The organism is Cupriavidus sp. FW305-46, from assembly GCF_058787075.1.
Genome location: NZ_JBYSZI010000026.1, coordinates 14814 through 71214, shown reverse-complemented (window position 1 = coordinate 71214; position 56401 = coordinate 14814). Strand labels below are relative to the sequence as shown.

General features: G+C 67.2%; 49 protein-coding genes and 1 pseudogene (1 of these 50 running past the window's edge). 28 read left to right on the top strand and 22 right to left on the bottom strand.

All coding sequences use genetic code 11. From position 1 onward, the window contains the following. Nucleotides 1–663 carry the 5' portion of a GlxA family transcriptional regulator gene (locus AC3WON_RS14905; RefSeq protein WP_492352115.1) on the bottom strand. Its footprint begins 420 nt before the window's first position, so only the first 663 of its 1083 coding nucleotides appear in the window; the start codon lies at nt 661–663; the stop codon falls past the left edge of the window. Between the two features lie 187 nt (nt 664–850). On the opposite strand from AC3WON_RS14905, the gene AC3WON_RS14900 reads away from it, so the two are divergent. Further along, the gene (locus AC3WON_RS14900) at nt 851–2110 is read left to right on the top strand and encodes a M20/M25/M40 family metallo-hydrolase (protein ID WP_340528487.1); all 1260 of its coding nucleotides are present in this window, start codon (nt 851–853) and stop codon (nt 2108–2110) included. Between the two features lie 120 nt (nt 2111–2230). Beyond that, nucleotides 2231–2494 carry a hypothetical protein gene (locus tag AC3WON_RS14895; protein WP_010812450.1) on the top strand — a complete coding sequence of 88 codons (264 nt, stop codon included), beginning with the start codon at nt 2231–2233 and terminating at the stop codon, nt 2492–2494. Nucleotides 2495–2519: 25 nt separating this feature from the next. On the opposite strand, the gene AC3WON_RS14890 is transcribed toward AC3WON_RS14895, so the two are convergent. Next, on the bottom strand, nt 2520–4097 hold the full coding sequence (locus tag AC3WON_RS14890; protein ID WP_492318555.1) for a phospholipase D family protein: 1578 nt from the start codon (nt 4095–4097) through the stop codon (nt 2520–2522). A gap of 174 nt (nt 4098–4271) precedes the next feature. Further along, entirely contained in the window at nt 4272–5312 is a 1041-nt protein-coding gene (locus tag AC3WON_RS14885) for an ABC transporter substrate-binding protein (RefSeq protein ID WP_492352114.1), read from the bottom strand. A 543-nt stretch (nt 5313–5855) separates the two neighbouring features. On the opposite strand from AC3WON_RS14885, the gene AC3WON_RS14880 reads away from it, so the two are divergent. Then, nucleotides 5856–6854 carry an isopenicillin N synthase family dioxygenase gene (locus AC3WON_RS14880; RefSeq protein ID WP_492352113.1) on the top strand — a complete coding sequence of 333 codons (999 nt, stop codon included), beginning with the start codon at nt 5856–5858 and terminating at the stop codon, nt 6852–6854. Nucleotides 6855–6958: 104 nt separating this feature from the next. Here the strand turns inward: AC3WON_RS14880 and AC3WON_RS14875 are convergent, their stop codons facing one another. Further along, on the bottom strand, nt 6959–7543 hold the full coding sequence (locus AC3WON_RS14875; protein WP_492352112.1) for a superoxide dismutase family protein: 585 nt from the start codon (nt 7541–7543) through the stop codon (nt 6959–6961). A gap of 119 nt (nt 7544–7662) precedes the next feature. Further along, nucleotides 7663–8598, bottom strand: a complete 936-nt coding sequence (locus tag AC3WON_RS14870; protein WP_492318552.1) for a LysR family transcriptional regulator — start codon at nt 8596–8598, stop codon at nt 7663–7665. Between the two features lie 388 nt (nt 8599–8986). Between AC3WON_RS14870 and AC3WON_RS14865 the strand changes: the two genes are divergently transcribed. From AC3WON_RS14865 to AC3WON_RS14830, 8 genes are all read left to right on the top strand, one after another. Continuing rightward, entirely contained in the window at nt 8987–9952 is a 966-nt protein-coding gene (locus tag AC3WON_RS14865; protein WP_492352111.1) for an alpha/beta hydrolase, read from the top strand. A 183-nt stretch (nt 9953–10135) separates the two neighbouring features. Next, a complete protein-coding gene (locus tag AC3WON_RS14860; RefSeq protein WP_492318550.1) occupies nt 10136–11377 on the top strand; it encodes an efflux RND transporter periplasmic adaptor subunit in 1242 nt (413 codons plus the stop codon). 194 nt (nt 11378–11571) lie between these two features. Then, entirely contained in the window at nt 11572–14757 is a 3186-nt protein-coding gene (locus tag AC3WON_RS14855) for an efflux RND transporter permease subunit (protein ID WP_492352110.1), read from the top strand. Nucleotides 14758–14768: 11 nt separating this feature from the next. Continuing rightward, nucleotides 14769–16301 carry an efflux transporter outer membrane subunit gene (locus tag AC3WON_RS14850; protein WP_492318548.1) on the top strand — a complete coding sequence of 511 codons (1533 nt, stop codon included), beginning with the start codon at nt 14769–14771 and terminating at the stop codon, nt 16299–16301. Between the two features lie 104 nt (nt 16302–16405). After that, a complete protein-coding gene (locus tag AC3WON_RS14845; RefSeq protein ID WP_492318547.1) occupies nt 16406–16972 on the top strand; it encodes an SRPBCC family protein in 567 nt (188 codons plus the stop codon). 77 nt (nt 16973–17049) lie between these two features. Then, on the top strand, nt 17050–17529 hold the full coding sequence (locus AC3WON_RS14840; protein WP_492318546.1) for a YbhB/YbcL family Raf kinase inhibitor-like protein: 480 nt from the start codon (nt 17050–17052) through the stop codon (nt 17527–17529). A 25-nt stretch (nt 17530–17554) separates the two neighbouring features. Next, nucleotides 17555–17986, top strand: coding sequence for a hypothetical protein (locus AC3WON_RS14835; RefSeq protein WP_492340449.1), 432 nt, complete (start codon nt 17555–17557; stop codon nt 17984–17986). An 87-nt stretch (nt 17987–18073) separates the two neighbouring features. Continuing rightward, nucleotides 18074–18541 (top strand): DUF2127 domain-containing protein, encoded by a 468-nt coding sequence (locus AC3WON_RS14830; protein ID WP_492352109.1) that lies wholly within the window; start codon nt 18074–18076, stop codon nt 18539–18541. On the opposite strand, the gene AC3WON_RS14825 is transcribed toward AC3WON_RS14830, so the two are convergent. Beyond that, a complete protein-coding gene (locus AC3WON_RS14825; RefSeq protein WP_492352108.1) occupies nt 18493–20298 on the bottom strand; it encodes an ExeM/NucH family extracellular endonuclease in 1806 nt (601 codons plus the stop codon). The two genes, AC3WON_RS14830 and AC3WON_RS14825, sit on opposite strands and share 49 nt — an antisense overlap. 146 nt (nt 20299–20444) lie before the next feature. Here AC3WON_RS14825 and AC3WON_RS14820 point away from each other — a divergent pair, with 146 nt between their 5' ends. Further along, on the top strand, nt 20445–20735 hold the full coding sequence (locus AC3WON_RS14820) for an antibiotic biosynthesis monooxygenase family protein (protein WP_492318542.1): 291 nt from the start codon (nt 20445–20447) through the stop codon (nt 20733–20735). A gap of 9 nt (nt 20736–20744) precedes the next feature. After that, nucleotides 20745–21383: a CDP-alcohol phosphatidyltransferase family protein gene (locus AC3WON_RS14815; protein WP_011617023.1), complete on the top strand. Its 639-nt coding sequence runs from the start codon at nt 20745–20747 to the stop codon at nt 21381–21383. A 42-nt stretch (nt 21384–21425) separates the two neighbouring features. On the opposite strand, the gene AC3WON_RS14810 is transcribed toward AC3WON_RS14815, so the two are convergent. Genes AC3WON_RS14810 through AC3WON_RS14775 form a run of 8 tightly spaced genes read right to left on the bottom strand, consistent with a single transcriptional unit; the run spans nt 21426 to nt 31217 of the window. Then, nucleotides 21426–22919 (bottom strand): N-acyl-D-amino-acid deacylase family protein, encoded by a 1494-nt coding sequence (locus AC3WON_RS14810; protein ID WP_492352107.1) that lies wholly within the window; start codon nt 22917–22919, stop codon nt 21426–21428. A gap of 32 nt (nt 22920–22951) precedes the next feature. Beyond that, entirely contained in the window at nt 22952–23944 is a 993-nt protein-coding gene (locus tag AC3WON_RS14805) for an ABC transporter ATP-binding protein (protein ID WP_492352106.1), read from the bottom strand. After that, on the bottom strand, nt 23941–24996 hold the full coding sequence (locus AC3WON_RS14800) for an ABC transporter ATP-binding protein (RefSeq protein WP_492352105.1): 1056 nt from the start codon (nt 24994–24996) through the stop codon (nt 23941–23943). Before AC3WON_RS14800 ends, AC3WON_RS14805 begins: the two co-directional genes overlap by 4 nt. 16 nt (nt 24997–25012) lie before the next feature. Continuing rightward, complete coding sequence (locus AC3WON_RS14795) at nt 25013–25906, bottom strand: ABC transporter permease (protein ID WP_492318538.1); 894 nt, start codon at nt 25904–25906, stop codon at nt 25013–25015. Between the two features lie 24 nt (nt 25907–25930). Then, nucleotides 25931–26866, bottom strand: coding sequence for an ABC transporter permease (locus tag AC3WON_RS14790; RefSeq protein ID WP_010812471.1), 936 nt, complete (start codon nt 26864–26866; stop codon nt 25931–25933). Between the two features lie 34 nt (nt 26867–26900). Beyond that, the gene (locus tag AC3WON_RS14785; RefSeq protein ID WP_492352104.1) at nt 26901–28484 is read right to left on the bottom strand and encodes an ABC transporter substrate-binding protein; all 1584 of its coding nucleotides are present in this window, start codon (nt 28482–28484) and stop codon (nt 26901–26903) included. A 60-nt stretch (nt 28485–28544) separates the two neighbouring features. Next, the gene (locus tag AC3WON_RS14780) at nt 28545–29999 is read right to left on the bottom strand and encodes a M81 family metallopeptidase (RefSeq protein WP_492352103.1); all 1455 of its coding nucleotides are present in this window, start codon (nt 29997–29999) and stop codon (nt 28545–28547) included. 51 nt (nt 30000–30050) lie between these two features. After that, the gene (locus AC3WON_RS14775) at nt 30051–31217 is read right to left on the bottom strand and encodes an NAD(P)/FAD-dependent oxidoreductase (RefSeq protein ID WP_492352102.1); all 1167 of its coding nucleotides are present in this window, start codon (nt 31215–31217) and stop codon (nt 30051–30053) included. A 186-nt stretch (nt 31218–31403) separates the two neighbouring features. Between AC3WON_RS14775 and AC3WON_RS14770 the strand changes: the two genes are divergently transcribed. The 9 genes from AC3WON_RS14770 to tssL all read left to right on the top strand — a co-directional run bounded on the left by AC3WON_RS14770 (nt 31404) and on the right by tssL (nt 41783). Beyond that, nucleotides 31404–32141, top strand: coding sequence for a helix-turn-helix domain-containing protein (locus AC3WON_RS14770; RefSeq protein WP_492352101.1), 738 nt, complete (start codon nt 31404–31406; stop codon nt 32139–32141). Nucleotides 32142–32199: 58 nt separating this feature from the next. Beyond that, nucleotides 32200–32334: a hypothetical protein gene (locus AC3WON_RS14765; protein WP_492352100.1), complete on the top strand. Its 135-nt coding sequence runs from the start codon at nt 32200–32202 to the stop codon at nt 32332–32334. Nucleotides 32335–32545: 211 nt separating this feature from the next. Next, nucleotides 32546–34996: a type VI secretion system Vgr family protein gene (locus tag AC3WON_RS14760; protein WP_492352099.1), complete on the top strand. Its 2451-nt coding sequence runs from the start codon at nt 32546–32548 to the stop codon at nt 34994–34996. A gap of 13 nt (nt 34997–35009) precedes the next feature. Further along, nucleotides 35010–35885, top strand: a complete 876-nt coding sequence (locus tag AC3WON_RS14755; RefSeq protein WP_492352098.1) for a DUF4123 domain-containing protein — start codon at nt 35010–35012, stop codon at nt 35883–35885. Beyond that, the gene (locus AC3WON_RS14750) at nt 35869–36489 is read left to right on the top strand and encodes a DUF3304 domain-containing protein (RefSeq protein ID WP_492352097.1); all 621 of its coding nucleotides are present in this window, start codon (nt 35869–35871) and stop codon (nt 36487–36489) included. Before AC3WON_RS14755 ends, AC3WON_RS14750 begins: the two co-directional genes overlap by 17 nt. Beyond that, nucleotides 36486–37304: a DUF3304 domain-containing protein gene (locus tag AC3WON_RS14745; protein WP_492352096.1), complete on the top strand. Its 819-nt coding sequence runs from the start codon at nt 36486–36488 to the stop codon at nt 37302–37304. The genes AC3WON_RS14750 and AC3WON_RS14745 overlap by 4 nt, the downstream gene beginning before the upstream one ends. 64 nt (nt 37305–37368) lie before the next feature. Continuing rightward, a complete protein-coding gene (locus tag AC3WON_RS14740) occupies nt 37369–38025 on the top strand; it encodes a DUF3304 domain-containing protein (protein ID WP_492352122.1) in 657 nt (218 codons plus the stop codon). After that, nucleotides 38025–40412 (top strand): T6SS phospholipase effector Tle1-like catalytic domain-containing protein, encoded by a 2388-nt coding sequence (locus AC3WON_RS14735; protein WP_492352095.1) that lies wholly within the window; start codon nt 38025–38027, stop codon nt 40410–40412. The genes AC3WON_RS14740 and AC3WON_RS14735 overlap by 1 nt, the downstream gene beginning before the upstream one ends. Before the next feature lie 63 nt (nt 40413–40475). Next, the gene (gene tssL / locus AC3WON_RS14730; protein ID WP_492352094.1) at nt 40476–41783 is read left to right on the top strand and encodes a type VI secretion system protein TssL, long form; all 1308 of its coding nucleotides are present in this window, start codon (nt 40476–40478) and stop codon (nt 41781–41783) included. A gap of 28 nt (nt 41784–41811) precedes the next feature. Here the strand turns inward: tssL and AC3WON_RS14725 are convergent. The 3 genes and pseudogenes from AC3WON_RS14725 to AC3WON_RS14715 all read right to left on the bottom strand — a co-directional run. Beyond that, nucleotides 41812–41910 (bottom strand): annotated as a pseudogene (locus AC3WON_RS14725) (IclR family transcriptional regulator); the annotation flags it as partial. A gap of 192 nt (nt 41911–42102) precedes the next feature. Then, complete coding sequence (locus tag AC3WON_RS14720; RefSeq protein ID WP_492352093.1) at nt 42103–43416, bottom strand: MFS transporter; 1314 nt, start codon at nt 43414–43416, stop codon at nt 42103–42105. Nucleotides 43417–43524: 108 nt separating this feature from the next. Next, on the bottom strand, nt 43525–44118 hold the full coding sequence (locus AC3WON_RS14715) for a TetR/AcrR family transcriptional regulator (RefSeq protein WP_492352092.1): 594 nt from the start codon (nt 44116–44118) through the stop codon (nt 43525–43527). A 163-nt stretch (nt 44119–44281) separates the two neighbouring features. On the opposite strand from AC3WON_RS14715, the gene AC3WON_RS14710 reads away from it, so the two are divergent. From AC3WON_RS14710 to AC3WON_RS14690, 5 genes are all read left to right on the top strand, one after another. Then, nucleotides 44282–45049 carry an SDR family NAD(P)-dependent oxidoreductase gene (locus tag AC3WON_RS14710; RefSeq protein ID WP_492352091.1) on the top strand — a complete coding sequence of 256 codons (768 nt, stop codon included), beginning with the start codon at nt 44282–44284 and terminating at the stop codon, nt 45047–45049. A gap of 236 nt (nt 45050–45285) precedes the next feature. Beyond that, entirely contained in the window at nt 45286–46629 is a 1344-nt protein-coding gene (locus AC3WON_RS14705) for an MFS transporter (protein ID WP_492318523.1), read from the top strand. An 81-nt stretch (nt 46630–46710) separates the two neighbouring features. Continuing rightward, nucleotides 46711–47826 carry an NADH:flavin oxidoreductase/NADH oxidase gene (locus AC3WON_RS14700; RefSeq protein ID WP_492352090.1) on the top strand — a complete coding sequence of 372 codons (1116 nt, stop codon included), beginning with the start codon at nt 46711–46713 and terminating at the stop codon, nt 47824–47826. Between the two features lie 29 nt (nt 47827–47855). Further along, nucleotides 47856–48278 carry a VOC family protein gene (locus tag AC3WON_RS14695; RefSeq protein WP_492352089.1) on the top strand — a complete coding sequence of 141 codons (423 nt, stop codon included), beginning with the start codon at nt 47856–47858 and terminating at the stop codon, nt 48276–48278. A gap of 264 nt (nt 48279–48542) precedes the next feature. Further along, nucleotides 48543–48710 carry a hypothetical protein gene (locus tag AC3WON_RS14690; protein WP_010812488.1) on the top strand — a complete coding sequence of 56 codons (168 nt, stop codon included), beginning with the start codon at nt 48543–48545 and terminating at the stop codon, nt 48708–48710. Between the two features lie 239 nt (nt 48711–48949). Here AC3WON_RS14690 and AC3WON_RS14685 read toward each other — a convergent pair whose 3' ends face one another. The 4 genes from AC3WON_RS14685 to AC3WON_RS14670 form a co-directional block, all read right to left on the bottom strand. Continuing rightward, nucleotides 48950–50584: a hypothetical protein gene (locus tag AC3WON_RS14685; RefSeq protein WP_492352088.1), complete on the bottom strand. Its 1635-nt coding sequence runs from the start codon at nt 50582–50584 to the stop codon at nt 48950–48952. A 333-nt stretch (nt 50585–50917) separates the two neighbouring features. Further along, nucleotides 50918–52519, bottom strand: coding sequence for a hypothetical protein (locus AC3WON_RS14680; protein WP_492352087.1), 1602 nt, complete (start codon nt 52517–52519; stop codon nt 50918–50920). A gap of 192 nt (nt 52520–52711) precedes the next feature. After that, nucleotides 52712–53353, bottom strand: coding sequence for an AraC family transcriptional regulator (locus tag AC3WON_RS14675; protein ID WP_492318518.1), 642 nt, complete (start codon nt 53351–53353; stop codon nt 52712–52714). 121 nt (nt 53354–53474) lie between these two features. Continuing rightward, entirely contained in the window at nt 53475–54179 is a 705-nt protein-coding gene (locus tag AC3WON_RS14670) for a Crp/Fnr family transcriptional regulator (protein WP_492318517.1), read from the bottom strand. A 268-nt stretch (nt 54180–54447) separates the two neighbouring features. Between AC3WON_RS14670 and AC3WON_RS14665 the strand changes: the two genes are divergently transcribed. After that, nucleotides 54448–56082 carry an acyl-CoA synthetase gene (locus AC3WON_RS14665; RefSeq protein WP_492352086.1) on the top strand — a complete coding sequence of 545 codons (1635 nt, stop codon included), beginning with the start codon at nt 54448–54450 and terminating at the stop codon, nt 56080–56082. A 15-nt stretch (nt 56083–56097) separates the two neighbouring features. Here the strand turns inward: AC3WON_RS14665 and AC3WON_RS14660 are convergent, their stop codons facing one another. Continuing rightward, complete coding sequence (locus AC3WON_RS14660) at nt 56098–56370, bottom strand: DUF6566 family protein (protein ID WP_492340442.1); 273 nt, start codon at nt 56368–56370, stop codon at nt 56098–56100. Nucleotides 56371–56401: the final 31 nt, after the last annotated feature.

The following is a 56401-nucleotide window of genomic DNA, read 5'->3' as shown; positions in this document are numbered from 1 at the left end:
CACGCTGCGCTGGCGCTCGGGCTGGAACAGCATCAGCCGCGACGCCGCCTGTGCCAGGTCCGGGTCGTGCAGGTGGCCCAGCACGCGCAGCATGAATTCCACCTGCAGCGCCGGCGCCACGCACGAGAACACACGCTGGTGCACGCTCATGGCCTGGTCGCTGCCCAGGTCGCAATGCGGATACTGGCGCATCATCCAGCTCTGGAACATCCAGGGCGCGCCGGTCCTGGCGCCGTCGAGCAGCCCCAGCTGCAGCGGCAAGACCATCCCCGACGAACACGCGGCGATCCAGCCGCCGGCCTGCGCATGGCGCTCAACCAGGCGCAGCGCCGCGGCATCGCGCTGCACGATCTCGCCCAGCTGCAGCGCGTTGCTGGCCAGCAGGGCGGGGATCACCAGCAGCGTGCGGCTGTCCGCGGCGCGGGTGCGCCGGGTGGAGGCCACCAGCCCCGGCAGGTCTGCCGCCAGCGTGCGCCCGTTGCTGCCGCACAGCTGCCAGCTCAGCGTGGGCGCGGCGTCGGGCCGCTGCAGGCTGGCGACGCCGGCCACGGTGCGGAGCACGTCGAGCGCGGTGAACAGGCTGCCCGGCATGGCTTGCGGCAACCATAGCAGGCGGACATGCAGCGGGATGTTCTGTGAAGGCGGCGTGATTGCGGCTGGCATGCCAGGGGGCGTGGTCGGGTGCATGAGCGAAGCGTGGGGGGCAGGATGCCGTGGCGGGATCGGCATCCGGATTGGCGATATTGATCCTCCCCTAAGGTTCTGGCAAGGGCTAGCATCGTGCAGTTGTGCCGCGGCGCTGCCTGTGCGCCGAGGCATGGCACCAACAAGACCAATCCGAGGAGATTCCATGCCGTTTTCCGTTCGCCACGTTGCCGTTGCCGCCGCCCTGACGCTTGCCGGGGCCGGCACCCTGGCCAGTGCCGCCCAGCCCGATGCCGCGCTGCTGTCCGCCGCGCAGGCGGCCCAGCCCGCGCTGGTGCAGTCGCTCAAGGAGATGGTGTCGATCGAATCCGGCAGCGCCAACGCGAAGGGGCTGGCGCAGATGGCCGGCTATACCGAGAAGCGCCTGCAGGCGCTGGGCGCGAAGGTGGAACGCATGCCCGTCACCAAGGGTCCGGGCACCATGGTCAAGGCCACCTTCACCGGTACCGGCAAGCGCCGCATCATGCTGATCGCCCACATGGACACGGTGTACCCGGACAACACCCTGGCCACGCAGCCCATCCGCGAGGAAGGCAACCGGCTCTACGGGCCGGGCATTGCCGACGACAAGGGCGGCATCGCCGTGATCCTCCATTCGCTGGAGATCCTGAAGAACCAGGGCTGGCGCGACTACGCGCAGATCACGGTGCTGTTCAACCCGGACGAGGAGGTCGGCTCGGTCGGCTCCGGCGAAGCCATTGCCGCGCTGGCCGCGCAGCACGACGTGGTGCTGTCGTGCGAGCCCACCGCGGCCAAGGACGTGGTCAAGGCCGAGTCGCTGCTGCTGGGCGCCTCCGGCACCGCCACCGCCACCATGCAGGTCAAGGGCCGCGCATCCCACGCCGGCGCCGCGCCGGAGCGCGGCCGCAATGCGCTGATCGAACTTGCCCACCAGTTGCAGCAGACGCGCGACACCGCCAGCCAGGTGCCGGGCTCGCAGCTGAACTGGACCCAGGCCCAGGCCGGCACGGTGCGCAACCAGATCCCGGAAAGCGCCGTCGCCTACGGCGATGTGCGCACCACCGCGGCCGGCGCCGCGGAGAAGCTGAAGGTGGCGCTGCAGGACAAGGTCAAGTCCAGCCAGTTGGTGCCGGAGACGCAGACCACGGTGACGATGGAAGAGGGCCGCCCGCCGTTCGTGGCCGACGCGCGCGGCCGCGCGCTGGCCAAGCGCGCGCAGGAGATCTACGCCGAGCTGGACGGCCGCACGCTGGCCCTGGCCGAAGGCACTGGCGGCGCCACTGACGCCAGCTATGCCGCGCGCTCGGGCAAGCCCGCGGTGGTGGAAAGCTTCGGGCTGGCCGGCTTCGGCTATCACGCCCGCGACGAGTACATCGAACTGGACTCGATCGTGCCGCGCCTGTACCTGATGACCCGCATCCTGCAGGATATCGGGCGCAACTGAGCCGGCGCGCCAGGCCTGCGTTGCCGGCGCCTGGTTGCCCCTCCCGGCAAGCTGCTACAGTGTCATGGCTGCCCGCATGCGGCGGCCATGACAAAAGAGACCTTGCAGGGGGAGACAGAGATGAACCGCAAAGGCTTGCTGGACGCGGCCACGGCACTGGAAGACCTGGCCGCCGGCCGCACCCCCGCACCCGCGCAGGTGGCCGCGGGCGCCGCCGCGCTGGAAAAAATCCACGCCGATTACCCGGCCTGGCGCGACGTGGGCGATGCCTTGTTTGGCCTGAAGGCGCTGGCCGGCGGCAGCGGCATGGCGCTGGACACCAAGGGGCGCCAGCGCGCCGGCCGGCTGGCCGATGTGGTGCGCAGCCTGCTCGACCAGATCTGAGGGGCCGTGCTCCCGGGAACCCGTTCTACAGCATCGACTCGATCGGCAGGATCGACAGGAACCAGATGCCAAGCCGGCGCCACCAGCTGGTGTTCGGCTCGGTGTCGTGGCGGATGACTTCGTCGTCGCGCCGTTCCAGCCAGTACAGCTTGCCGGTTTCATCGAGCTTGACCTGGTAGGCCGCGCGCGGCACCACGCTGGCGAAGGTGGATTCGATCCGGCCAGCCAGATCCGGGCTGTCGATGACGAAGCCCAGTTCGGTGTTGATCGTGGCCGAGCGCGGGTCGAAATTGAACGAGCCCACGAAGACCCGGGTGCCGTCGACGGCAAAGGTCTTGGCATGCAGGCTGGAGCCCGAGCTGCCAAAGGGGCCGGCGCGCTCTTCCTTCTTGCCGGGCGCGGCCGAGCGGCGCAGCTCATACAGGTCCACGCCGGCTTCCAGCAGCGCCTTGCGCCGCTTGGCATAGCCCGAATGCACGGCGGCCACGTCGGTGGCTTCCAGCGCATTGGTCAGCACGCGCACCGCCACGCCGCGCCTGGCCATGTCGGCGAAATAGGACGTGCCGCCCGTCGATGGCACAAAGTAGGGCGAGACCAGGTCAAGCTCGCGCTGCGGGTCGCCCAGGATTTCACGCAGCTGGTGCGCCACCAGGGTGTTGCGCGATGCCTCGCCGAGCGCCTTGGCCGGGTTGTCGCTGACCATGCGCGTTTTCGCCCACTGGAACCGCAGCGTGCCGTCCAGCATCCGCTGCACGTCAGGCAGGTCGCGCACCGCGGCCAGGTAGGCTGCGGCAGCGGGGGTCTGCTCGACTGCACGGGCCTTGCTGGCCAGCGCCTGCAGCCGTTCGACACTGACCGGCGGCACCAGCCGGTCCACCGGATAGGCCGACGCACTCGACCAGTAGCGGTCGAAATCGTGCGCCACGTCGCCGGCCGCGGGCCCGATGGCGATCACGTCGAGGTCGGCAAACAGCACGCCATCGGTGGCGCCGAAGTATTCGTCGCCGACATTGCGCCCGCCGATGATGGTGGCGACGCCGTCGGCGGTGAAGGACTTGTTGTGCATGCGCCGGTTCAGGCGCCGGAAATCAGTCAGGAAATTGAGCGCCTTGGGGTGGCGGATCACGAACGGGTTGAAGAGCCGCACCTCGACCTGCGGATGCGCGTCCATGGCCGCCAGCCATTCGTCCATGCCGGCGATGCCGTTGTCGTCAAGCAGCAGGCGCACGCGCACGCCGCGGTCGGCGGCTTCATGCAACGTTTCCAGCAGCAGGGTGCCGGTCAGGTCGTCGCGCCAGATGTAGTACTGGACGTCGAGCGTGCGCTGCGCGGTGCGCGCCAGATGCACGCGCGCGGCAAAGGCGGCGTAGGCATTCTCGAGCGGATGGATGCCGCTCAGGCCCGGATGGCCCGCCACTTCGCCGGCCACCGCCTGGCCCAGCGGCGTGGCCTGGGATTCGGCGGGCGTCAGCGCAAAGGATTCGGTGCGGTGATCCAGCGGCGGCAAGGCGCAGCCGCCGAGCAGGGCGGCGCAGCACAGCAGCAGCGAATTGGCGCGCAGGCGGCGGTGGGGGGCGAACGCGGCGTCTGTCGGCGATGGCATGGCGGGTCCTGTCGGACCCCTCGCGGGGGCCGATCGTTACGGCAATGCCGCCATGTTGCCATGCCGCGCGGGCCGCGGGCTTAATTACGCACCGGGAGCGGGAAGTGTTGGCGCGCCACGGGGCTCCGGCGCATCGCCCAGGCCAGGGACGATATACAGACGGGCGTGCTCTCCTTACGCCTTGAGGCGGCGGTCTGATGGCGCGGGCAGGAACTGGTCAGTCCAGATGTCCGCCACCGTCAGCGGCGCCTTGATGCCGAAGGCGCCGACGGTTTCATCCAGCGTTGCCTGCAGCCGTGCCGGCGTGGCCGCGCCCCAGCCGTCGCGCCGGGTGTCGGGCGTCTTCATGGTGCCGTCGACAATCAGGCGCAGGCGCTCAGTCTCCAGCGCCTGGTCGGCCAGCGGCTCGCGCGCCTTGACCGCGGCACCGCCCGCGGCGGGATCGGCAATGGCGTCGAGCCAGCCGCGGGTCGAGGCCTTGACGAAGGCCTTCATCACCTCCGGATCGGATGTCATGCTCTTGCGGTTGGCTACCAGCCCGTTGCCGTAGGACTTCATGCCGTAGTCCGAGAAGCGGAACACGGTGATCTTCTCTGGCCCCATGCCGCGCGCCTTCAGGTTCACCAGGCCGGTGAAGAAGAAGTAGGCGGCGGCATCGAAGTCGCCCTTGACGAAGCGCGTGTCACCGATATCGGGCGTGACGCTCTCCCACTTCACGCCGCCGGGGTCGAAGCCCTGCGCCCTGGCGAAGACCGGGAACAGCTTGCGCGAGGCATTGAACGGCTGGCCCAGGATGGACTTGCCGGCCAGGTCCGCTGGCCTGACGATGCCGCTGCCCTTGCGCACCAGGATCGCGTTCGGATTGAGGTCGTACTGGATGGCTACCGCCTTGAGCGCGGCGGACGGATTGGTGGTGTTGAATTCGATCATCGCCGCCAGGTCGGCCGAGGCGCAGTCATAGGCGCCGCCCGCGACCAGGCTGATGGCCGAAGCCGAGCCGTTGCCGGTATCGATGGTGACGTCCAGCCCGGCGTCCTTGTAGTAGCCGCGCTGGTGCGCCAGCAGGAACCCCGCGCCCGAGGCTTCCACCTTCCAGCCGAGATTGAACTTGAACTTCTGCAGCGAGCCCGCCGCGCGGACATGGGGCACCGCGAACGGGGCGGCGGCAAGCAGGGCGGTGGCGCCAGAGGCGCGCAGGAAGGAACGGCGACGCATGTCTTTCTCCGGAACGAATGTCACTGGACGATGCGTGCGCGGGCGGGTGGCGCGAGTGCGGAAGGCGAGCGTGGCCTCCCGGGACGCCGGCACCATGCCGCGCCGGCATGCGGCCAGGGCATGCGCGGGGACCGTGCACATCATCGGGAGCAATTTCCGGGCGGCGTGCCGCTGAACGCTTCTACTCCGCTGCGGTTTCAGCAGGATCCGTGCCGGGCGCTGCGCGGCGCCATGCACCAAGCCGTTGCCCGGCATGCGCCATCACGGCGCAAGCCCCGGCGCAATCGCTGCGATCCCGGTGCAAAACCCCTGGCCCGGAACCTGCATGACCTCGGGCAAGAGTAGAAGCGTTCACCATCCGCGCGGGGCGTCGCAGACGCGCGCCGGATGGCCGGGAATTGCTCTTGAAGTCCGTGCCCCGCGCGATCGCGCAGGCTGGCACAGGCGACCTCAGGAGCGCGTTGTCCCGGCGTGCGTTGCCATGGGTGGTCTGCCTGTGCCGGCGAGGGGCCAATCCCTGACCCGCTTTGCACAAGGAACACCATGAGCCAACCAGACACCGCCTACGCCCTGGCCGAACTCCACCGCGAATCGCGCATGGGCGCGTTCGGTTCGGAAACCCGCCAGCGCGAGATCCGCCGCATCGACCTGTCCGACTACGCGCGGCGCAAGCCGCAAATCGCTGACGAACTGTGGCAGGCATCGGTAGACGTCGGCTTCTTCCAGATCGCCAACCACGGCATCGACCTGGCCAGCGTGCGCGAAGCCTTTGCCATGACCGAGTGCTTCTTCGCGCTGCCTGACGCCGTCAAGGCGCAATACCCGCTGCAGAAGGCCAACAACGCCGGCTGGGAAAGCCGCGCGCAGGTGCGCCCCTCGACCGGCACCCCGGACCAGAAGGAGTCCTACCAGATCACGCGCCCGCACATGGCCGGGCTGTGGCCCGGCGATGACGAACTGGAAGGCTTCCGCGCCACCATGCTTGCCTTCGAGGCGCAATGCTGGGAGGTGGGCATGAAGGTGCTGTCATGCTTCGCCGGCAAGCTCGGCTTTGCCAGCGACTTCTTCACGCAGGCGCACGATCCGCGGGCGCCGGACTACCAGAGCACGCTGCGGCTGCTGCACTACTACGCGATCCCGCCCGAACTGCGCGACAAGCTGGAGCTCTGGCGCGCCGGTGCGCATACGGATTTCGACTGCCTGACGCTGCTGTTCCAGCGCCCCGGCCAGGGCGGGCTGCAGGTCTGCCCCGGCAAGGAGATGGAGGCGCAGGCATGGACCCCGATCGACCCGGACGAGGAAGTCATCACCTGCAATATCGGCGACATGCTGATGCGCTGGAGCGACGACCGGCTGCCGTCGAACTTCCATCGCGTGCGCAATCCCGCGCCGGATGACTACATGGGCCCGCGCTACAGCATGGCGTTCTTCTGCCAGGCCAACCGCGGTGCGATGATCGAAGGGCCGGGCGGCAAGTATCCGCCGATCAGCGCGGGGGATTACCTGCGGCAGCGGGTGAATGCGAATTTCAAGGGGTATTGAGGCGCGGAAGAATTTCCATGCCGACGGTTTGCTCCCCTCTCCCGCTTGCGGGAGAGGGAGAACCCCGGCGGGTTCGCAGGAGTTCTTGGTTCGCTATTCCTACCTTACGAAGCCGCCACCACCCCGCAAGCGATCCGCCCGCCCGCATTACCGGTCGGCTGCGTCTTGTAGTCGTCCGGATCCTTGTGTACCACCACCGCGCGGCCGATCACCCCGTTGGCGCCCGTGCCAACGGTCAGGTCCGGCAGCAGCATGCTGACGCGAACGTTGCCGCTGGCGTCCGCGGTGACGTTGTTCATGTCGCCGGCATGGTGGTCGGGCATGGTCATCTGGCCGTGGGGCTTGCCGGTCGGGTTGAAGTGGCCGCCCGCGCTCATCGCATCAGGCGCGGAGCAGTCGCCCTTCTCATGGACGTGGAAGCCGTGCACGGAGTTGGGCGGCAGGCCGGTGATCGCCGCGGTCATCATCACGCCGCCGGGCTGCTGCTGGAAGGTCACGGTGCCGCCGGTATTGCTGCCGCTCTTGGGCTGGAGCGTGGCCGTCGCCCTGGCGCTGCCGGTGGCGCTGCTGCTGGCGCTGGTGCCGGACGCGCTGGCTGCAGACGAGGAGCTCATGCCGGAGCCGGCGCAGCCGGCCAGTGCAATGGTCGCGGCGATGCAGGCCGCCAGGGGGGTAAGCACTTGTTTCATCGGACTCCTCTTCTTGTCATGATTTCGGAAGAAACAGTATAGGCTGGCCGGCGCCAGGCCGATTTCCGGTTTTGTCCTACATGCCGCAATAGACCGTGTATCGCTAGCCAATCACGCCATCAGGCCGCGACCGCCAGCCGCTGCTGTGCCGCACCAAAGTGCGGGTGGCGCGAGAACAGGTCCGCCGCCCAGTTGACGAACACCCGCACCTTGGCCGACAGGTGCCGGTTCTGCGGATACATCGCCGAGATCGGCAGTTCTTCGGTCTGCCAGTCGGTCATGACCTCCACCAGCCGGCCGCTGGCCACATAGGGCTCGGCCATGGCGCGCGAGACCCGTGCCACGCCGTGGCCTTCCAGCGCGCAGCCCATGTAGACATCGGCATCGTTGGTGGAGATGGCCGACGGCAGCAGCACCTCGCTGCGCTCCATGCCGCGTGCCATGGGCCATGGCATCTCACGGCCGGTGCGGTTGGAAAGGAAATTGACCGCCTTGTGCTGGGCCAGTTCGGCCAGGTCGTGGGGGATGCCGAAGCGGTTCAGGTAGATCGGCGAGGCGTAGAACGCCAGTTGCACATGGCCGATGCGGCGAGCCACCATGGATTCCTCGACCGGCGTGCCCACGCGCAGCACCACGTCCACGCCTTCCTGCAGCAGGTCGATCGGCTTGCCGTTGATGGTCAGGTCCAGCTTCAGGTCCGGGTAGGCCTGGAAGAATTCGTGCAGGTGGGGCACCAGCACCAGCTGCGCCAGCCCCGCGGTGGTGTCCACCGACAGCGTGCCGCGCGGCGAGTTGTTCTGCCGCGTCAGTGACTGCTCCGCTTCCTCGACATCGGCCAGGATGCGCACGCACCGTTCGTAATAGGCCGCGCCGTCGTTGGTCACGCTGATGCGGCGCGTGGTCCGGTGCAGCAGCTTGACGCCCAGGTGGGTTTCCAGGTTCTGGATCAGGCGGGTCAGCGTGGCCTTGGGCAAGTCCATCGATTCCGCGGCGCGCGCAAAGCTGCCGACGTCAACGACCCGGGTGAATGCCTGCATTGATACGAGACGGTCCATGATGAGGTTCCGACGATAGATCCGAACGGCGTGCCGCGCGCGCTCGTGACGCACGTGGCCATGCTGGTTGTTGTTGTGGGGAGTCTGCCGGCTGGCTGGTACAGGGACTGCGCGCTGGCTGGGCGCGGGTTCCGGCATGGATTTCTGATCGGGCGCGCACCGGCCTGGCAGACCGCCGCGCGTGCCGAGAGCCGCAGTGAATCACAAAATCCAAGACCTTGTCATGCGTGGGGATATGCGGTTTCAGTGGCATGGCGGGGCGGTTTGCGATTATTCCAATCCCGGAACAGTGCATTGGCGATCTCTCGCTTTATCCCATCCTCGTCAATCACCATAATCCGTTGCATCGCAACACTCAAGCGCATTGTTTCCGTCGTGCGCCAACGCCATGTCCGAGAAGCCAGGCCAACGCCCTGATGCAGCCAGCGCCGCCTCTGCCCCCACGGCAGCCGGGCAGGTGCAGGTGCGCGTGGCCGAGCATACGGTGACCAGTGACGGGCGCGAGATCCTGGTTCGGGTGTGCTACCCGGCGGGCTATCCGGCGCCGGGCGCCGAGGGCGCCGCGCTGCTGCCCTGGCTGGTGTACCTGCATGCCGGCGGCTTCGTCGAAGGCGGCCTGGAACACGCATGCCATCTGGTGCAGGACCTGGCCACCACGGTGCCGGCGGTGGTGGTAACGCCGGCGTATTCGCTGGCGCCGGACCATCCGTTCCCGGCGGCGCCGGAGGACGCGCACAGCACGGTGCAGTGGGTGCTGCGCAATGCCCGGCGGCTGAAGCTGGACAAGGCCCGCTTTGCGCTGGTGGGCGAGGAGGCCGGGGGCAACCTGGCGATCGCGCTGGCGCAGATGCTGCGCGACCGCGGCACCGCGCAGCCGCGCGGGCAATGGCTGATCCGCCCGGTGACGGACCCGTGCCTGCAGCATGCTTCGTGCGCGGGGTTCGACGGCGGGCAGGTGCCGATGGACACCCTGCGGCGCCTGGCCGACAACTATCGCGACTACCTGCCGACGCCGGCGGATACGGTGCATCCGTATGCCGCCCCGGCGCTGGCCTCGCGCCTGGCCGGGCTGCCGCCCACGCTGGTCCAGGTGGCTGAATACGACGCGCTGCGTGCCGAAGGCGAAGCCTTCGCCGGGCGCTTGAGCAAGGCCGGCGTGCCGGCCCAGGCCATGATCATGCCCGGCGCCTGCGGCGACGGCGTGGAAGAGGCCCATGACAGCTGTCAGGCATGGGTCGACGAAGGTGCGCGGTTCCTGCGGCGATGTCTGGCCGCGGCCGACGATACCTCATCCCTGACTGAACGCCGCGCTGACGCCAACGCCAGCCGGCCTGGAGCCAAGCCCGCCGGCTGAGCCGCTCCAGACAACCGCCAGCCGGCTCTGTTTCGGCCAGAGCCAGGACCGCCGCAACACGCAAGCGGTCCTAAGTCCGACCATCAGTTTGGCCATGGTTCCGGTCCGCCCACGCGGACCGGCAGGCGGCGTTCGGCCATTTGCTTTTCCGGTTGAAGAAAACCCGATCCAGGAGTTTGAGAAATGCAGCAGCAGAAACGACGTACTTTGATTGCCCTCGCCATCGTCGTGGTGCTGGGCGCCGGCGTGGCCGGCTCGATCTTGCGCCCATGGCATGGCGGCGAAGCCCATGCCAACACCCCGCCGCCCGCGCCGGCGATTGAAGTGGCCGCCGTGGTCGGCCAGACCATCACCGAGTGGGATGAGTTCTCCGGACGGGTCGAGGCCGTGGAGCGCGTCGAGATCCGCCCGCGCGTCGGCGGCACCATTGACGCCGTGCACTTCCGCGAGGGCGCGCTGGTGAAGAAGGGCGACCCGCTCTTCACCATCGACCCGCGTCCTTATGCCGCGGAAGTCGCCCGTGCCGACGCCGCGCTGGGCGCGGCGCAGGTGCGCGCCGCCCATGCGCAGAGCGAACAGACGCGCGCGCAGCGGCTGCTGGATGACAACGCCATCTCGAAGCGCGAGTTCGACGAGCGCATCAACGCGGCCCGCGAAACCAGCGCCAACGTGCGTGCTGCCCAGGCGCAGCTGGAAACCGCACGCCTGAACCTGGCCTACACCCGCATCACCGCGCCGGTCGCCGGGCGCGTGTCGCGCGCCGAGATCACCGTCGGCAACCTGGTGGCTGCGGGCACGGCCTCGCCGGCCCTGACCACGGTGGTGTCGGTGTCGCCGATCTATGCCAGCTTCGAGATCGACGAGCAGAGCTACCTGCGCTACACCGCGCCGGGTGCCGGCGGTGGCCAGCCCAACCTGCCGGTCTACCTGGGCCTGGCCAACGAGGACGGCAATCCGCATGAGGGCAAGATCCAGTCGGTCGACAACCGCCTGGACCCGCGCAGCGGCACCATCCGCGTGCGCGCGGTGTTCCAGAACGAAGACGGGCGCCTGCTGCCGGGCCTGTACGCCAAGGTCAAGCTGGGCGGCGGCGCGCCGCATGCGGCGGTGCTGGTCAATGACCGCGCCATCGGCACCGACCAGGGCAAGAAGTTCGTGCTGGTGCTGGACAAGACCAACAAGCTGGTCTACCGCGAAGTGGAACTGGGACCCAACCATGACGGCCTGCGCGTGGTGCGCAAGGGCCTGAAGCCGGGCGAGACCATCGTCGTCAACGGCCTGCAGCGCGTGCGGCCGGGCGATACGGTCCAGCCCAAGCCGGTGGCCATGGCCTTCCGCAGCGAACTGGAACCGCGCGGCAACGCGCCTGATCGCAAGCAGGCTGCGAGCGAGAAAGGCGAAGCCGACGTGAAGCCGGTGAGCTGAGTCATGCGAGCCGATGGTTTGCTCCCCTCTCCCGCTGAGGGGAGAGGGAGCCGGCCTGAGCGATGTTTGATTCCGTCGCTTATGGCAACCACGTGAACCCGCACACCCAGCGCCCCTAGTTTTTTTCGCTCCCAAAGCAGCCGATGGTGCCCGCCATGGCGGACCGCCAGGGGAGCGTTTTTGCAGAGACCAAGATGAATCTCTCTAAATTCTTTATCGACCGCCCCATCTTCGCGGGGGTGCTGTCGGTGCTGATCTTCCTGATTGGCGCCATATCGATGTTCAAGTTACCGATCTCGGAGTACCCGGAAGTGGTGCCGCCGTCGGTGGTGGTGCGCGCGCAGTTTCCGGGCGCCAACCCCAAGGTGATTGCCGAGACCGTGGCTTCGCCGCTGGAAGAGCAGATCAACGGCGTCGAGGACATGCTGTACATGTCTTCGCAGTCCAACAGCGACGGCCTGCTCACGCTGACCGTGACCTTCAAGCTGGGCACCGACCCGGACAAGGCCCAGCAGCTGGTGCAGAACCGCGTCTCGCAGGCCGAGCCGCGCCTGCCGGAAGACGTGCGCCGGCTGGGTATCACCACGGTCAAGAGCTCGCCGGACCTGACCATGGTGGTCCACCTGGTCTCGCCCAACGACCGCTATGACATGACCTACCTGCGCAACTACGCGGTGATCAACGTCAAGGACCGGCTGGCGCGCCTGCAGGGCGTGGGCCAGGTGCAGCTGTTCGGCTCGGGCGATTACGCCATGCGCGTGTGGCTGAACCCCGAGAAGATGGCCGAGCGCCAGCTTGCCACCAGCGACGTGGTCAAGGCCATCCGCGAGCAGAACGTGCAGGTGGCGGCCGGCGTGATCGGCCAGTCGCCGGCGCTGCCGGGCGCGGACCTGCAGCTGTCGGTCAATGCGCAGGGCCGCCTGAGCACGGTGGAGGAGTTCGGCGACATCGTCGTGCGCACTTCCGCAGACGGTGCCGTCACGTACCTGAAGGACGTTGCCCGCATCGAGCTGGGCGCGTCTGAGTACGCACTGCGCTCGCTGCTGGACAACAAGCCGGCGGTGGCCATCCCCATCTTCCAGGCGCCGGGCTCCAACGCCATCCAGATCTCGGATGACGTGCGCAAGACCATGGAAGAGCTCAAGCAGAACTTCCCGGACGGCATCGACTACAGCATCGTCTATGACCCCACGCAGTTCGTGCGCCACTCGATCGAGGCGGTGACGCATACGCTGTTCGAGGCCATCGCGCTGGTGGTGCTGGTGGTGATCCTGTTCCTGCAGACCTGGCGCGCGTCGATCATCCCGCTGCTGGCGGTGCCGGTGTCGATCGTCGGTACCTTCGGGCTGATGCATGCGTTCGGCTTCTCGATCAACGCGCTGTCGCTGTTCGGGCTGGTGCTGGCCATCGGTATCGTGGTCGATGATGCGATCGTGGTGGTGGAAAACGTCGAGCGCAATATCGAAGAGGGGCTGACGCCGAAGGAGGCCACCTACAAGGCCATGCGCGAAGTCAGCGGCCCCATCATCGCGATCGCGCTGACGCTGATCGCCGTGTTCGTGCCGCTGGCCTTCATGACGGGCCTGACCGGCCAGTTCTACAAGCAGTTCGCGCTGACCATCTCGATCTCGACCATCATCTCGGCGTTCAACTCGCTGACGCTGTCGCCGGCGCTGTCGGCACTGCTGCTCAAGAGCCATGACGCGCCCAAGGACTGGCTGTCGCGCTGGATGGATCGCGTGTTCGGCGGTTTCTTCAAGCGCTTCAACCACTTCTTCGGCCGCAGCGCTGAAAGCTATGGCCGTGGCGTGAAGGGCGTGATCCGCCGCAAGGGCTCGGTATTCGGGGTCTACGCGGTGATGCTGGCGCTGACCTGGGGCGTGTTCCAGCTGGTGCCCAAGGGCTTTGTGCCGGCGCAGGACAAGCAGTACCTGGTTGGCTTTGCCAAGCTGCCGGACGGCGCCACGCTGGACCGCACCGAGGACGTGATCCGCAAGATGAGCGATATCGCGCTCAAGCATCCGGGCGTGGAATCGGCGGTGGCCTTCCCGGGCCTGTCGATCAACGGCTTCACCAACAGCCCGAGCGCCGGCATCGTCTTCGCCACGCTCAAGCCGTTCGAGGAGCGCAAGACCAAGGAGTTGTCCGGCGCGGCGATCGCGGCTGACCTGAACCAGAAGTACGCGGCCGTCCAGGATGCCTTTATCGCGGTGTTCCCGCCGCCGCCCGTGCAGGGCCTGGGCACCATCGGCGGCTTCAAGCTGATGATCGAGGACCGTGCGGCGCTGGGCTATGACGCGCTGTTCGAGGCCACCAACGCGTTTGCCAACAAGGCGCGCGCCACGCCAGAGTTGACCGGCATCTTCAGCAACTACCAGGTCAACGTGCCGCAGCTCGACGTCAAGCTGGACCGCGTCAAGGCCAAGCAGCTGGGCGTGCCGGTGACCGAGGTGTTCGACACGCTGCAGACCTACCTGGGCTCGGCCTATGTCAACGACTTCAACAAGTTCGGCCGGACCTACCAGGTCAAGGTGCAGGCAGACGCGCCGTTCCGCGCCCATGCCGAGGACATCCTGCAGCTGAAGACGCGCAACGCCGCCGGCGACATGGTGCCGCTGTCGTCGCTGGTGCAGGTCAAGCAGGGCTTTGGTCCGGACAGCGTGGTGCGCTACAACGGCTTTACCGCCGCCGACATGAACGGCGGGCCCGCGCCCGGGTTCTCGTCGGGCCAGGCCCAGGCCGCGGCCGAGCGCATTGCCGCCGAGACCCTGCCCAAGGGCATGAAGTTTGAATGGACCGAGCTGACCTACCAGGACATCCTGGCCGGCAATGCGGGGGTGTGGATCTTCCCGCTGTGCGTGCTGCTGGTGTTCCTGGTGCTGGCTGCCCAGTATGAAAGCCTGACGCTGCCGCTGGCGGTGATCCTGATCGTGCCGATGAGCCTGCTGGCGGCGATGACCGGGGTGTGGCTGACGCAGGGCGACAACAACATCTTCACGCAGATCGGCTTCATCGTGCTGGTGGGCTTGTCAGCGAAGAACGCGATCCTGATCGTGGAGTTTGCGCGCGAGCTGGAGCATCACGGCCGCACCGTGGTGCAGGCCGCGATCGAAGCCAGCCGCCTGCGCCTGCGCCCGATCCTGATGACCTCGTTCGCTTTCATCATGGGCGTGGTGCCGCTGGTGATCTCCACCGGCGCCGGCTCCGAGATGCGCCATGCCATGGGCGTGGCGGTGTTCGCGGGCATGCTCGGCGTGACCTTCTTCGGGCTGTTCCTGACGCCGGTGTTCTATGTGGCGCTGCGCCTGCTGGCCACGCGCGGCCAGCGCCGCACGGCCACGCAAGAGCAGGGCGCGCAACTGGCTGCATCGGCTGAATAATGGTGATCAACATGAATGCCCCTGCATTTTCGACAACAAATTGGCTGCCTAAGCTGGCGACCCTGGCTGCAGCGCTGATCCTTGCGGGTTGCTCGCTGGCCCCGACCTACAAGGTGCCCGAAACGGCCACCGTGCCGGCCTTCAAGGAGGCCGAGGCCGCCCAGGCCGAAGGCGCGCAATGGAAGACCGCGACGCCGGCCGAAGGCCAGCATCGCGGCGACTGGTGGAAGATCTTCGGCGATGCCGAACTGGACCGCCTGATCGACGCGGCTGGCAGCTCCAACCAGGATCTGGCGATTGCCGCTGCCCGCCTGAAGCAGGCACGGGCCTTCACGGGTGCCACTGAGGCGGACCTGTACCCGCAGCTGAGCGTGGGGCTGGACCCGACACGCGCACAGCCGTCGGCGGCCTCGCAAGGCTTGCCTGACGGCACGCGGGTGCCCCCGCAGACGGTGCTGAAGGCGCGCGCCTTCGCCAGCTATGAGCTCGACCTGTTCGGCCGCGTCGCGTCCAGCGTCAACGCCGCCCGCGCTGAAGGCGAGGCCGCGGAGGACCTGTACCGCTCGGTGCAGCTGGCGCTGCAGGCCGACGTGGCGCAGGCGTACTTCGCGCTGCGCACGCTTGACAGCGAGCGCGACCTGCTCAACGCCACCATCAGGCTGCGCGAGGATGCGCTGTCGCTGCTGAAGAAGCGCTATGACGCCGGCGAGACCACCGACCTGGATCCCGCCCGTGCCGAAGCTGAACTCGGCACCGCGCGCGCGGACCTGGCCGGCATCGAGCGCCGCCGCGCCAACCAGGAGCATGCGCTGGCGGTGCTGACCGGCGTGCCGCCGGCGGCATTCTCGCTGCCGGCGCGCCCGTTCGACGCCGCGCCGATCGCGATTCCCGCCGGGCTGCCGTCCGAACTGCTGGAGCGCCGCCCCGACATCGCCGCGGCCGAACGCCAGATGGCCGCGGCCAACGCGCGCATCGGCGTGGCCAAGGCGGCGTTCTTCCCGCGCATCACGCTGACCGGGCTGTTCGGCTTTGAATCGGCGGACCTGTCGAACCTGTTCAAGTGGTCGTCGCGCACCTGGGCGCTGGGGCCGCTGATCGGCTCCACCATCGCACAGACCGTGTTCGATGGCGGCCGCAACAGCGCCAACCTCGCCGGTGCCCGTGCCGCGCACGAGGAATCCGTGGCCGGCTACCGGCAGACCGTGCTGGTGGCGTTCCGCGAGGTGGAAGACAGCCTGGCGGACGTGCGCTGGCTCAGCCAGCAGGCCGGCGCGCTGGACGGCGCACTTGGCGGCGCCCGGCGCGCGGCGCGGATCTCGCGCAGCCGCTATGACGCCGGCGCGGTCGATTACCTGACGGTGATCGATGCCGACCGCACCGTGCTGCAGTCGCAGCGCGAGGCCAACCAGGTGGCCGGCCTGCGCGCTGCGGCAACGGTGTCGCTGATCCGCCGGCTGGGCGGCGGCTGGGGCCCGTTGCCGGAGACGGTGGCGGCCGTGCCGGCGCCGGCGGCCGAGGGCGCGCCGGCATCCCAGGCCCGCTAAGCAGCGCGGGACTGGCGCGATGCTTCCCAGTCACTACACTGGAAGCATCGCGCCAAGCGTACAGGATGCACGGGGGCGCCCCGGATGCATCCTGTCCCGCCGCCATGCTTGTTCGACACAGGAAACCGTTCTGGGGACTGATCTTCGCCGCGATCACCGTGGGCATGCTGCTGGCGCCGCTGCCATGGTCCGACCGCACCGCCATCCATGACGAGGTGGTGATTGCGCGCCCGCCAGCGCAGGTGTTCGACTACGTGTCCACGCCGCTGCACTGGCCCAAGTGGCATCCGGCCTCGCTCGGCGTGGCGGGAGCGACCGACCATCCGCTGGGGCAGGGCGAGCGCGTGACCGAGACCTTCATGGTGGCGCAGCGCGGTGGCGCGGTGGTCTGGACTGTCATCGAAAGCCAGCGGCCGCGCACATGGTCGATCGAAGGCGTGGCCGAAGGGCGCAGGGTCGGCACCATCACCTACCGGCTTACGCCCGCCATGACGCCGTCGCTGACCCCGTCGGCCGAACGCACGCGCATTGAGCGGGAATTCCGCTACCGGTCGCCTACGCTGCTCTTCGCCCTGATCAACCGCCTGACGCTGCGCGAGCGCGTCCAGGCCGAGTCCACCGAAGCCGTGCGCCGGCTCAAGGCGCTGCTGGAGACGCAGCCGCCGCCATAGCGCGCGGCGACGCCTTGCGTGGGACACCGATCCGGCCTAAGTTGGAGCCATCCCTCAGTGCGTCCAGCGAGGCCAGTATGCCGTTCCAGCTGCAATCGACCGCATTCGCCCCGGGTGGCGAGATTCCCGCAGAGCACACCTGCGAAGGCGCCGATATTTCCCCGCCGCTTGCCTGGACCGGCCTGCCACCCGGCACGGCCAGCCTGGCGCTGATCGTCGACGACCCCGACGCACCCGACCCCGCCGCGCCGAAAATGACCTGGGTCCACTGGCTTCTCTATAACCTGCCGTCCCATGCCGAGGCGCTGCCGGCGGACATCGGCAAGGCCGGGCTGCCCGCAGGCACTCGCAACGGGCTGAACGACTGGCACCGCGCCGGTTATGGCGGCCCGTGCCCGCCGATCGGCCGGCACCGCTACTTCTTCAAGCTGTATGCGCTGGACGTGGCGTTGCCGGACCTGGGGATGCCTGACAAGGAGGCGCTGGAGCGGGCGATGCGGGGCCATATCCTGGCCAGCGCAGAGTTGATCGGCACTTACCAGAAGCTGCAGCGCTAGGCGCGGTGCGGCCGGAGGCTACGTCATGTCGCACCGAATGCTCCGCCTCGATCTCCGTGGGCCGTGGTGGCGACTGGCGGCGGCCGGGGCGCTGGCACTGCTGGCCGTGGCGGGCCCGGTGCGCGCCCAGCCACATGAATCCGGCCCGATCACCATCGGCGGTTCGGCGCAGGTGCAGGGGCCGCTGACGGTGCACGGCAAGCTGGTTGTCGCCGGCCACGTCTATGCCAGCGGCCCGCTCACCGCCGCGTATTTCACCGGGCCAGCCACCGCGCGGGGGCTGCCGTACGGCGGCGGCTATCTCAAGGTATTCAACGGCCCGGTGACGGTGCATGGCGACATGGTGGTCAGGGGCGACCTGAGCGTGGCCGGCCCGCTGACCGTGGACGGCCCCATTGCCGCCAGCGGCGGCATCGATGCCGACGGGCCCATGCGCGAGCGCGAATACGGGCGCTGACAGCGCGCACCGGGCGCAATGCCGGCATTGCCTGCCGGTGTTGCACAATACCGGCTTTGCAATTCTTGCATCGACCGGGGACACCGCATGGCAAAGCAGGGCGCACTGGGCCTGAAGGGCATCGCATTGTTCGAGGCAGGCAAGGGCTTGATCGTGATCGTTGCCGGCCTGGGCCTGGCCGCACTGCTGCACCGCGACGCCCAGGCGCTCGCGGAAGCCATCATCCAGCGCCTGCATGTCAATCCGGCCAGCCGCTATCCCACCATCTTCCTGTCCTTGCTTGCGCATCCCGACAACGCCCGCCTGTGGGCCATCGGCGGCTCTGCCACGGTCTATGCGCTGATGCGCTTTGCCGAAGCGTACGGGCTCTGGCGCGGGCTTGCATGGGGCAACTGGATCGGGGTGTGGTCCGGCGGCATCTACATTCCGCTGGAACTGTACGAGGCCCTGGTCCACCCCAGCTGGCTGCATGGCACGCTGGCGGCAGCCAACCTGCTGGTGGTGCTTTACCTGGCGCGGGGGCTGCTGGCGAAGTCGACCAGCAGGGGGTCGTGATCCGATGAACGGTAGGGGCCGGGCGCGTAGTGGCCCGACACCGCAGGCGCACCCGGCGCCGGGGCGTAGTAGAAGGCCGGAGGTTCGTCGGCATTGATATGCCAGGCATGCACGGCCAGGATATGCCGGGCCGCGGCGGCATCGGCAAGCACATGGTCGAGATAGCCGGCCTGGCCGTTGTAGACGTAGCTGTACGCCGGCTTCCCGGCGAATTCCGCAACCATGTCGGCATAGCCGCGGCGCGCCAGCACGCGCACGGGGTCTTCCATGGCATAGCTGTTCAGGTCGCCGATCACCAGCACGCCCGCTCCGGACACGCCCGTCGGGGCTGCGCCCAGCCATTCGGCCAGCGCCTGGGCAGCCTGCGCGCGCGCGGGATTCCAGCAACCCTGGCCATCGCCCTGGTCGGCCTGCGCGCCGGTGGCCTCGGTGCAGGTCTTGGATTTGAAATGATTGACCACGACCGTGACCGGCGTGCCGCCAGCCGCCGCGCGGAAGGTGCCGGCCAGCGGCTGGCGGCTGCGCTCGCCCAGCCAGGTGGTGGCCGCGCGCCCGGCCGGCACGGCGGTGCGGGCGTGGTACAGCAGGCCGACCGCGATGGCATCGCTGCCAAGCGCCGGCGTGCCGGGATCGAGCACGCGCCAGTCCGGCCCCAGCCGGCTGGCCAGCTGGCGGATCGCGCTGTACTGGCCGTAGCCGTCGTTTTCTACCTCCATCACGCCGATCACGTCCGCATCCAGCCCCCGCAGCGCGGCGAGCAGCCTGGCTTCCTGGCGTGCCAGCGCCTCGGTGTCCTGCGCGCCGCGGTTGCCGGGAGCATCGAAACCGCCCTGGCCGTCACCGTTGAAGTAGTTCTGCAGGTTGAAGGCGGCCACGCGCAGCGTGGTGGCCGGATGCCGTGGCGGGGCGCCGCGGCGCGGGTTGGTGGCATGGAATACCGGCGCGCTCGCTCCGGGCACCGGTCGCAGGCGCCACTGCCCGTGGCGTTTTTCCAGCACCCCCTGCACGCCGCTGACCGTGTCTCCGGCACGCACCGGGTGGTCGGCGGCCAGGCGCGGTGGCGGGTAGGGCACCACGGCGGGATACTGCCGCGTCGAGCCATCGTCAAGCAACAGCCGGTTGCGGGCGTTGGCGGCGGCGGCTTGCCGCGCGGCCGTTCCCGGCAGGGCCTGTTGCGTCGGCGCGATGGGCCGGCCGTCGCTCAGCGCCAGAGTGCCATAGCGACCAAGCTCATGGGTATCGGCAACCGTCAGCGTCTGGGGCAGGCGCACCAGCATGCCTTCACGCGCGGCAAGATCGGATTCGCCCGCGACCGGCAAGGTCAGCGTCTGCGGCGTCACCGCCATGCTGCGTGCGCACACCGCCAGCGCGCCGGACAGCACCAGCTGCGTCTGCCCGAATTTCTCTTCGACCCTTCCGGACACGCGCACCATGTCGCCGGCGCGTGCCGTGGTGCGTGGCGCATAGACGAACAGACCTTCCGACACGCCGGGCCGGTGCAGGCGTTGCGCGTCCGCGGCCTGCAGGAAGAAGCCGCGCAGGCCGCCATCACCGCTGAAGTCCGCGGTGACGACGGCCTCTACCTCCACCACGCTGCCCGCGAGCGGCGACGCCGCCGCGGCACCCTGGATCTCGGCGATCGGCGTCGCCGGCGTGCCGCATGGTTGCGATGCAGCATGCGCGCCCGCCAGGCAGGTCAAGGCTAGGGCGGGCAAGACGGCCCGGGCGAGGTGGCGCTTGCGCAGGGACGATCGCATGGCGTTATCGGCAGGTAGTGGCAGGGTGGACGATGCTAACCGCCGCATGTAACGGAATGCTTGCAGCAGGCATGTGGCCCCGCGATCGTGCTAAGGTAGCAGACACCCGCCGGTGCCCCGGCATCTACTCCATTGGTAAAACCGTCATGATCAAGGAAATCGCACAACTCACCATCAAGCCCGGCATGGACAAGCAACTGGAGCAGGGCGTGAGCCAGGCCACGCCGCTGTTCCTGCGCTCGCGCGGCTGCCACGGCGTGCAGCTGTTCCGCTCGATCGAGCAGCCGGAACAATACACGCTGGTGGTGGAATGGGAGACGGTGGACGACCATATGGTCCATTTCCGCGAATCGCCCGAGTTCCAGCAATGGCGCGCCCTGGTCGGTGAAACCTTTGCCGCGCCGCCTAATGTGCACCATGTGGCCAAGGTCCTGTAAGCGCACGCCATGAGCACCCGGCCGGAACGTCCCCGCCATTTCTCGATGCTGCGCGAGCTGCAGCTGGCCGATGTCTTTACGCTGGGCAATGCGGCCTGCGGCATGGGGTCGGTGTTCTTCGCCATGTTCTACGTGGCCGACCAGCAGTTGTCGCATTTCTACACGGCGGCGGCATTGGCGCCGCTGGCCTTTATCTTCGACGTGCTGGACGGCCGCATCGCGCGCTGGCGTCATGCGCATTCGGCGCTGGGGCGCGAACTGGATTCGCTGGCCGACGTGATCTCGTTCGGCGTCGGGCCGGCCACGCTGGCCTTTGCCGCCGGCATGCGCGGCGGCTGGGACCTGGCCGTGCTGATCTACTTTGTCTGCTGCGGCGTCAGCCGGCTGGCGCGCTTCAACGTCACCGCTGAATCGCTGGCAGAGGGCAGCGACAGCGGCAAGGTCGCCTACTTCGAAGGCACGCCGATCCCGACCAGCGTGCTGCTGACCGCGGTGCTGGCATGGTGCGCCTGGCAAGGCCAGCTTGGCGGCGAACTGCCGGGCGGCGCGTGGGTGCTGGGCCCGGCGGTGCTGCATCCGCTGGTGCTGCTGTTCGCGCTGTCGGGCACGCTGATGGTCAGCAAGACGCTGCGCATTCCCAAGTTCTGAGCCGCCGGCGGCTTCGCTTCCGGCGGCCCCTTGCTGCGGGCCTCAGGCAGGCGCCGCATTTCCCGCCTCAGGGCCTGCTGGCCGCGTGATGACCTGCCCGTTGCGCGCCCCGCTGTGCGCGCCGTGCTGCCAGGTAATGGCGCCGTTGACGATCACGGTGTCGATGCCTTCGGCTGGCCGGGTGGGGGTTTCGTAACTGGCGGCATCGCGCACGTTGGCCGCATCAAAAACGACGATGTCGGCATGATTGCCCACGGCGAGCGTGCCGCGCCGGTGCAGGCCGAAGTTGCGCGCCGTCAGCCCGGTCATTTTCCAGACCGCCGTCTCCAGCGGGAACAGGCCGACCTCGCGGCAGTAGTGCCCCAGTACGCGCGGGAAGGTGCCCCACAGGCGCGGATGCGGACTGGCGCCGACGGGGATGCCGTCGGAGCCGATCATGGTTTCGTCGAAGGCAAGGATGCGCTGGACGTCGTCCTCGTCCATCTGGAAGTAGATCGCGGTGCCCGGCTGCAGGCGGCGCGCGGCTTCGTCCTTGGGCACGCCCCATTCCCTGGCGATGTCGTCGAGATCGCGGCCCGCGCATTCGGGGTATGGCTCGCTGGCGGCGATCAGCACCCGGCCGTCGAGCATGCCGCGGTCGGTCCGGATCATGGTGGAGCCGGCCGTGTATGGGTAGCAGTCGAGCGACACGCACTGGTGCTTCATGGCCTCGCGGATAAAGGGCAGGGTCACCTGGCTTTTGCCGAAGTTGGCCTGCCTCTGCACCTTGTGGTGCGACACCACCACCGGTACGTCGAGCTCGCGGCCGATGCGGAAGGTCTCGTCGAGCGAGGCCATGACGTGGTCGGACTCGTCGCGCATATGCGTGACATAGAGCGCCTTGCGGGCACTGAGCGGCCGGCAGACTTCGATGATCTCCACGGTCGTCGCCATGGCGGCGGGCGGATAGAAGGTGCCGGTCGACAGGCCGATCGCGCCGGCTTGCATGGCTTCCTCGACCAGCGCCTGCATGGCGGCGATCTCTTTGGCATCGGCTGGCCGGTCCAGCGCCGCCATGGTGACCGCGCGCAAGGTCGAATGCCCGACCATGGCGGCCACGTTGACCGAGCTCGGCATGGCGCGCAGCGCGTCGAGGTAGGCCGCGAAGCTGGTGAAGCGGCCTTGCGCGGGTGTGTCGATCAGGCTCAGCGGCATCGGCAGGTCCATGTCGGCACGCAGCGGCGCGGCGCTGATGCCGCAGTTGCCGGCGATCACGGTGGTCACGCCCTGCGAGATCTTGAACGGCATGGTGGGTTGCGACAGCACCGCCTGGTCATCATGCGTGTGCGCGTCGATGAAGCCAGGGGCGACGATCAGGCCCATGGCATCCAGCACACGGTCGGCCGTGTGCCCGGCGAGGTCGCCGATCGCCGCGATGCAGCCGTCGCGCACGCCGATATCGGCGCTGAAGCGGGGTGCCTTGCTGCCATCGATCACGGTGCCGCCGGCGATCAGCAGGTCATAGTGCGCGGCGTGTGCGGAGGTGGGGTCGGACATGGGGGTTCCCTTCCTGGACGGGAGCGTATCGGTCAGCGGAAATGGCAGGCCACCTGGTGGATGCCGGTGGCGGAGGGCCGTTCGGTCAGCAAGGGGGCCTGCTCCTTGCAGCGGGCTTGCGCATGCGGGCAACGCGTGTGGAAGCGGCAGCCCGCTGGCGGATTGGCCGGGCTGGGCGGATCGCCCTGCAGCAGCAGGCGCCGCGCGGGCCTGCGCGGGTCGGGCACCGGCACGGCGGACAGCAGGATCTCCGTATAGGGGTGGCGCGGCGCGGAGAACAAGGTGTCGCGGTCGGCCAGTTCGACGATCTGGCCAAGGTACATCACGGCGACCCGGTGGCTGATATGGCGCACCACGGCCAGGTCGTGCGCGACGAACAGGTAGGCGATGCCGAACTCGGCCTGGAGGTCCATCAGCAGGTTGACCACCTGCGCCTGGACGGAAACATCGAGCGCCGATACCGGCTCGTCGCAGACGATCAGCTTCGGGTTGAGTGCCAGTGCGCGCGCGATGCCCAGCCGCTGGCGCTGGCCGCCGGAGAACTCGTGCGGGAACTTGCGCACGGCTTCAGGCCGCAGGCCGACCTTGCTGAACAGCCATTGCACGCGCTCGTTGCGCTCGGCACGCGACTGCAGGCCGAAGTTGCGCAGCGGCTCGGCGACGATCTCGCCCGCCGTCAGCCGCGGGCTGAGCGAGGCATAGGGGTCCTGGAAGATGATCTGCAGGTCGCGCCGGCGCTGCCGCATGGCGCTTGCCGGCAGGCCCAGCAGTTCCTCGCCGTCGAGCTGCACCGAGCCTGAAGTCGGCTCGATCAGGCGCAGCACCGACTTGGCAGTGGTGGTCTTGCCGCAGCCGGATTCGCCGACCAGCGAGAGCGTCTCGCCGCGCTCCACGGTGAAGGACACGCCGTCCACTGCCTGGATCGGCGGCCTGGGCGGCGCCAGCCAGCGCCGCGGTGCGAGATAGTGTTTCCTGAGGCGGTCGACCTTGAGCAGGGGCGTTGGCGTGGCGGAGGTCGTGCTCATGCGATGGCTTCCTGGGCTTGTGGGTTGCACTCGATGCGGCCTTCCTCGACGGCGAAGCAGGCCACCGCATGGTCGCCGCGGTGGCGCGTGAGCTGCGGGAGCTCGCGCGCGCAGCGCGCGTCGGCATGCGCGCAGCGTGCCGCGAAGGCACAACCGCGGCGCTCTTCCAGTGGCGATGGCACCAGGCCGGGGATTTCGGCCAGGCGCCGGCTGCTGGTGTTCATCGACGGCATCGATGCCATCAGCGCGCGGGTGTAGGGGTGCAGCGGGCGGTCGAACAGCTCGGTGACGCTGGCTTCCTCGACCTTGCGCCCGGCGTACATCACGATCACGCGGTCGCAGCATTCGGCCACCACGCCCAGGTCGTGCGTGATCATCACCACGCCCATGCCCAGGTCCTGCTGCAGGCGGCGGATCAGGTCCAGGATCTGCGCCTGGATGGTCACGTCGAGCGCCGTGGTGGGTTCGTCGGCGATCAGCACCTCGGGGTTGCAGGCCAGCGCCAGCGCGATCATCACGCGCTGGCGCATGCCGCCCGAAAGCTGGTGCGGGTACTCGTTGACGCGGCGCTCGGGCTCGGGGATCTGCACCAGCCGCAGCATCTCCACCGCGCGCCTGAGCGCCTCGGCGCGGCTCGCGCCCTGGTGCAGCTGCACGGTTTCGGCAATCTGGCGGCCAATCGTCAGCACCGGGTTCAGCGAGGTCATCGGCTCCTGGAAGATCATCGAGACGCGATTGCCGCGGATGCGGCGCATCTCGCGTTCGCTGAGCTGCAACAGGTCCGTGCCGCGCAGCCGCACCGCGCCGCGGATGCGTGCCGGCGGCGTGGGCAGCAGCCGCATGATGGACAGCGCCGTCACGCTCTTGCCGCAGCCTGACTCGCCCACCACGCCCAGGGTCTGGCCGGCGCGCACGGTGTACGAGACGCCGTTGACCGAGCGGGCCGGCCCGGTGAGCGTGTCGAAATGCGTGTGGAGGTCCTCCACTTCGAGCAGCGGCTCGCCCGTGGCCGGCCTGACATGGGACATCGCGCGCGACATCGTGATGGTCATGGTTGCGCTCCCGGATTCAGAGTTGCCGCGCCAGGCGCGGATCGAGCGCGTCGCGCAGGCCGTCGCCGAGCAGGTTGATGGCCAGCACCGTCGCGGCCAGCAGGATGCCCGGGTACAGGATGATGTGGAAGGCCACGGCCACGAAATTGCGCCCCTCGGCCATCATGTTGCCCCAGCTAGGCATCTGGGCGGGCACGCCGACGCCGAGGAAAGACAGCGCGGCTTCCGTGAGCACGGCGGTGGCGGCCACGAATGTGGCCTGCACGATCAGCGGCGCCACCATGTTGGGCACCACGTGGCGCACCAGGATCACCGGCAGGCGGGTGCCGACCGCATGCGCCGCCTCGACGTAGAGCTGCTCGCGCAGGGTCAGCGCCAGCGAGCGCACCAGCCGCACCACGCGCGGGACCTCGGGTATGGCGATGGCGATGATCACCGCGCCCAGGCTGGCCTGCGTAACGGCCATCAGCGCGATCGCCAGCAGGATCCCCGGAATCGCCATCAGGCCGTCCATCACGCGCATCACCAGGGAGTCCGCGCGGCGCACGAAGCCTGCGACCAGGCCCAGCAGCACGCCGGACACGGTTGCCAGCAGCCCGACCGACAGGCCCACGATCATGGAGACGCGGCCGCCCCAGACCGCGCGGCTGAATACGTCGCGGCCGAGCGCGTCGGTGCCGAACCAGTGCTCGGCCGAGGGCGGCTGCATGCGCGCCAGCGGGTCGATGTCCTGCGGGTCGACGGTGGCAATCCAGGGCGCGCCGAGGGAGAGCACGGCGATCACCGCCAGCAGCAGCGCACCCAGGATCAGCGTGGGGTGCTTGCGCGCCCAGTGCCAGCGCGGCAGCACGAAAGGCGCATGGTCGGGTGCCGGTACGGCAAGTTCGGTGGCGGGTCGGGAAGTGGTCATGTCAGCGGGTCTCGCGGCGAGCCATCAGTACTTGATGCGCGGATCGAACAGCCGGTAGCTGAGGTCGATCATCAGGTTGATCAGCACGTAGACCCCGGCGGAGACCAGCAGCACGCTCTGGATCACCGGGTAGTCGTGGCGCTGCACCGAGTCGACCACCAGGCGGCCGACCCCGGGGATCGCAAACACGGTCTCGGTCACGACCACGCCGCCGATCAGCAGCGCGATACCCATGCCGACGGTGGTGGCGATCGGGATCGCCGCGTTGCGCAGCGCGTGGCCCAGCACCGGCAGCACGCCCAGGCCCTTGGCGCGCGCAGTGCGGATGTAGTCTTCATGCAGGACTTCCAGCACGGTGGCGCGCGTCATGCGCGTCACCAGCGCGATATAGACCAGCGCCAGGTTGACGCAGGGCAGCACCAGGCTGCGCAGCCATGCGCCAGCGCCGTCGGCGAGGCGCGCATAGCCCTGCACCGGGAACCACGGCAACTGGATGGCAAAGGCGTAGACCAGCAGGTAGCCCACCAGGAACACCGGCAGCGAGAATGCCAGCACCGCGAACAGCATCACCAGCCGGTCGACCCAGCTGCCCGCGCGGTACGCGGCCAGCGTTCCCAGCGGCACCGCGACCAGCAAGGTCAGCAGCATCGTCAGCGCGGCGACAGAGACGGTCGGCTCCAGCCGCTGCGCCAGCAACTGCGCCACCGGCACCTGGGTGAAGATGGAGGTGCCGAGGTCGCCGGTGGCGAGCCGGCCGAGCCACAGCAAGAACTGCCGCCACAGCGGCTGGTCCAGCCCCAGCACGCCGCGCAGCCTGGCGATGTCGTCAACGGTCGCGAGGTCGCCTGCGATCAGCGCCGCCGGATCGCCCGGCGACAAGTGGATCAGCAGGAAGACCACCACGGCCACCACTGCCATCACGGGCAGCGTCGCGGCCAGGCGTCGGAGCAGGTAGCCCATTGTCGTGTTTCCCCCGGTGGTTCGTGCTTCGTGGCTATTTGTCGAGCATCCAGACCGTGGGCATGCCGGCCCACATCTTGTCGATGCCCTTGAGGCTGGCACGCGCCGCGAACGCCGCCGAGTACTGGCCGGCGTTCACATAGGGCACCGCCTCATAGGCGCGCTTCTGGAAGGCATCGAGCAGTTCCTTGCGTTTGGCGGGCACGGTCTCGCGGACCCAGGCCGTGCGCAGGGCGTCGAGCGGCTTGTCGCAGGGCCAGCCGGGCAGGCTGGTGCCGCAGGGGGCGCTGAGGTAGGCATTGGTGATCGGGGAATCGGCATCGAACGCGCCCGCGACGGTCACGTACATATTCCAGCCCCCGGCCTCGGGCGCATCCCGCTTGGCGCGGCGCGCGCCGATGGAGGCCCAGTCCATGTTCTGCATGTCGACGTTCATGCCCATGCTGCGCATGGTCTGTGCCGCCATCAGGGCTTCAGCGTTGAGCTGGGGAATGTCGGTCGGCACCAGCAGCACCACCTTTTCGCCCTTGTAGCCCGCCGCACCCAGCAACTGCCTGGCGCGGGCCGGATCGGCCTTGCGGTACGGTTCGGCGCCGGCAGCGGTATCGTTGGGGCCGCCGCAGATGAAGAAGGTGGCGCAGTAGTTGATGCGCATGTCGAGCGGATAGCCCATGGCCGCGGTGAAGCGTTCCTGGCTGACCGCCTGCAGGAAGGCCTGGCGCACTTTCGGGTTGTTGAATGGCGGATGCAGCTGGTTCATCACCAGCACGCCCTGGTAGGCGCCGCCCGAGCCGATCTTGATGCCGGCGTCGCCGCGCAGCGGGGTGATGTAGTCCGGCGGTACCTGTTCGATCAGGTCGACCTCACCGCGCTTGAGCGCCGCGATGGCGCTGTTGGCGTCTGGCAGGTAGAGCCATTCGACGCGGTCCACGCGGGGCTGCTTGCTGCCGGCGAGGCCGCTCGCGGGCTCGCTGCGTGCCACGTAGTGCGGGTTGCGCACGAACACCGCCTTGTTGCCCGGCACCCATTCGTCGCGCTTGAAGATGAAGGGGCCGGAACCCAGCACCTCGGGCAGCGGCGCGGTGGCGGGCATCCTGGCCAGGCGCTCCGGCAGGATCACCGGGGGAAAGCCCGAGGGCTTGGCCAGCGCATCGAGCACCATGCCAAAGGGCTCCTTGAGCGTCAGCGTGAACGTGCGCGCGTCGACCGCCTTCCACTCGGCGCCGGCTTCGCCCATGGCACGCCCGAGGCTGTCGCGCGCGCCCCAGCGCTGCAGCGAGGCGATCGCGTCCGCCGAGGTAACCGCGCTGCCATCCGAGAACTTCAGGCCGGGACGCAGCGTGAAGCTCCACTGCCGGCCATCCTTCGAGCTGCTGTACTTCTCGACCATTTGCGGTTGCGCCTTGCCCTTGGCGTCCTGCGCGAACAGCGTGTCGTAGACCATGTAGCCGAAGTTGCGCGTGATGTAGGCCGTGGTGAAGGTCGGATCGAGGATCTTCAGGTCGGCATGCGCCACGACCTTGAGCGTCTTGGTCTGTGCCAGCACGGGCAGGCTGGCGCCTGCCAGGACCAGGGCGCCCGCCGCGAGCGCGGCGGACAGGGATCGGTTTGGTGTCATCTGCAGTCTCCGTTTTCTTCGTTGTCGTTGTTGTCGTGAACGCAGCCAGGCGGCCGGCGCTCAGGCCGCGGCGCTGTCCAGGGGCCACTTGGGCCGTTGGATCTTGCGATAGGGCAGGGTCGTGAGGTCAAGCGTGACGGCACCCGGGGCGCCTGCGTAGATCACGTGCCTTGCCACTTTCGAGAAGGACGCGTAGAAGTGCTGCGAGGACTTGACCACGATGATCTGCTTGCGCGCCAGGTCACAGCCCAGCTGGGTGAACATGTCCGTGCCCATGGCCTGGTTGCGCAGCGTGATCAGCACGATATCGATGCCGTTGGCTTCCACCAGCGCGCAGTCGCCCATCGGCACCGGCGCGTCGGACAGCCCGGTCATCACCATGTCGGGCAGCAGAGCCTTGACCGTGCAGTCCAGGTCCAGCGGATCGCCGGATAGCGGACTGATCTTGCCGCCGATGCGCATCGACAGGCGTGCGCCCACGCCGGCATCGAAGGCGATGCGCACCGCGATCGGGTCCCACATCGGGCCGACCGCCGCATTGCCGATGCCGCGCTCGATCATGCGGCGCAGGACAAAGGTGGAGTCGCTGGCTGCACCGCCGCCGGGATTGTCGGCGCCGTCGGCCAGCACCACCGGCCCGCCGTCGCAGGCCAGCGCCTCGTCGAGCGAGGTATCGATGTCCGGGTAGCGCACCGTGAGCCCGTCGCGCATGGCGACCAGTTCGTCGGCCAGTTGCCGCGCCAGCGCATCGGCCCTGGCCGGGTTGCCATCGGTGTAGACCAGCACCTTGGTGCCCATCCCCGGCACATCGCCCCATGAAAACCCATGTGCCACCGAGATCGACAGCACGCCGTCGCGCCCTTCCAGCGACTGGATGCGGTCGATGAAGCCGCGCGCCGGCTCGCGCGAGGTGTGGACCGTGACGATCATGCTGCAATCGACCACCGCCGCCACCGGGCGAACCTTGCCTTCCACCGTGGCCGCGCACAGGTCGACCAGTTCCAGCGCGCGTTCCAGCACGTCGGTATGCGGGTATTCCTTGAAGGCAACCATCACGTCGGCGTACGCCGTCATCTCGGGCGTCAGGTGGCAGTGCGGGTCCAGCTCCGCGCCGATCACCACGTCCGGGCCGACGATGGCGCGCACACGCTGCAGCAGGTCGCCCTCGCAGTCGTCATAGCCATCGGCCACCATCGCGCCGTGCAGACCGAGCAGCACCATGTCCACCGGCAGCGCCGCGCGCAGGTCGGCCAACAGTTCCTCGCGCAGGGTTTCGTAGGCATGGCGGGTGGTGGTGCCGCTGGGCTGCGCGCCGGCCACCATGCCTTCGCACAGCTGCCAGCCGCGCTCCTTGCCGCGGATCCGTGCAGCCCACAGCGGCCCTGAGAAAAACGTCATCTGGTCAGGGTGCTGGCCGGCAGCGAAGTAGCCGCGATCCCTGAAGGACGACAGGCCGGTGGGCATCGGCGCAAAGGTGTTGGTTTCGGTAGCGAGGGAGGCACTGAAGACACGCACGATGGTTGGCTCCTGGTCAGTCGGGGATTGGCGGTTGGGGGAAGACGCGATTCAGGCGGGAGCGGCCAGGCGGCGCAGGCGCGCCGGCCCAAGCATCCCGGCGCTCAGGCCGAACGAAGCGGGATGCGCCGGCACCGGCAGGCCGCGCGCCAGCGCGGCACAGGTCTCGCCCATGGCCGCCGAGGTCTGGATGCCGTAGCCGCCCTGGCCCGCCACCCAGAAGAAGCCCGGCACGGCGTCGTCGAACCCGCCCACCAGGTCGCCGTCGGCGACGAAGGAGCGCAGCCCGGCCCAGGTGCGAGCGGGGCGGCGGATCTTGAGCGAGGTCGCGGTCTCGATGCGGTCGATGGCGAGCGCGATATCCATTTCCTCGGGCTGGACGTCCTGTGGCTCGACGGGGTCGGCATTGGCCGGCGAGCCCAGCAACATGCCGGCATCGGGCTTGATGTACCAGTCCTCGTCGGCGCCGAAGACCATGGGCCAGCCGCTGGTGTCCATATCCGCGGGCGGAGCAAAGACGAAGGCAGAGCGGCGGCGGGGTTCAATCCCCAGCGTCTGCACGCCGGCCAGCCGCGCGATGACGTCGGCCCAGGCGCCGGCGGCGTTGAGTACCACCGGTGCCGCATATACCGACCCGCCAGCCTCCACGCGCCAGTGGTCCCGCACGCGTGCCATGGCCGTGACTTGGGCATCGCACACCAGCTTGCCGCCGGCCTGGCGCATGCCGCGCAGGTAGCCCTGGTGGATCGCGTCCACATCCATGTCTGCGGCGCCGGGCTCATAGACGCCCCCTACCAGTTGCTCCGCGCGCAGCGCCGGTACGCGCTCGCACGCTTGCGCGGCACTCAGCAGGCGGGCGTCGGGATCGACGGCGCGCACCACGTCCCAGTGCGCGTCAAGCAAATGCTGTTGCCCGGGGCCGGCGACCATTAGCGCGCCGCGCGGCGTGAGCAGCGGGTGCGAGGCAAATCCCGGCGGCGGATCCTGCAGGAAGGCGCGGCTTGCCATCGTCAGCGCGCGGACCTGGGTGGTGCCGTAGCTTTCCATGAACAACGCCGCCGAGCGGCCGGTCGAGTGGTAGCCAGGCTGGGCTTCGCGTTCGAGCAGGATGACGCGGCCATGGGGCGCGAGCCAGTACGCGACGGAAGCACCGGCAATGCCGCCTCCGATGATGAGATAGTCGGTTGGAATCGGTGAGGCAGCGTGAGTCGGGTGCATGGATCAGGTGGCAGGAGAGCGCCTGCGGGGCGCTCGTGCATTCGGAATGGGAGTGAGTGTAGGCAAGAATTTGCGTATATGCAAATTGCGGATACGCAAATCTTGCGCTAAGGTGGGCGGCAGGGGATGAGCCTTGGCACGGTCTGCTCTGTTAGCATTCCGTCCAAAGGAAAAAAGGACGCAGGCTTGAAACCACACACCGCCCAGAGGCGCGGCAGCGGCATCGGCATCGATGACGACGAGTCGCGCACGCTCGACCGCGAAGCCTTTGGCAAGCGCCTGCGCTCGGCGCGCAAGGCCTTCGGCTGGACGCTGGCGCACCTCGCCGAACTGTCGGGCGTCTCGATCACCACCATCTCGCGTGCGGAGCGCGGGCAACTGGCGCTGGGCTACGAGAATTTTGCTGCGCTGGGCCAGGCGCTGCAGATGGACATGGGCTCGATGTTCGCGGGTGCCGGCACGAAGACCTCACCGTTCCAGGGGCCGGTCGTGACCCGGGCCGGCGCGGGCGTGACCTACCGGGGATCGTCGCTGACCTATGAATTTCTTGGCGCGGAGGCCGTTGGCAAGCAGATGAGCCCGGTGGTCGGCACCGTGCATGCGCGCCGCATCGAGGGCCCCGGTGACTTCTCGCGCCATCCCGGCGAGGAGTTTGTCTATGTGCTCAGTGGCGAGATCGAAATCCATTTCGACAACGGCGAGAAGCTGCACCTGGCGCGGGGCGATGCGTTGTATTTCGATGCCCGCATGGGCCACGCCTACATCAGCGTAAGCCGGCAGCTCGCCCGGATCGTGGGTGTGACCACCAGCGAAAGCAACTTGATGAAGTCGGCCCAGGCGGCGAAGCCGGCGGCGGTGCCAGAACGGACCGTCGGGCGCACGCAAGGGAAAGCCCCAGCGACCAGGGGCAAGGGCAAAGGCTGAAGGGGGCGGAACCCACGCTTTCAGGATCCAGGGTGAAGCATTGCTTGCGGAGCCCCGTGTGGCCGTGGATGCGGCCTGCAGCATGGGGTTGGTGTTCTTCGCCATGTTCTTCGTGGCCGACCAGCAGCTGTCGCACTTCTTCACGGCGGTGGCGCGGCTTGCATGCCGTTGCGAGCAGGCTTTCCCCTGGTGAATTCAGTTTTTTTGAATTCTGGCTTTTCTCTTCTTGAAGCGCAAAATCAGAATCGCCTGATTTATTTTTCGACAGCACCATATTTACTATCCATCTTGAGTTGCAGCGCCGTCATTCCATGACCGCCGCAGCGATAGCGTGCCGCGAGACGCAGCGTATCCAGTCACTTTTTTTTCGGCACGAAAGCGTTCAACTCCACGGAGTGCTTCGCATGGGTAGCCGATTACCGATTTCCTCCCGTACCGTTACCGTATCCGGTGATGGGTTGCCGGAACTATTGGGACAGCCGCTGCTAGTATTTTCCAGACTGTCCGGCACCGAGGGTATCAATTCGCTGTTCGAGTATGAGCTGGAACTCAAGACGCCGGACGACCGCAATGTCCTGTACGGCCCGGCGGGCGATGTCGACCTGGAAGCCATGCAAGGCAAGGAGCTGACAGTCAGTATCGAACTGGACGGCTCCGGCAGCGGCTTGGACGGCGGCCTCGGCAGGGGCAAGCGCGAGATTACCGGGATCGTCACCGACGTGCGCGGCCCTTACCACGAAAACGAGCGCATTCGCTATCGCCTGACCTTGCGGCCCTGGTTTTGGCTCGGCACGCTCACCTCCACCTTCAAGCGGTTCCAGAACATGAGTGTCCTGGAAATCGTGGAAGCGGTGCTGAGCAGATATACCTTTCCGGTCGAGCGCCGGCTTTCACTCATCGAGTATCCCAAGCGCGAGTATCAATTGCAGGCCGGCGAGACCGACTACCAGTTCGTGCGCCGGCTGCTCGCAGAGTGGGGCCTGAATTTCCATTGGGAGCACACGAACGGCCATCACCGCATGGTGCTGACGGATGGCAATGGCGCCTTCCAGAACATCCCCAGCCCCGCGTATCACACCATCAACTGGCATCCATCCTCGGACCGGGTGGACGAAGAACACCTCCACCAATTCGAGGTACGCGATCGCCTGATTACTGGCTCGTGGGCGCACGGGGATTACGATTACAACCAGCCCCGCGCCGACCTGAACGTCTCCGTCGAAGACCCCCGCGAGACCAGCCATGCCACCTACGAACTGTACAGCTGGCCAGGCGATTACGTTCAGCCCAAGACCGGCAATGACGCCCGCAAGGAAGGCGACATGCTGGCGCGCATCAACATGGAACGCCTGCGGCAACACGGCGTGCGCGGGCGCGGCCAGGGCAACGTGCGCGCAATGGCGCCGGGCCACACCTTTACGCTGAAGCGCTTCCTGCGCGCAAAGGCCAACCGCGAGTACCTGATTTTCGCCACGCGCCTGCTAATCGAGGACGTGGGCGAGTTCGCGGGCAGCGACCAGCAATGGCGCTGCGAGGTGGAGTTCGAAGCCCAGCCCACCAGCGAAATCTTCCGGCCCGAGCCGGTCAAGAAGCCATACATCGGCGGGCATCACATCGCCAGGGTCGTCGGACCGGCCAATCAGGAAATCTGGAGTGATGATCTGGGACGGGTGCGCTGCCAGTTTGTCTGGGACCGCTACGGTAGTTTTGACGAGAATAGCTCCTGCTGGATTCGCGTAACCGGCTTCTCATCGGGCGGTCGCTTCGGCAACACGCACCTGCCGCGCATCGGCCAGGAAGTCATTGTCATATACGAGGGCGGTGACCCGGATCGGCCAATCATCATCGGGCCTGTCAATAACCGGCTGAACCTGCCGCCGTGGCAGTTGCCCAGCCAGCATGCATTGTCCGGCTACCAGAGCAAGGAACTGTTCGGGGAAGGCCGCAACCAGACCCTCTACGACGACACGAAGGGCCAGCAGCAAGTGCAAGTCGGGTCGGACTACCAGAACAGCCTGCTGGCCCTGGGCCACAATGTCCGGGTGAAGGGTTGGGAGGGGCGCAAGGACAAGCGGGGAGAAGGGTTCGAACTGCGCACCGACGCGCATGGGACGCTGCGCGCCGCACTTGGCCTGCTCATCACCACCTTTTCGCGCCTGAACGCTGAAGGCAACGCGATGAATGTGCGGGATGTCGTCCAGTTGCTCGAACAGGCACAGGGCATTGCCGCCACCATGGGAGAGAAGGCGACTGAAGCCCAGGCCCAGGATGGCGAACAGACCGACATTGCAAAACTGCTGGAGAAGCAGCTCGAGCAAATCCAGGGCGGAGGCGAACTGGAGGAATTTACCGCCCCCCATCTGGTATCGGCCAGCCCCGCCGGCATCGTCTCCACGGCAGCGGGTTCGACCCACATCGCCAGCGGTGGCGACACCGCACTGACCACGGGGGAGCACCTGTCCGTCACCGCCGGTGGCGGCTTCTTTGCCAGCGTGCGCAAGGCGCTGCGCATGTTCGCCTATGAGGCTGGCATGAAGCTGGTTGCAAACATGGGCGATATCGACCTGCAAGCCCTGAAGAACAATATCAACCTGCTGGCGAAGCTCAAGATCACCCTGACCGCCGACGAGATCACCATCCAGGCCAGGCAGAAACTGTTGCTGGCAGGCGGCGGCAGCTACCTGCGACTGGACGGCAACATCGAGCATGGCACCAACGGCAGGTTCACCGTCCACGCCGCCAGCAAGCTGCTGACCGGGCCGAACAGCATCCCGACGGAACTGAGCACAAAGCAGGTCTGCCTGGAATGCCTGCTCAAGGCAGCCAGGCGCAACACGGGCCTGCTGCTGCGCTGACCCGAGGACGGCGATGACAACCGAACCAAACCCCGTCTGCATCTACGCGCTCGCCGACGGCGCCCAGCACCCGCTGCTGATTGGCGACCTGATGCGCGAGGCCACCGAGCACCGCAATGTGTATGCCGGCCTCCCCGAGGAAGACGCGGGCGACGCCTCGCTGTTCCTGGCGCGCATTGCAGATGCAGGCGAACCGTGGCTTGCCAAGCTCGACGAACTGGACTTGCTCGCCCCCTGCATGACCCTGATCTGGAGCCGCGTCGGCATCGACGCGCTCGCCACGCACCTGCGGCAGTTCCTGATCGCCGACCTCGGCGACGGGCTGAACGCCATGGTGCGATATTTCGATCCGCGCAACCTGCGCACGGTCATGACGCTGTGGGGCGAAGAGACGACGCACAAGCTGATGGCACCCATTCTCCAGTGGAAGTACCGCGGGCATGAGACCGAGTGGAAGCGACTGGATGGGCCGCTGAACGGCAATCAGTTCGAGACGACACCAGTTGCCATTGCATTCGATGAGCAGCAGGTTGATGACTTCATGGCGCACTGCGAGCCGGATCAGATGCTGGCGGGCCTCGTTGAAGACGGCACCGTACCGGGCGATGGTCCCTACTTGCCGCGCTTCCTGGATTTCGTTGCGCGTTACAAGCACGTGGCTGCCTGGCGGCTCATCGAGCCCGCCGACCGCCTTGGGTACTGCCAATACTCGTACCGCTATGGCGCCGACTTTGATCAAGATCCAGAGGTGTACCGCGCGTTGGAACAACGGATGCACGAGGGCGGCAGCTTCAACGCCTGCATGGCCCATGTTCCTGACTACGTGTGGAAGCGCGTGATTGCCAGGCAGGCCGATCAAGAAGCGGAGAAGAATGATGACAAAAAATAGCTTGAATCGGAAGCGCGCACATCGATGGCAAGCCGCTCTGGTCTTGTTGGGCGCGCTCGGTGCCCTTTCCGCATGCTCGGGCGAATCGCGGACTGACTTGGTGGCCAAAACCGCCGTTGGAGTTGAGGAGGAGAAAATCAACTTCGGCAGCGCTCGCGGTCTGAACTACTCGTCCGATGCAATCTATAGCTATTACGTCACGGGTCCACGTGGAATGAATGGTGGTGGCGGAAACATGGGGCCTGCATACAAAGGAGGGCCTGCCGAGCCTGGCGAGATGTGTTGCGTCGGCATCCCTCAGCCATGGAAGCCCGGCACGCAGCTACGCATCGAATGGGAGCGCGACCGGAAGCCCTTTGACTACAAGGACAGAAGCGGGCTGGCGGTGCTGACTGCAACGGTCACCGTGCCGGAATACGGTCCGGATACCTACGGATTCTGGGCGATATTCCTACCGGGGGATCGTGTCAAAGTGATGGTCATGGACGGCAATGCGAATGGTCACAATTCCGTCAGAACGAAGCCCGCAGATGACGACCCTTTCGTCGTCCATGGTGTACGTGATGAGGCCCTGACCCAGCAAGCACTGAAGAGATTCCAATGATGACCGCTTTCCGCCTGCCCATTGCCATGCCGGAAACGGATAACGGTCGCCTTCCCGAGGGAAAGCGCGCCTACCAGAATGGCAGGACCACCGTGGACGATCCCCATGGCGACTGTGAACAGACGATTCACATCAACCTGTTCTTCGATGGTATCAGCGACTGCCAGGCAGACCGATCAAACAAACGGAGAAGAACGATGACAAAAAGTGGCTTGAATCGGAAGTGCACACATCGATGGCAAGCCGCTCTGGTGTTGCTGAGCGTGCTCGGTGCCCTTTCCGCATGCTCGGGAGAGTCACGGTCTGACCTGTCGGCCGATGCCGCCGGCGGGGCCGCCAAGGAAGAAATCTATGGGGGTGGCGTGCGCGGGCTGAACTACTCGTCAGATGCTATCTATAGCTTTAGCGTCACCGGGCCACGTGGCATGAACGGTGGCGGCGCAAACATGGGACCTGCATACAAAGAAGGCCCTGGCGAAGCGGGCGAGAAATGCTGTATCGGGATTCCGAAATTCTGGAAGCCAAGTACGCAACTGAAGATCAAATGGGAGCGCGACCGCAAGCCCTTCGACTACAAGGACAGAAGCGGGCTGGCGGTGCTGACTGCAACGGTCACCGTGCCGGAATACGGTCCGGATACCTACGGATTCTGGGCGATATTCCTACCGGGGGATCGTGTCAAAGTGATGGTCATGGACGGCAATGCGAATGGTCACAATTCCGTCAGAACGAAGCCCGCAGATGACGACCCTTTCGTCGTTCAAGGTGTACGTGACGAGGCCCTGACCCAGCAAGCACTGAAGAGATTCCAATAGTGAACGAGGGCGCACCTTCAACGCCTGCATAGCGGATGTCCCGGACTACGTGGGGAAGCGCGTGATGGTCACGCAGGCCGATCAACAAACGGATAAGACGATGAGAACAAGTAGCTTGATGCGGAAGCGCGCTCCTTCATGGTTCGCCGCGCTGGTGTTGCTGGGCGCGCTTGGAGCCATTTCGGCATGCTCGGGGGAGTCGCGGGCTGACCGGTCGGCCAATGCCGCTGCCGGCGCCGGCAAGGAAAAAATCTACGGGGGCGGCGTGCGCGGGCTGAACTACTCGTCAGTTGCCATCTATAGCTTCAGCGTCACCGGGCCACGTGGCATGAACGGTGGCGGTCCGAATATCAGCCCAGCGGGCAAGAACGGGCCATCCGGCGGAGGTGCGGAGATGTGCTGCATCGGCATCCCTCAGCCATGGAAGCCCGACACGCAGCTACGCATCGAATGGGAGCGCGACCGCAAGCCCTTTGACTACAAGGACAGAAGCGGGCTGGCGGTGCTGACTGCAACGGTAACCGTGCCGGAATATGGTCCAGATACCTACGGCTTTTGGGCGATCTTCCTGCCAGGGGATCGTGTCAAGGTCATGGTCATGGACGGCAATGCGAATGGCCACAATTCCGTAAAAACGAAGCCCGCTGATGACGACCCTTTCATCGTCCGTGGGGTACGTGACGAGGCCCTGACCCAGCAAGCACTGAAGAGGTTTCAATAATGAGTGTATTCCGCCTGCCCAATGCCATGCCGGAAACGAGCACCGGCCGCCTTCCCGAGGGAAAGCGGGCCTACGAGAACGGCAAGACCACGGTGAACGATCCTCTTGGTGCCTGTGAACAGACCATCCACATCAATCTGTTCTTTGATGGCACCAACAACAACGATGACATCAAGACTCCTGCCCGCTGGCGGGACTCGACGCAAAAGACGCACACCAACGTTGCGCGGTTGTTCTGGGCCTGCAAAGATCAGCCTGAGAGCGGCATATACAAATTCTACATTGCCGGGGTCGGCACGCCGTTCCCCGAGCTGGGCGAGGCGACCTATGACAGTTTTGGGAAGGGCTTTGCTGTGGGCTTTGCAAAGCGCTGCGCTTGGGGTTACACGCGCGTGCTGAACGCCGTGCACGAAGCTATGGTTCCGGGAGACAAAAAGGGTCTTATCAAGGATGACGAAGCTGCCAGGATTTGCGCGAAGCTCGACTGGAACCTCGGTTCCTCCTTGCTCACTACCAAGGAGAAGCACCTCGGCAGCCTGCACGAGTCGCTGGTTCAGCAATGCAAGCGCAACCGTCTCATCAGGAAGGCTTACATCAACGTGTTCGGCTTTTCGCGCGGCGCGGCGGGCGCCCGGGTGTTCGTCAGCAAGCTGATCAATTACTGGGCCAAGGCCGGGAAGCTGGCGGGCAAGATCGACTATGAAGTCAACTTCATGGGGCTCTTCGATACGGTCGCGTCGGTCGGCCCGCCCGAGTCGTTTCAATCCGCCGTGGATTTGGAATACTTCGACGGGCATTTCTGGGCGGCAGGGGGCGGCGGCCTGAACATTCCCGCCCAGGTGCGGCGGTGCGTGCATTTCTTCTCCATGCATGAACAACGCATGAGCTTCCCGCTGGATTCCATCCGGAAGGGGGAGAGCTACCCGGCAGGCGACAGCAAGCTGCTGGAAGTGCCCTATCCAGGCGTCCACTCAGACGTGGGTGGCAGCTACGCGCCGGGCGATCAGGGCAAGTCGGTCAAGGGCGAGGGCCACCGGTTGGGCAAGATTCCGCTGCACGACATGTACATCGAGGCACTGAAGGTCGGTGTGCCGCTGCGGCTGGTGGATGCCAAGAACGACGAAGACCGGATGGATGCGAACAACATGCAGGATTTCGCCATTGACCCTGCCGTCGCCAAGGCTTTCAACGATTGGCGGGCAACCCTGCCCGCCATTGACGGCGTGGAGAAGGCCCTCGAATTTGGCCTGCGGCAAAGCCTGCAATGGCGCACCTTGCGCGCACGCTGGCACACCGGCACCTACATTACCAACCAAGGGTTCTACCACTATTGCGCGGAGCCGGCGAACAAGCGCGAGGACAGCAAGACTCCCCAGCAACTGCGCACTGACGTGGATAAGGCAAGGAAGGCCGATCCGGTAATCCAGAAGCTGGAACAGGACAGCATCCAGTTGAAGCTTCAGGTCCAGCATCTCAGAGACCGCGCAATGTTTCCCCAGACGACTTCGCAGGACATGGCGGGTTTGACCAAGCGCCGAGCCCTGGAGGCCAAGATTGCCGCGAACGATGCCGCCATCGCCGCGCGGGAGAATGCGCTGATGGCGGAGGCGGTTGGCAAGAACCCGGCCGACTGCCGCCCTGGGGAAGGTGCCGACGAATTTGTCACCAATGACCGCACCGACTTGCTGGAGGCGGCTGAGGAATTCCAGTTGCTATTGGGATACCTGCACCCCGAGCTTCAGCCCAGCTTGAATGTGCGGAAGGAAATCATGGCCCGGCCGGTCTTTTCACCCATCGGGGCAGCGGAACGGGTCGCCAATGGTTTCAAGTACCTGGCGACCCCCCGCGCAGAGCGTCCACGCACGGATTCGAAGCTGCTCGTTATGGTCGACGACGATATCTTGACCAGAAGCGCTGCCGTTCGCGGTTATTGGCCCATCGATGACGTATTGGTGGAACCTGCGCCGGAGATGATCCTCTACCTGAGGGCCACGACCGCTGCCAAGGCCGTGGACGACTTTGCCTTGCGTGAGAAGGCAGCCATTGAGTTGTTCGATAACTACATCCACGACAGCCGCGCCTGGTTCCGTGTGCCGAATTTCCACGAATACGCACCAGGCGGCTACGGGTGGGCCAGGACATTCTTTGTCGGCGACAGCAAGGCAGTGCGGCACCTCGGCATGAGCGCAAAGGGCGTGTTGGACAAGGTGCAAGATACCGCTCTGGCCGTCGAGCGCAAAATCGATGCCACCAAGGACAGGGCGATGCGGGCATTGGGCGACGCAGCAGGGCGCGCAGCGGATGCCGCCCGGGATGCAGTCATCGATCAAGGCAGGAAGGCCATGGAAAGAGTCATCCCCTCGGGATTCCCGATGCCAAGACTGTGACGGGCGCATGATGGCAAATGCACCGCTCATGCCGCATCCGTCAATCCTTGAAGGAACGCCAACATGACAGCATGGCTAGACCAAGATGATCCCGCGCCGCAACGGACACGGCCGCCGAAACCAGGCTCCTCTGCCAGGCAGGCCGTAACCGGCCAGGAGGCCCAGGAGCCCGCCACGAAGCTTCTCCCTTCAGCCAAGACCATCGAGGCCCGCATCGCCGAGATCAACGGTGCGCGCAATCCCCTGCTGAAGGCCGCCAGGCCGCTGCTGCGCGCACTGGCAGACATCCCGCCCAAGCTGGACAAGCGCGGTGAGGTGGAACGTCTGCGCACCCTGCTGGAGCAGGAATTGCGCACCTTCCAGACGGTGTGCGACCGACTGAACATCGACCGCAAACACACCACCGCCGCGCACTACGCGCTCTGCACCGCGCTGGATGAGGCCGTGAGCCATACCGAGTGGGGCGGCGGCAGTGCGGCTTCGCTGGGCGCATGGCCTGGCAGCGCCCTGGCGTCGACCTTCCACCAGGACCGCGAGGGCGGCACCAAGGTGTTCCTCATCCTGGGCCGGTTGGTGGAATCGGTGGCCGAGAACATCGGCCCCATCGAGGTCTGCTACCACATCCTCTCGCTGGGGTTTCAGGGGCGGTATCGCGGCGTGGCGGACGGTGACCAGCAACTGCACGCGATCCGGGGACGCTTGCTCGATGCGATCAGCAAGCACAACGGACCGCTGCCCAAGGAACTGTCTTCCCACTCGCAGCCCGCCCCGCCTGGCCGCTTCCATCACCTGAGCGGCATCCCGGTCTGGATGACCTGCGCAGCGGGCCTTCTGGCCGTCGCGGGCCTGGCCGGATACTACAAGTACCAGCTGATGCTCCAGGAGCGTGACGTAGTGCAACAGATCGGGGCCATTGGCAACCTGACTCCGCCCCCGGCACCGAAGGCGTTGCGCCTGGCCGAGCTGCTCAAGGACGAGATCGCGCGCGGCGTGGTAGCTGTCAGGGACGACAACCAACGCAGCACCGTAGTGTTCCGCGGCGACGACATGTTTGGCGCGGGCCGGGCCGAGGTCAATGCGAAGCTGACGCCGGCGCTGAACAAGGTGGCGGGCGAAATCAATAAGTTGCAGGGCAAGGTGCAGGTGATCGGCCACAGCGACAACCAGCCCATCAAGAGCGCCCGCTACCCGTCCAACCAGGCCCTGTCCGAGGAGCGTGCCGCCATGGTCAGCGAATACCTCGCCAGCCAGGGCGTCGCCAAGGGACGCCTCGAAGCCGTCGGCAAAGGCGACACCGAGCCGTTGACGGACAACAAGACCCCCGCCGGCCGCGCGGCGAACCGGCGGGTGGAAGTGGTCGTCACACAGTAGGCGCGGGATCTGCACTTCCCCCTCCTCAGGCCAGCAGCACGTGCCCTGAGCCGGTATCGATCAGGCTGACGCGCGCCCCCTGCCGGATTGAAAGTCCCCACGTGCCCGGTCCGGGCACCTGCGCCACGGATCAGCACGTTGCCTGTCCAAGCGCACGCTGCTCTATGCCAGCGTCGGCACCGTGCAGAACAGCGCCACGACGAACTTGCCACGCGTCGTTGCTCGTCGTTGCCATAGCTACGGCTATGGCGCCTCCTCGCGCCTAGCCTGACGACCGACCGGGCGATTTCATTTGGCAAGCTATCTACGGAACAGGACACTAGGCCCGCGCCGCCTCTGTTGCCGCCGCCGCGCGTGTCCGGCTGACCATCAGCGCCAGCAACGCCGCGACCATGCAGGCCGCGCCGGCCGCGTACAGCGCCGGCGTATAGGTCAGCAGCAGCGTACGGCTCAGGCCCGCGCCGAACGCCGCCACGGCCGCGCCGATCTGGTGGGCCGCGAAGATCCAGCCGAACACCATCGGCGCGCGTTCGCGCCCGAAGGCGGTGGCCGCCAGCTTGATCGTGGGCGGCACGGTGGCGATCCAGTCCAGGCCGTAGAACATCGCAAAGACCGACAGGCCGTACAGCGTGAAGGTTGAATGCGGCAGCCAGAACAGCGACAGGCCGCGCAGCGCGTAGTACCAGAACAGCAGCTTGCGGCTGTCATAGCGGTCCGACAGCCAGCCCGACAGGATGGTGCCGACAAAGTCGAACGCACCCATCATCGCCAGCGCCGAGGCGGCCGGCACCGGGCCCATGCCGAAATCGCCGCACAGTGCAATGAAGTGGGTCTGGATCAGCCCGTTGGTGCTCAGGCCGCAGATGAAGAAGGTGCCGGCCAATAGCCAGAAGGTCTGGGTACGGGCGGCATCGCGCAGCACCAGGAAAGGCCCGCGCAGCGTGAACGGCATGACGGGTTGCGCGGCGGGCGGCGTGGCCGGATGGGCCGGATGGGCCGGGACCTCGCCGAACGCGGCCAGGCCGACATCGGCGGGGCGGTTGCGCATCAGCGCGAACACCAGCAGCGCCAGCGCCGCGCAGGCAGCCAGCACCGGCAGCACGGCCACGCGCCAGCCCATATGCTCGATCAGCCAGGCGGCCACCGGCAGGAAAGCCAACTGCCCCGTCGCCGCGCTGGCTGTCAGGATGCCGATCACCAGCCCGCGCCGCGCGCTGAACCAGCGGTTGGCGACCACGGCCGCCAGCACCAGCGCGGTCAGCCCGGAGCCAACGCCCAGCATCAGGCCCCAGGCGACAAAGAGCTGCCACAACTCGGTCGACACGGTGGCCAGCGCCATGCCGCCGGCAATCAGCGCCAGCGCGGCGCAGACCACGTTGCGCACCCCGAAGCGATCCATCAGCAGGGCGGAGAAAGGCGCCATCAGCCCGAACAATGCAAAGCGAAACGCCAGGATCGATGAGATCTGGTCGGTGTTCCAACCCATCTCCTTGGTCAGCGGCTTCAGGAAGGCGCCAGGCAGGCCAAGCGCGGCCGAGGTGGTGAGCATCACCAGGAAGGTCAGGGCGGCGACCAGCCACGCGTAGTGGATGCCGCGCCGGTCGAGCCGGCTGGAAAGGGCTTGCGCGAACATGGGGGTCTCGTTGTCAGGGTCCGGGAGGCGTTGGCAAAGGGCAAAGCGAAGCCATCCCCGCCGTGTCTGACGGCGGCGAGGGTGTTTCAGCCTTGGGGAAAACGGGGTCTAGGCGGTGCTGCCCAGCAGGCGGGTCCGCACCGCGTTCAGCATTTCGTCGGAGAGCGGATCGCCGTCGGTGGCACGCGCCAGCGTGAGGGCGCCGACCAGCAGCGCCATGCGCACCAGCGCTTCATCGTGGCGCGCTTGCGGGTCATCGGTTTCAACGGTCTGCGCCATGTCGTCCACCAACACGCGCAAGCCTTCCACGTAGGCCTGGCGCACGGGCTTGCCGGCGGGCTCGCGGGCCACGTCCACGGCCAGCGCCGCGGCGGCACAGCCCACGCCCGGGTTGGCGCAATGCGCGGCGGTCAGGTAGGGCTCAACCAGGTTGGCCAGCATGGCCTTGCGGTCGCCGCCGGCGCGGGCCAGGCGGCGTTCCCAGCGGGCGGTCGATTCTTCAAACGCGCGCTTGCAGGCCTGCGCGGCCAGCGCGTCCTTGGAGGCGAAGTGGCCATAGAAGCCGCCATGGGTCAGGCCCGCGTCGGCCATCAACTCGGCCACGCTGACGCCATTCAGGCCACGTTCGCGGAACAGGCGCGACGACGCCTGTTCGATCGCCTCGCGGTTCTTGTCGGTTTGTTCGCGTGATGCGCGTGCCATCTGAAGACCTCTTCGGGATTTCTGCCTTGACCGGAGTTTAGATGATGACCATACTTTATTCAATAGATGACAGTTATCATCTATGTGCAGTCTCCCTTTCGCCGCATTTGTGCCGATGTGCTGTCCAGGTGCCGGCTCCCAATCCTCACAGGAGTGATCAGTCATGCAGAACCTTTTCGACCTTGGCGGCCGCGTCGCCGTCATCACCGGCTCCACCCGTGGCATGGGCCTGGAAATGGCGCGCGCGCTCGGCGCGGCCGGCGCCGCCGTGGTGGTGTCCGGGCGCGATGCAGGCGCGGCGCGCGACGCCGCCAGTCAGCTGGAGGCCGAGGGCATCCGCGCCACCGGCATCGCCTGCGATATCGCCGATGTCGAAAGCGTGCGCGCCTTCGCGGAGCAGGCGCTGGCCGCGTATGGGCGCGTCGATGCACTGGTGCTCAATGCCGCCGCGAGCGGCCAGCCCGGATCGATGCTGAGCCAGGGACCCGAGGTGTTCGATGCGGCGATGGCGGGCAATGTGCGCGGCAACCTGGTGCTGGTGAACGCCCTGGCGCCGCAGATGATCGAGCGCCATGACGGATCCATCATCTTCATGTCGAGCATTGCCGCCAGGCGTGGCTCTGCCTTCCTGGGGATGTACAGCGTGACCAAGGCCGCCATCGACCAGGCGGTACGCAGCCTGGCGCTGGAGCTGGGGCCGTCCGGCATCAACGTCAACGCAATCAATCCCGGCCCGGTGCGCACCGAGTTCTCGCGCGACGCGCTGTGGGGCGACCCGGAGCGCGAGGCGCGGCTGGCTGCCGGCGTGCCGATGCGGCGCATCGGCGAGGCCAGCGATGTCGCGGGTCTTGCCGTCCTGCTGGCGGCACCGTCCGGGCGCTTTATCAACGGGCAGAGCATCGGCGTCGATGGCGGGCTGTCGGTGCAGTAGCCCCGGGCCTTGGCGGCCGGCCAATGCTCAGTGTCATTCGCCGGGCAGGGGGGCGAAATGTGCATACATATGAACGCGCCTTCAGCACGTTGAAGGGTTTTCCCGTATCGTCTTGACCTGACGTTCACCATGCCTTGTGTGCAGCCCTCGCACCACTAGTCCCGGCATGGCGGCAACCGGTAAAGACAGTGTCCAGCACAGCACCCCTCCAATCCGCTTCCACCGCGGACGCCGCCATGACTTCGCGCGAGCGCCGCGGCATGGCCGCCATCCTCATCGCCGTCGCCCTTGCCACCCTGGATACCGCGATCGCCAACACGGCGCTGCCGTCGATCGCGGCGGACCTGCGCGCCACGCCGGCCGCGTCGGTGTGGGTGATCAATGCCTACCAGCTGGCCATGGTGTCGACGCTGCTGCCGTTCGCGGCGCTGGGCGGCGTGGTGGGCCACCGGCGCATCTACCTTGGCGGCGTGGTGCTGTTCACGGCCGCCTCCGTGGTGTGTGCGCTGGCGTGGTCGCTGCCGACGCTGGCGGCGGCGCGGGTGCTGCAAGGCATCGGCGCGGCGGCAATCATGAGCGTCAACACGGCGCTGATCAGCGCGATCTTCCCCACGCACCGGCTCGGGCGCGGGCTGGGGCTCAATGCGCTGGTGGTGGGCGTGTCGTTCGCGGTGGGCCCGACAGTGGCCTCGGTGATCCTCTCATTTGGCACGTGGCCGTGGCTGTTCGCCGTCAACCTGCCGATCGGCCTGCTCGCGCTGGCGATCGGGCGCGGCTCCTTGCCGCAGACGCCGCGCAGTGCGCATGGTTTCGACCGCGTCGCGGCGGGGCTCAGCGTGGTTGCCTTTGCCGCACTGGTCCTTGCGCTGGGCGAAGGCGCGCAGCGCGCGCCGCTGCACCTGTCACTGGCCGCGGCGGGCATCTTCGTGGTGACATTCGGCCTGCTGCTGTGGCGCGAGCGCGGCCATCCGGCACCGATGCTGCCGGTGGACCTGTTCCGGCGGCCCATGTTCGCGTTGTCGACGCTGACCGCGGTGTGCTCCTTCGCCGCGCAGGGCCTGGCCTTCGTCTCGCTGCCGTTCTACTTCCAGCACGTGCTCGGGCGCGGGCAGGTCGAGACCGGTTTCCTGCTGACCCCGTGGTCCGTCGTGGTGGCGCTGATCGGGCCGCTTGCCGGGCGCCTGTCTGACCGCTACCCGCCGGCCGTGCTCGGCGGCGTGGGGCTGGCGGTGCTCAGCGCCGGCATGCTGTCGTTGGCCATGCTGCCGGCCGACCCTAGCGCGCTCGATATCTGCATCCGCATGTGCATCTGCGGCGCGGGTTTCGGCTTCTTCCAGTCGCCCAACCTCAAGGCGTTGATGACGAGCGCCCCGCGCGAGCGCAGCGGCGGCGCCAGCGGCGTGGTGGCCACGGCGCGACTGCTGGGGCAGGCCACCGGTGCGGCGCTGGTGGCGCTGTGCTTTGGCATTGCCGGGGACCACGGGCCGGGGTTGGCCCTGGCGCTGGGCGCGGGCTTCGCCGGGCTGGCCGCGATCGCGAGCTGGCTGCGGCTGGCAGCGCGCGATCCGCTGGCGGCGTAGCGGCGTGGCCGGGCCGGCAGCAATCCCGGCGCCGTCCTAAAATCGATACTTCCTGTCCGATCCCTGCATGGAGCAGCACGCATGAGCCTTCTGTTCGAATCGCTCGTCATCGGCGACCTCACCCTCGCCAACCGCATCATCATCGCCCCGATGTGCCAGTATTCCGCGCAGGACGGCAACGCCGGCGACTGGCACATGATCCACCTCGGTTCGCTGGCGCTGTCCGGCGCCGGCATGCTGATCGTGGAAGCCACGGCCGTCTCGCCCGAAGGGCGCATCACGCCGCAGGACCTGGGCCTGTATTCCGACGAAAACGAGGCGGCGCTTGGCCGCGTGGTCAAGGCGATGCGCGCGCATTCGCCGATCGCCATTGCGATCCAGCTGGGGCATGCCGGCCGCAAGGCGTCGAGCCAGGCGCCGTGGGATGGGGGGCAGCAGATCGCGCCGGATGCGCCTGGTGGCTGGCATGCGGTGGCGCCTTCCGCGGTACCGCATGGCGCGGAAGAAGTCGCGCCTGTCGCGCTGGACCGTGCCGGCGTGGACAAGGTGCGCGATGGCTTTGTCACGGCGGCAAGGCGTGCGGCGCGGCTTGGGCTGGACGGCATCGAGATCCATGCTGCGCACGGCTACTTGCTGCACCAGTTCCTGTCGCCGCTGGCCAACCATCGTGACGACGAATACGGCGGCAGCCTGGAAAACCGCATGCGTTTCCCGATCGAGGTGTTCGACGCGGTGCGTGAGGTGTTCCCGGCTGAGCGTCCGGTGTGGATGCGTATTTCCGCAACCGACTGGGTGCCGGGCGGATGGGATATCGAAGGAACGGTGGCGTTGTCGAAGGCGCTGAAGGCGCGCGGCTGCGCGGCGATCCATGTGACCACCGGCGGCGTGTCGCCGCAGCAGGCGATCAAGCTCGGGCCCGGCTACCAGGTGCCGTACGCGCAGCGCGTAAAGGCCGAGGTTGGCCTGCCGACGATTGCGGTGGGCCTGATCACTGAGCCGGAGCAGGCCGAAGCCATCATCGCCAATCATGAGTCCGACGCGGTGTCGCTGGCCCGTGCCATGCTGTATGACCCGCGCTGGCCCTGGCATGCGGCCGCGCGGCTGGGCGCAAGCGTGCAGGCGCCGAAGCAATACTGGCGGTCGCAGCCGCGCGAACTGAAGGACCTGTTTGCCGATGCGGCTTTCGGGCAGCGCTAGGCTGCCGGTCTACACAGGAGGAACCCGCCATGAAACCTCGGATTACGCTGATCACGCTGGGTGTCGATGACCTGCAGCGTGCGGTCCGCTTCTATCGCGACGGCCTGGGACTGCCCACCGCAGGCATTGTCGGCGAGCAGTTCGAGCACGGCGCCGTGGCCTTCTTCGACCTGCAGGCCGGATTGAAGCTGGCGGTCTGGCCGCGCACCAGTCTTGCGCATGACACCGGACTGCAGGTGACACCGCGCGCGCAGACGGATTTCTCGCTGGCGCATAACGTCGGCGACAAGGCGGAAGTGGATGCGGTGATGGCCCAGGCGCTGGCCGCTGGCGCCAGCGTGGTCAAGCCGGCGCAGGACACGTTCTGGGGCGGGTACGCCGGCTATTTCCAGGATCCCGACGGGCATCTGTGGGAAATCGCCTGGAATCCTGAGATGCTGCCCGCGGATTGAGGACCGGCGCGATGCGCGCCTTGCGCACGCCCGGTTCCTTCGATCAAGACCTTGCCTTGCGGCGCTGCATCATGACTGGTGCGGTGCCGCAAAGGGATTTCCATGATTGCCACGCTCCGTCGAAGTGGTGACTATCATTTCAACAGACAGCCATAGCATGCTGGCGACGGAGCGCCCCCACGCATTCCCGCAAGACCCCCGCATCACGCTCCGTCGGCAGCCCACCGAAGTAAAGCAATAAGAACAATGGCAAGGGAGACATCCATGCAAGTCTATGACAGCCTGCTGTATGTGACTGCGATGGTGCTGGTGTGTTTGTATGTGTATCTGGGCGTGCTGTCCCGCAGCACGGCGATCCGGCTGGGTTCCCCGGCGATCGTTGCGGGGCTGGTGCTCGCCTATTCGCTGTCCCCGCTGCACTCGGGCGGCTGACGCCGCCGGTCCCCGGCTGAGCGGGGGTTCTGCTAACTCTACCGCGGCCGCCGCCTGACGGTCGGGGTTGCCTTCGCCCTGCGTGATCGAGTCGCGCGGCAGCATATCGATCGCCGCCTGCAATTCCTGCGGTAGCACCGGCTTGTGCAGCCCAACAAAAAAAAGCCGGCGCCGCAAGGCGTCACCGGCTTGAATCGTTGTCCGGACGCAGCAGTCCGGCCTGACGACTTGCAGCGGAGTTACAGACGGTTGACCGAGATACTGAAGAACCGGCGAGCCGTATTCACGCCGATCGCCACATTCAGGCCCGTGTTGCCAATCGACATGCTGATGGCCTCACTACTGCCGCTGTTGTTGGGAGTCGGGGCGCGGTAGCGCAGCCCGTCGAGCGGGGTATTCACCTTCCAGGTGTCCACCCGACCGTCGTCGCGCTCGCGCGTGTACGTGTTTGCCTGGGTATCCACCGCGGTGAACTTGACTGTGGAGGCTGTCGTCGTGCTGATGCCATCGGGCGTGGCGGAGTTGCTGTCCACCGGAAGAATGCTCGTGTCCCAGAACGCATTGGTCGCGCCCAAGGCAGGCAGCGCACGGGCGATCCGCCTGGTGGCCATCATGAATCCGTCACCGTGGGTGAAGACGATGACCAGTTGCCCGTCGGTGCCCTTGAACGCGTAGGCCCGCTCAGCACCACCGTCCTGGTCGGTGACGTTCAGGCCGCCATCGGGGTTGAGCGTGATGGTGGGAAATTCATCGGGCAGCCATGCCGAGCACGAATCCAGGCCCGAGCAATCTGCGCCGGCGGTCACCTTGCCCGCGGCATCCAGGCTGAAGTTCACGCGCGACGCCGCGTACGGCGACGGGCCATCGCGCTCATAGCCAAGACCATTCCAGTCGCCGGCCAGGTCGGCCAGGGTCAGTGCCTGGGAAGGAATCAGCAGGGCGGGCAGGCGGTTGACCGTGCCAGCCGGAGGCAGCACCACGCTCAGGCCCGACTTGGAGACCAGCACGGTGTCGGTGCCTGCGGTGAAGCGGCAGGCTTCCGATGCGTCGGCGGTGAAGGTGGTCACGTCGGTGCCCAGCTTGAACTGCAACGTGGCGGCGTCCATTTCGCCGGTTTCACCAATCGGCGTGCCCAGTTCTACGACGTGGTACTTGCCGGTCTTCAACCCGGCGCAGGTGGCCGCTGCCGGTTGGAGTGCGGTCTGGACTGCCGCTGCGCCGGCATTGGACGCGACTGCCGAAGAGAGTTCGGCCAGCGTGGTCTTGGACGCTTCCAGGCGATCGCCCAGCTGGTCCAGCAGCTTGTCCTGTGCATTGCCGGCGTTGGCGCCGTTGGCTGCCACCAGCGGATCCTTGACCGGGTCGATGCCGGAAAGGTCGACCACGCCCGTCAGCACCAGGCGCACGGCGCCGATGGCACTGGTTACGTTGTCGGACGTGAGCCTGGCTTGCGCGTTCGCATCGAACTGCTCGAAGAAGGCATCGGTATTGCCCTGTGCCAGCGAAGCGGTGACCAGTTCGGTCAGCGGCGTGATGTTGGCCGTCGCGGTGGTGCCGGTGCCGGCTTCGACCACGGAATGCAGCGTGGTGCCGTCAGGCGCCGTGACGCTGAGCACGCAGGGGCGCGTCGCGCCTTCGATGCTGATGGTGAAGCTGCCGTCCGCCGCGGTGGTGGCGGTGCCGCTGCCCGATGCGCACTTGGCTTGCACGGCGGCATTGCCCAGTGCGGCGCCAACTGCGGCGGTGCCGCTGATCTTGGTCGCGGCAGGTGCCGCCGTGGTGGTGGTCGGCGCGGTCGAACCGCCATCGCCGCCTCCGCATGCAGACAGGACCGCCGTCGCCAGACCCGTCAAGAACAGTTGTTTTGTTTTCATCCCGTTTTCGCCCTGTATGGTTTTTGTTCTGGTGGAGTCCTGCGGTGGTCGATATCCAGCTCATGCAGGCCCCGCCCACGGGGTGGTTGACCCGCCCCGCGAGGCGAGTCTGCGTGATAGGGGGGATGGGGCCAACCCGAGTTCAGGCGATTGACAAAGTGTCGGGAGTGTGTGGCAGAGGCTGCTGCGGCAATGCTGCGGGATGGCTGTCACGTGCCTGGCTGCCGTGGCTGCATTGGTCTCGCTGGAAAAAGAAAAGCCGGTGCCGCAAGGCGGCACCGGCTTGGTTCGTGTCCGGGCACGGGGTGCCCGGATTCACCGTTGGCGGCGAGGTTACGGGCGGCCGACCGAGATATCGTAGAACGATCCGTTCACGGCGATGCCGAGGGTCAGGCCGGTATTGCCCGGGATCAGCGAAATCATTGCCGATGCATTGCTGGTTGCGGCGCGATGGCGCAGGCCAATGGCCGGGCTGTTCACCTTCCAGACGTCCAGACGGTTGTCTTCCAGGCGCTTGCGGGTGTAGCTGCCGCTCTGGGCGTCGACCGCCTCGATCGTGGTCGACCACACCGTCGGGCCGTTCAATACGGGGGCCATGCCGGAGTACAGGACCGAATCCCAGTACGAGCCGCCCGAGCCCACCACTGGCAGCGTGCGTGCGATCTGCTTGGCGGCGATCATGAAGCCGTCGTCGTGCGTGATGATGACGGTCACCTGGCCATCGGTGCCCTTGAAGGCATAGGCAAACTGGGCGCCGAAGCTGTCGGTGATCTTGAAGCTGCCGTCGGCGTTGGTGCTGACCGTCGGCAGTTCATTCGGCAGCCAGGCTTCACAGGTGTCGAAGCCAGAGCAGTCCGCCCCCTTGGCCACCTTGCCTGCCGTATCGATGCTGAAAGTCACGCGACGCGGTGCATACGGCGTCGTGTTGTTGTCACGCTCCATGCCGAGGCCGTTCCAGTCGCCGGCCAGGTCGGTCAGCGCAATGGACTGGGCCGGCACCAGCAGGGTGGGCAGGTCCGACAGGGTGCCTGCCGGCGGCAGCACTACGCCCAGGCCCGACTTGGAGACCAGCGCCGTGTTGGTTGTGCTGTTCTCGCCCGGCACCGTGAAGCGGCAGGCTTCCGCCGTGACGGCGGTGAAGGGGACCGCCTCGGCGCCGATCTGGAGCTTCAGCGCGGCAGCATCGATCTCTCCGGCTTCAGCGGCCGCGGTGCCCAGCCCGATCACATGGTACTTGCCGGTCTTCAACCCGGCGCAGGTTGCCGCTGCCGGTTGCAATGCGGTCTGGACTGCCGCTGCGCCGGCATTGGACGCGACTGCTGAAGAGAGTTCGGCCAGCGTGGTCTTGGACGCTTCCAGGCGATCGCCCAGCTGGTCCAGCAGCTTGTCCTGCGCATTGCCCGCGTTGGCACCGTTGGCTGCCACCAGCGGGTCCTTGACCGGGTCGATGCCGGAAAGGTCGACCACGCCCGTCAGCACCAGGCGCACCGCGCCGATGGCACTGGTTACGTTGTCGGACTTGAGCCTGGCTTGCGCGTTCGCATCAAACTGCTCGAAGAAGGCGTTGGTGTTGCCCTGTGCCAGCGAAGCGGTGACCAGCTCGGTCAGCGGCGTGATGTTGGCCGTCGCGGTGGTGCCGGTGCCGGCCTCGACCACGGAATGCAGCGTGGTGCCGTCAGGCGCCTTGACGCTGAGCACGCAGGGGCGGGTGGCGCCTGCGATGTTGATGGTGAAGCTGCCGTCCGCCGCGGTGGTGGCGGTGCCGCTGCCCGATGCACACTTGGCCTGCACGGCGGCATTGCCCAGTGCGGCGCCAACTGCGGCGGTGCCGCTGATCTTGGTGGTGGCAGGCGCAGTCGATTCCCCTCCACCGCCTCCGCATGCCGACAGCATGGCTGCTGCCAGACCCGTCAAAAACAGATGTTTTGTTTTCATCCCTGTATTGCTTTCTGTGGTTTTTGTTATGGCAGGGTGCTGCGGTGTTGGACACCCGGCTCATGCAGGACCCCGCCCACAGGGTGGCTGGCCCGCCCTGCGGGCGCGATTCTGCGCGAAGGGCGCAAATGTCGCCAACCTTCGTTGCGGTGGTTGACAAATTCCGCGCCGTGTGACGCGCAGGCCGCTGCGTCAGGCAGCCGTCGGCACAAGTCCGGGCCAGGTGGCAGTTGGCACTGTGGTGCGGCTGCCTGCCCGGCAATCTTCCACCAGGCGCGCCGCATCGATGCCGAACCAGTTCTGCCAGCTGCGCGCCAGCGCGCTGCCGGAACGCAGGCCGGCATGCGCCGCCACCACGTCCAGCGAAGGCACCGGGCCGGCGGCGGCCAGCGCGTGCAGGGCATGGGCGGCGCGTTGCTCGCGCAGCAGCGGGTGCAGGGCCTCGCCTTCGGCGAAGAGCCGGGCGCGCACCTGGCGGGCCGGCACCTGCCATTGCGCGGCCAGGCGCTCGACATTCCAGTCGGTATCGGGGCGGGAAAAGACCAGGCCGGCAAAGCGGCGCGACCAGGGCCTGTCGCCGGGCTTGCCGGCCAGGCGCGGGCATTCACTGTCCGGGACGGCAGTCAGGACGATGGCGCAAGGGTGCTGCCACGTGCCGGGCAAGTCGCAGTCGAAGTGGGCAAAGGCGTGAACCACGAACGGGTCGCCGGGCCGCACCTCGCGCCGCGCATTGGCATCGCGCAGGCTGGCCGTGCCGTGCAGGGCTTGTACCTGCACGGCAAAGGGGAAGCGCAGGCGGGCAAAGCGGACGTGGTGACGGCTGACAAGCGGCATGCGGAATACAACCCGGAAGCTGAGCGGGGGTGCGGCCGGTAACTGTCGCAGGATTCCACCGGCGGCGCAAGGCCGCGGGCATCGTCCGCTTGATCGTTCACGGCGCCCGGTGGCGGCAGCGTTACAGCTCGGACAGCCCGAAGTGGCGCAGCCGGGGCAGGTCGGTCACGCGGATGCTCTGGTAGGACAGGTGGACCATGCCGGCATCGGCCAGCCGGCGCAGCGCCTGGTTGACGCGTTGGCGCGACAGCCCGGTCAGCAGGCCGATCTCTTCCTGCGACAGTTCCAGCACGGGGCTGGTGCGCGGATACAGGTCCGGGTGGAACAGCTGCGCGATGGCCTGCGCCACGCGCGCATCGGCGCCCAGCAGGCGGTCGTTCTGCACGGTGGCGATGAATTGGCCCATGCGCTCGTTGAGCTGGCGCACGACAAAGCTGGCGAACGGCAGGCTCTGCGCCAGCAGCGTGTTGAACACCGGCCCCGGCACCAGCAGCACCTGCGAGTCACGGATCGCGATCACGTCATAGCGGCGGTCTTCGCGCTTGATCACGCTGCCTTCGCCGCACCAGCCGCCGGCGGGCACGCCGGAGAAGGTGCAGCCGCGCCCGTCGGGGGTGTACACCGCCAGCTTGATCAGGCCGCTGTCCACCCCGATCCAGTGGCGCGAGGGCTCGCCGCGCCGGGCGATGAAGGCGCCCGCGGCAAAGGACTGGAGCAGCGTTTCGCGCGCGGCCAGCGCCTGGTGTTCCGGCGCCAGTGCGCCGAACCAGGCATGGCCGGCAAGGACTGCGGCAGGGGCGGAAATCGGGTCTGCAGGTTCGCTCATGGCATGGACGCGCGGTTCGGGCCGGGTCCCTGTAAGAATCGTGTAAGCCTTGCCTGGCGCGGGTTTGCGGCAGGTTTGTCGTCTGGGCGACAGTGCGCCAGCGTGTGCGATGATAGCCTTGTGCCAGAAAAAGTGACAGCGCCGGATGGCGCGGACAATGGTCACCTCGCCCCGGACATCGCTGCACCCATGCAGCGCATCGACAGCATCACGCGGCCTGTTGCGCGGCCCTGCCGCCAACGCCGCCAGATACGCGGAGACACAAGCAATGCCCACCGATTTCGACAGCGGCCTGGCCCGCAACGCGGCCAACTTCGTGCCGCTTACGCCCATCGACTTCCTGGTCCGCGCCGCCGAGGTGTACGGCCAGCGCCTGGCCATCGTGCACGGCCCGCTGCGCCAGAACTGGCGCGACACCTATGCGCGCGCACGGCGCCTGGCCAGCGCGCTGGCGCGTGCCGGCATCGGCAAGGGCGATACCGTGGCCGCGCTGCTGCCCAATACGCCGGCCATGGTGGAGGCGCATTTCGGCGTGCCGATGGCGAGCGCCGTGCTCAATGCGCTCAATATCCGCCTCGACGCCGCCAACCTGGTCTTCATGCTGCGCCATGGCGAGGCGCGCGTGCTGCTGGCCGATACCGAGTTTGCCGACCTGGCGCGCCAGATGGCGCTGGAAATTCCCGGCCTGAAAGTCATTGCCGTGCATGACGTGCTGGGCCCGCAAGAGGCTCCGTTCGGCGACGCCGACTACGAAGCGTTTCTCGCCTCGGGCGACCCGGACTACGCGTGGCACATGCCGGCCGACGAGTGGGAAGCCATCGCGCTGAACTACACCTCGGGCACCACCGGCGACCCCAAGGGCGTGGTCTACCACCACCGCGGCGCGGCCATCAATGCCGTGTCCAATATCCTTGAGTGGGATTTGCCCAAGCACCCGGTCTACCTGTGGACGCTGCCGATGTTCCACTGCAACGGCTGGTGCTTCCCGTGGACCGTTGCGGCGCGCGCGGGCGTCAATGTGTGCCTGCGCAAGTTCGAGCCCAGGCTGGTGTTCGACCTGATGCGCGAAGAGGGCGTGACCCACTACTGCGCCGCGCCGATCGTGCATACCGCGCTGGTCAATGCACCCGCCGCGTGGCGCGAGGGCGTGCGCGGCCCGGTGCGCGGCATGGTGGCCGGCGCTCCGCCGCCGGCCGCGGTGCTGGCGCAGATGGAGGCGATGGGGTTCGAGCTGACCCATGTCTATGGCCTGACCGAGGTCTACGGCCCGGCCGCGGTCTGCGCCGAGCAGGATGACTGGAGCGCGCTGTCCGAGCAGGAGCGCGCGGTCAGGAAGGCGCGCCAGGGCGTGCGCTATCACCTGCAGTCGCAGGTGGCGGTGCTCGATCCCGATTCCGTGCAGCCGGTGCCGGCCGATGGCGAGACCATCGGCGAGATCATGTTCCGCGGCAATATCTGCATGAAGGGCTACCTCAAGAACGAGAAGGCCACGCGCGAGGCCTTTGCCGGCGGCTGGTTCCATACCGGCGACCTGGGCGTATGCATGCCCGATGGCTATATCAAGATCAAGGACCGCAGCAAGGACATCATTATTTCCGGCGGCGAGAACATCTCCAGCGTTGAAGTGGAAGACGCGCTCTACCGGCATCCCGCGGTGCTGGCCGCCGCGGTGGTGGCGCAGCCCGATGCCAAATGGGGCGAGACCCCATGCGCGTTTGTCGAACTGAAAGACGGCGCCAGCGTCAGCGCGGAAGAACTGATCGCGCATTGCCGCACGCTGCTGGCGGGCTTCAAGGCGCCCAAGGCGGTCTACTTCGGGCCGCTGCCCAAGACCTCGACCGGCAAGATCCAGAAGTTCGAGCTGCGCCGCAAGGTGAAGTCGGATTCCGCGATCGATGTTTGATGGGCCGAAGCGGCGCTAGTGTAGCGCCGCGTCCTCGGCATCGTGCAGGCCGGCGATGTGCGTGTCGATGGCCTCGCGCCCCCAGGCAATGCCTGCGCGCGTGGCGTCGGTGGCGCAGCCAAAGCGCGTCTGCGCGGCCGGGCAGGGCAGCGCCAGCTTGTTGCCGTGATGCCAGATCTCCGCGCGCAGCGTCCACCACCCGTCATGCTGGCCGCCATAGCGCAGCGCCGCGACATGGATGCGGTGGCCGCGGTAGGTCACGTTCTGGTCATGCCATCCGCTGGGCATAGGCGTCGGGCGCGCCGGGGCAACTCAGCGC

Bases quoted from the DNA above. Each gene is read 5' to 3' on its own strand.
- AC3WON_RS14865 (WP_492352111.1), top strand. From the start codon at position 8,987: ATGTCCGAGAAGCCAGGCCAACGCCCTGATGCAGCCAGCGCCGCCTCT.
- AC3WON_RS14775 (WP_492352102.1), bottom strand. From the start codon at position 31,217: ATGCACCCGACTCACGCTGCCTCACCGATTCCAACCGACTATCTCATC.
- AC3WON_RS14795 (WP_492318538.1), bottom strand. From the start codon at position 25,906: ATGACCACTTCCCGACCCGCCACCGAACTTGCCGTACCGGCACCCGAC.
- AC3WON_RS14720 (WP_492352093.1), bottom strand. From the start codon at position 43,416: ATGTTCGCGCAAGCCCTTTCCAGCCGGCTCGACCGGCGCGGCATCCAC.
- AC3WON_RS14660 (WP_492340442.1), bottom strand. From the start codon at position 56,370: ATGCCCAGCGGATGGCATGACCAGAACGTGACCTACCGCGGCCACCGC.
- AC3WON_RS14740 (WP_492352122.1), top strand. From the start codon at position 37,369: ATGGTCACGCAGGCCGATCAACAAACGGATAAGACGATGAGAACAAGT.
- AC3WON_RS14810 (WP_492352107.1), bottom strand. From the start codon at position 22,919: ATGTCCGACCCCACCTCCGCACACGCCGCGCACTATGACCTGCTGATC.
- AC3WON_RS14670 (WP_492318517.1), bottom strand. From the start codon at position 54,179: ATGAGCGAACCTGCAGACCCGATTTCCGCCCCTGCCGCAGTCCTTGCC.
- tssL (WP_492352094.1), top strand. From the start codon at position 40,476: ATGACAGCATGGCTAGACCAAGATGATCCCGCGCCGCAACGGACACGG.
- AC3WON_RS14800 (WP_492352105.1), bottom strand. From the start codon at position 24,996: ATGACCATCACGATGTCGCGCGCGATGTCCCATGTCAGGCCGGCCACG.
- AC3WON_RS14880 (WP_492352113.1), top strand. From the start codon at position 5,856: ATGAGCCAACCAGACACCGCCTACGCCCTGGCCGAACTCCACCGCGAA.
- AC3WON_RS14690 (WP_010812488.1), top strand. From the start codon at position 48,543: ATGCAAGTCTATGACAGCCTGCTGTATGTGACTGCGATGGTGCTGGTG.
- AC3WON_RS14755 (WP_492352098.1), top strand. From the start codon at position 35,010: ATGACAACCGAACCAAACCCCGTCTGCATCTACGCGCTCGCCGACGGC.
- AC3WON_RS14895 (WP_010812450.1), top strand. From the start codon at position 2,231: ATGAACCGCAAAGGCTTGCTGGACGCGGCCACGGCACTGGAAGACCTG.
- AC3WON_RS14785 (WP_492352104.1), bottom strand. From the start codon at position 28,484: ATGACACCAAACCGATCCCTGTCCGCCGCGCTCGCGGCGGGCGCCCTG.
- AC3WON_RS14710 (WP_492352091.1), top strand. From the start codon at position 44,282: ATGCAGAACCTTTTCGACCTTGGCGGCCGCGTCGCCGTCATCACCGGC.
- AC3WON_RS14825 (WP_492352108.1), bottom strand. From the start codon at position 20,298: ATGCGATCGTCCCTGCGCAAGCGCCACCTCGCCCGGGCCGTCTTGCCC.
- AC3WON_RS14695 (WP_492352089.1), top strand. From the start codon at position 47,856: ATGAAACCTCGGATTACGCTGATCACGCTGGGTGTCGATGACCTGCAG.
- AC3WON_RS14885 (WP_492352114.1), bottom strand. From the start codon at position 5,312: ATGCGTCGCCGTTCCTTCCTGCGCGCCTCTGGCGCCACCGCCCTGCTT.
- AC3WON_RS14840 (WP_492318546.1), top strand. From the start codon at position 17,050: ATGCCGTTCCAGCTGCAATCGACCGCATTCGCCCCGGGTGGCGAGATT.
- AC3WON_RS14665 (WP_492352086.1), top strand. From the start codon at position 54,448: ATGCCCACCGATTTCGACAGCGGCCTGGCCCGCAACGCGGCCAACTTC.
- AC3WON_RS14860 (WP_492318550.1), top strand. From the start codon at position 10,136: ATGCAGCAGCAGAAACGACGTACTTTGATTGCCCTCGCCATCGTCGTG.
- AC3WON_RS14845 (WP_492318547.1), top strand. From the start codon at position 16,406: ATGCTTGTTCGACACAGGAAACCGTTCTGGGGACTGATCTTCGCCGCG.
- AC3WON_RS14705 (WP_492318523.1), top strand. From the start codon at position 45,286: ATGACTTCGCGCGAGCGCCGCGGCATGGCCGCCATCCTCATCGCCGTC.
- AC3WON_RS14875 (WP_492352112.1), bottom strand. From the start codon at position 7,543: ATGAAACAAGTGCTTACCCCCCTGGCGGCCTGCATCGCCGCGACCATT.
- AC3WON_RS14815 (WP_011617023.1), top strand. From the start codon at position 20,745: ATGAGCACCCGGCCGGAACGTCCCCGCCATTTCTCGATGCTGCGCGAG.
- AC3WON_RS14855 (WP_492352110.1), top strand. From the start codon at position 11,572: ATGAATCTCTCTAAATTCTTTATCGACCGCCCCATCTTCGCGGGGGTG.
- AC3WON_RS14735 (WP_492352095.1), top strand. From the start codon at position 38,025: ATGAGTGTATTCCGCCTGCCCAATGCCATGCCGGAAACGAGCACCGGC.
- AC3WON_RS14700 (WP_492352090.1), top strand. From the start codon at position 46,711: ATGAGCCTTCTGTTCGAATCGCTCGTCATCGGCGACCTCACCCTCGCC.
- AC3WON_RS14790 (WP_010812471.1), bottom strand. From the start codon at position 26,866: ATGGGCTACCTGCTCCGACGCCTGGCCGCGACGCTGCCCGTGATGGCA.
- AC3WON_RS14760 (WP_492352099.1), top strand. From the start codon at position 32,546: ATGGGTAGCCGATTACCGATTTCCTCCCGTACCGTTACCGTATCCGGT.
- AC3WON_RS14805 (WP_492352106.1), bottom strand. From the start codon at position 23,944: ATGAGCACGACCTCCGCCACGCCAACGCCCCTGCTCAAGGTCGACCGC.
- AC3WON_RS14685 (WP_492352088.1), bottom strand. From the start codon at position 50,584: ATGAAAACAAAACAACTGTTCTTGACGGGTCTGGCGACGGCGGTCCTG.
- AC3WON_RS14870 (WP_492318552.1), bottom strand. From the start codon at position 8,598: ATGGACCGTCTCGTATCAATGCAGGCATTCACCCGGGTCGTTGACGTC.
- AC3WON_RS14675 (WP_492318518.1), bottom strand. From the start codon at position 53,353: ATGCCGCTTGTCAGCCGTCACCACGTCCGCTTTGCCCGCCTGCGCTTC.
- AC3WON_RS14750 (WP_492352097.1), top strand. From the start codon at position 35,869: ATGATGACAAAAAATAGCTTGAATCGGAAGCGCGCACATCGATGGCAA.
- AC3WON_RS14835 (WP_492340449.1), top strand. From the start codon at position 17,555: ATGTCGCACCGAATGCTCCGCCTCGATCTCCGTGGGCCGTGGTGGCGA.
- AC3WON_RS14745 (WP_492352096.1), top strand. From the start codon at position 36,486: ATGATGACCGCTTTCCGCCTGCCCATTGCCATGCCGGAAACGGATAAC.
- AC3WON_RS14900 (WP_340528487.1), top strand. From the start codon at position 851: ATGCCGTTTTCCGTTCGCCACGTTGCCGTTGCCGCCGCCCTGACGCTT.
- AC3WON_RS14715 (WP_492352092.1), bottom strand. From the start codon at position 44,118: ATGGCACGCGCATCACGCGAACAAACCGACAAGAACCGCGAGGCGATC.
- AC3WON_RS14820 (WP_492318542.1), top strand. From the start codon at position 20,445: ATGATCAAGGAAATCGCACAACTCACCATCAAGCCCGGCATGGACAAG.
- AC3WON_RS14680 (WP_492352087.1), bottom strand. From the start codon at position 52,519: ATGAAAACAAAACATCTGTTTTTGACGGGTCTGGCAGCAGCCATGCTG.
- AC3WON_RS14850 (WP_492318548.1), top strand. From the start codon at position 14,769: ATGAATGCCCCTGCATTTTCGACAACAAATTGGCTGCCTAAGCTGGCG.
- AC3WON_RS14830 (WP_492352109.1), top strand. From the start codon at position 18,074: ATGGCAAAGCAGGGCGCACTGGGCCTGAAGGGCATCGCATTGTTCGAG.
- AC3WON_RS14890 (WP_492318555.1), bottom strand. From the start codon at position 4,097: ATGCCATCGCCGACAGACGCCGCGTTCGCCCCCCACCGCCGCCTGCGC.